Consider the following 57671-nt stretch of genomic DNA (forward strand, 5'->3'; position numbering starts at 1 on the left):
GTTGGCATAGGTTTAGTCGATGTGGTTAAGAGAAACTTTGATATACTAGGCGGTTGTCAAAGACAGCATAAAGGTCACGTTAAGATTTGGCAAATACAGTTGAGTGCGCCAAGAAATCAGTAAGTATGAAATAAAATTAATACTAGGCCAGTATTATAAAAGGTTTGTTCTATGATGTTATATGTGTGGTTTGTGATTGCAGGGGCGTTTGCAGGTGTCAGCGCAGGGTTGTTTGGCGTGGGCGGCGGCATGATTATCGTTCCCGCACTGGTCTGGATTTTTACCGCTTATGACTTTTCGCCAGAAGTGGTGACACATTTAGCCATTGGTACGTCTCTTGCGACCATCGTGATCACTTCGATCAGCTCACTGACGGCTCATAATAAACGCGGCGGTGTCCGCTGGGAAGTATGGCGCAAGATGGCGCTCGGCTTGGTGGTGGGGAGTTTGGTCGGCGCTGGTATCGCAGATATGATTGATGGTCAGGCGCTACAAGCCATAATCGGTGTTGGCGCGCTACTGGTTGCGCTAAAAATGCTGTTCTTTTCTAACAAAGAGCAAGTAGGTAAGCCGTTGCCGCCTGCTGGGATACAGTTTGGCGCAGGTACGGGCATTGGTATGGCATCGTCTATCTTCGGTATTGGCGGTGGTAGTTTGACCGTACCGTTTTTGAACTGGGCGGGACTGCCGATGAAGCAATCGGTCGGTACGTCGGCGGCGTGCGGTCTACCTATTGCTCTAGCTGGCGCAGCTGGATTTGCTTGGTTTGGTCAAGATGTGGTTAATCTGCCTGAGGGCACCATCGGGTTTGTCCACGTCACAGGATTCTTATTTATTTCGGTGGCGAGCTTTGCCATGGCAAAAGTCGGTGCCAAGCTTGCCCATGTATTGCCTGCTCTGATGCTCAAGCGCGCGTTTGGCGTGCTACTGATATTTGCAGGAGGGCAGTTGTTATTAAGTGGATTGGGTGTGTTATAGCAATCTCAAATATTTGTCGTAAAAAATGTAAACCATGAGACATTATTAGTATGAAAGCAGCAGAAAAATATCGCCGTGTTTTTGGCTCAATAAATCATTTAAAAGACCAGCTATCATGGACGACTGGTCTTACGAATATGGTAGAGTTTTTGGCGTGGGAGCCAAAGCAAATTCTTGGAATCACCAAAAAGCAATATGTGCGCCAAATCATCGAATGGGCAATCGATCCAGAGCTAGCAGGAAAAAACCTAGAAGAAGTTGAACACGCCGTCATTAAGAAACTCAATGCAAAAATGCATGAGTCTGAGCAGTTAAATACTTATTCACCGAAAACGGTAGGCATCTGCGATCCTAGAGAAGCTATTCGCCGAGTCGCGTTTTTCTCTGAGGACTATTTAAATAAAGAGTTCGATATCTTTTTGAGTTTATGTAGTGATGTCTACTTAGACTCATTTTATCAGCAATTCATCACCTTTGAGCCAAATGGGTCGTGGTCGACACATGGCAACAGCGGATTGTTTGAGGCCAGCACAGAGCTCAAAGCGATGTATATGGACAACTTGGCCTACAACCATCAGGCGAATGTGCTGGTTGCCAATGAATTGAAATTCAATGGTCGAAAAAACCCAGATCAGTTGCTCAAGTACTGCGTGATGTATGAGCATTTGCTCGAAAAAGGCTTTATCGATAAAGGGGCCAAGTTTTTGTTGTTATTCATCGGTGGTAATGCGCTAGAGCATAATAAGCAACGCTTAGCCGACCGAGAGCTAGCACTATGTCACAAAAGACCCAAGAAATATCAGCATCTCTTAAGACCAGAGCTGTTGGAAATCGTCGATCATTTACAAGTGGCCAGTCTCACGTGGTCAGCATTGGTTGCGTTCAATCAGCGCTACTTAGCAGAAAATAACGTCTGCCAAGTCGAACAAAAACTGCTGCTTGGGTTTCACGAGAGCCTGAAGGCAAAATCGTTTATGCACTTAGATGTTTAACCCTAAAAACTCACGACAATTTCAGGTAGAATAGCCGCCTGTTTTCGCCATATCAACTGACTATTCATGCTTTTAAAATCCCTAAAGCTGGCAGGTTTCAAATCTTTTGCCAACCCAACGACCTTTACCTTTCGTCATGGCATCACTGCCATCGTCGGGCCAAACGGCTGCGGCAAATCCAATGTGATTGACGCCATTCGCTGGGTGCTGGGTGAAACTTCTGCCAAGCAGCTACGCGGCGGTGCGATGAGTGATGTTATCTTTGCTGGTACGCAAGACAAAGCGGCCAAGAGTGTTGCCAGTGTCGAGCTGACCTTTGAGCATACCCAAGATGAGCAGACGGGCATTCGACATGAGTTTAACTTGTACCAAGAGCTGTCGGTTCGCCGTCAGGTAAATAAGGATGGCCGCTCAGATTACTTTATCAATGGCACGCGTTGTCGTCGCCGAGATGTGGTCGATGTGTTCTTGGGAACAGGGCTGGGTGCGCGCAGTTATGCGGTGATTGAGCAAGGTATGATTGGGCGTATTGTTGAGTCTAGCCCTGTACAACTGCGTGAGTTTATTGAAGAGGCAGCTGGGGTCTCGCGCTATCAGGCGCGCCGCGAAGAGACGCAAAAGAAGCTTGAGAAAACAAGAGACAATCTAGCACGTCTGCACGACATGCAAAGCGAACTACTGCGGCAACAAAAAACACTGTCTAAACAAGCAGCGAGTGCGCAGCGTTACGAAGAAATCTCTCTCACCTTGGCTGATATTGAGCAGCAGCTTACCATTCAGCAGCTCTACCAAGCCAAGCACAATCAGCAGCAGCAAAAAATCAAATATGAGCGCAGTACGGCTGAAGTGTCAACATTGCAAGCCGATTATGACACGCTAAAAGCTCAGCAAGATAAGCTCACCGCTCGTATCAACCAAGAGCAATGGCTCAAAGATGATGCCCAAAGCGCGCACTATCAGCAGCAGCTGGGCTACCAAACTGCCGAGCATCAATTGAGCGATGCCATTTCACAGCTGGCAGCCATTGAGCAGCAACTGTCTCACTTAGCGCAGCAGCGCGAGCAATCACTCGCTGATATCGAACGACTCAACGCTGAACAAGCTGAGCAGAATCAAGCGCTAGAAGCGTTACGCCCACAGCTCGCTGAGCTGACTCACAAGCGCGATGACTACAAGCGTAATGAGCAACCATTGCAGCGTGCATGGCACGACGCACAAAACCAGCTATCGCGCTTGCAAGACAAGGCTCGCACGCTTGAGCAGCAGCAGGCGATTAATATCCAAGCACAAAAGCGCCACCAGCAAAGCTATGATAAGTGGCAACGCCGCGAGCAAAATTGGCAAAACCTCTGGCAGCAATTGCAGCAGTCTATAGCGCCATCTGCCAGTGATAATGATGTTAGTGCCAGTGCTGATGCAAGTCAGGCAGCGGATAAGCGCGACCTAAGTCAAGCGCTAGCGCAGCAAGTCACTGAACTGAGCACAACGTTACAGCAGATTGAGCGTCAACGAGAGGGCGTGGACGAGCGTCTATCTGACATACAACCGCAAGCGCATCATTTGCAGCAGAGACTGAACACGCAGCAGCGCGAGTTGAGCGATGATGAAAAACGTCATGCACTACTCGCAGGCGAATACGATACGCTGCATCAGATACTGCACCCTAAACCTACAACGAACTCTCAAAACAAAGCAGCTGTAACAGGCAATAGCGATAGTGGCGTTGTAAATACACAGCAATTGGCTATTACAACGCTGCGTGAACAGATTGAACTGAGCGCGAAGGGGCAGGCGCACGCACAGCTACTCGATAGTGTCTTAGCGTTATGGCTAGACAGCCATGTGCTGGTTGCTCACCAACAAGCTAATCAAATCAAGCAATCAGGCGTTAACAATGCTAATGGCGTTTCTCAAAAAGCTGACAGCTTATGGCAAGTACTGGAACATGATATTACTGATTTACTGACTTATCAAACCGTACAAAACACGTCAGCCAGTACAAAAGAAAAAACACTAGCAACGGCTCATAGCTTATGGTTGCCTGCGAAACAAAATAAAACCAGAGACAGTGCCTTTATTAGCGACTTACCAGATAGCTTAACTGATAAAGTATGGCCATTATCACATCTGATTGCTCAGCCTGCGCTTACGCTTTGGCAGCAGTGTTATCTATACACAGCGCAGTTTGAATCTGATAGCGAACATGATATTAACGTATTTGCCGATGTCCTAAAATCATTACCGCCATCCGCGCTTCTGCTGACTGCCGATGGCTGGGTCATCAGTCGTCAAGGCACGCTTAATTTGAGTAAGCTCGCTGGCGCGCAAGACGATCAAAGCGAGGGCAGCAGTCAGTTTCTCACCCAGCGTTTGGCGCAGCGCACGCGTTTGCAAACGCTAGAAGACTTGCTAGATGAGTTTGAGAGCAAAATCCACGATCGGCAAAAATCCATTGCAAAAGACCAGCGCGATTATGACGCACTGATGATTAGTCTAGAAGAAACGCGCGCACAAGCTGAGCAATTAACCCGTGATAAGCATCGATATCAGCAGCAACTGACGACTGAGCGCGCCAATGCGGAGCGCTTGCAAGCAGATAGCCAACGCTTAAATACTGACAAAGTGACACTTGAGCAGGAAAAGCAAGAGCTTGCGCATGAGGCGCAGACACTTATTCATGAGCAGCAGGATATCGAAAGCGAAATCGCCACACTCACGCCGCAAATAGCAGAGGCACGAGCGACCAATCAGCAATTACAATCTGAGCGCAGCGAGCTAAACCGCACACGTCAAGCCGATGATGAGGCTTGGCAGGCACTGCAGCTACGTATCCAGCAGTATGAGATGCGCCTAGAGCATAGCGTTAGCAGTCTGGCTCGTGCAACCGAGCAATATGATAAGTCATTAGAGAATGAGCAGAGTCTACAGACGCGTCACAAGCAGCAGCAAGCTAAATTGCCCGATCTGCAAGCCGCATTGCATAGCGCACAGACAACGCGTGATGAGCAGCAAGCGTTATTGAGCGAGCGTGATAGCGCTCTAACGGCACTAAAGCAAGCGTATTCTGAGCAGCAGACGGCATTTGATACGTTGCAAAACACCTTGCAGACGCAGCAAAGCGAACTTGCACAGCACGCAACTGAGTTGGCACTGAGTGCGGCACGTTTGGAGGATGCAAGTAGACAGACGCAAAGCGCTTTAGATGCTTATACTCGAGTGAGTGAGAAATACAACGCGGTATCAGAACCCGCGCAACAAACCATGAGTGTCTCAAATTTGCTAGCAGATTTTATCGCTCATGATCGCCGTGTGCGCCCAGACAAAATTGCTGAGCTGGAGTCCGAGCGCGCCAAGCTTGCGCAGCAGCTGAGTAAAATTGGTGCCGTCAATCTGGCTGCCGTCGCAGAGTTGGCTGAGGTCGATGAGCGTCTAGAGCCACTCGCGCAGCAGACCACCGATATTGCCGCCAGTATGCAGACGCTGACTGAAGCGATTGCTTCGATCGATGAGACGACCAAGACGCTATTTATGCAGACGCTCGATGCAGTCAACAATGAGCTGGCTAATTTGTTTGCTAAAGTGTTTGGCGGTGGGCAAGCCAGTCTGACATTAAACACAGACGAGATGCCAGCCAATACGCCAAAGTCAGAACAATGGCGGGCAGGGCTGACCTTGATGGCGCAGCCAAAGGGTAAGCGCAATAGTCGCTTAGCCGTACTCTCTGGCGGTGAAAAAACGCTGACCGCGCTTAGTCTTATCTTTGCGATATTTAAGCAGCATCCTGCGCCGTTTTGTGTACTTGATGAGGTCGATGCACCGCTCGATGATGCCAATGTTGCGCGCTTTACTAGCCTCATTCATGAGCTGGCAGATGATTTGCAGTTTATCTTTATCAGTCATAACAAACTGACGATGCAGATCGCTGATGAGCTAAAAGGTATCACCATGCCAAGCGCCGGTATTTCTACCCTAGTCAGTGTGTCGCTCGATGAAGCCGCGCGTTATGTAGAGAGCTAAGACCAAAAAAGCCAAAACTAAAAGCGCTATGAGAATCAAAGCGATGCAAATATAATCAATCCATCGGCATAAATACAAATATGCTTGACCTCAGTCCAGCATACTGGTTATAAAGTACACAATGTGGTGACGACATGGGTCAGCCATGCTAGAATATTGCCATTTATGCTCGTTTGTGTATTCCCTTTTGTTATATATACTAGGATGTATTTATCATGACCGCTATTCAGTTTGTATTGATTGCCATTGCCGCGTTTATCGTGCTCGCAGGGCTGTTTATGGTCATTCGCAGTTTTAAGCGCCGTAATGGTGCTGAAGCTGCTGCGGTCAATTATGATAAAAACGGTATTCCCATCATACCGCGTCATGAGCGCAATATCGTTGATCAGCCGGACTTTGATGATACAGTTGCTGGCGAGACGAGCATTGGCCCTGACCGCACTTATCTGAATGCTGTCGTTGAAGAAGAGCCATTGACGCAGCCTCATACCAACGTCGATGCCCAGCTGACCGCTGAACGCGACACTATGGCAGATGAAGATCATGACGTCATCGACAATGAAGACTATGCGCGCTGGCAAGAAGAGCAACGTCGTGCTGATAATGCTGAGTTTGTAGAAGCGGCTGATCAGATGCATATCGAGCAAGAGCCTGATGCATTCTCTAGCCTCATGTCAGCAACAGATAGCTTGATGCCATCGATTGATACCGCAGAAGAGCCAAGCTTCGACAACAACAGCCCGATACTGGATCAGCATTTATCAGAGTCAGGCGATGATGCGCAAAACGGCCCTTTGATCAATGCCAAAGACAACATCAACATCACTATCTTGCCGCACCAATATCGCGATCGTCCAACTGCGATTATCCGTGGTCGTGACCTGCTAGCATTGATTGATAAGTATGGTTTACGCTATGGCGCGATGAATATGTTCCATCGTTATGAGCAAAAAGACGGCACGGGTATGCTGTGGTTTAGCATGATGGGTATCACCGACAGTGGTATCGCGCCATTCGATCCGCATAGTGTCGCGACCAACACTTACAATGGTGTAGTCATGTTTTTATCATTGCCACATCCACAAGCCGTGCGCAGCTTCGATAGCATGATGAGCATTGCTTATATGATGGCAAGCGATCTTGATGCGATTATGCTCGATGAAGAGAACCAGCCAATCACGCCTGAATACAAGCAGCAGCTGCGTAACCAAGTTCGTGATTATGAAGGCTAAGTGCTCAAAGGCTTATCGTTCAGTGGCTAAGTAGATCAACTGCTAAAAACAGTTATAGAGTGTTAAAAAGGCAAATAGCGATTCACGTTATTTGCCTTTTTTAATGGGCTATAGTTTCTGCAAAAATCTAGAGTCGGTCCAAGATAATTTAGATACAAGGAAGGTGAGTGAAGTGCTACACGTAGTAGACTGATCGAGCCTAACACAGTAGCTGATTTATATAGGATTGACTATACCGAGCTTCCTGTAAACTTGTTATCATATCGGCATCTTGAATGACAAAAAAGACACCGACTATGACTGACGCTACCTCACCAAATAATTCTAAAAATCCATCTCCTCAAGTACAAAGTGCGACATCTAACATAGCCAGTTTGACCGATGATAGTGCCAAAAACAGCGCAGAGATTATCTCGCAAATGCGCACGCTTATCGAGTCGATAAAAACGCACAATTATGCTTACTATGTGCTTGATAATCCAATCTTAGAAGACAGTGAGTACGATCAATTGCGCCGCTCGTTGCTTGAGATTGAAGAAGCATATCCAGACCTGATACAACCTGACAGTCCGATCAATCAAGTCGGCGATATGCCGCTCTCAGCCTTTACCCAAGTCACGCATGATATCCCGATGTTATCGCTGGGCAATGTCTTTGAATACGATGATTTGCGTGACTTTATGCGCCGTGTTAACGACCGCCTTAGCGTCTCACAGCAAAACCCTGAGTATGAGATGGAGCTAAAGCTTGATGGATTAGCCGTTTCATTAAAATATGAGCATGGCAAATTTGTCCAAGCGGTCACGCGCGGTGATGGGCAGACAGGCGAAGATATTACCCAAAATGCCAAAACCATTCGTAATCTACCATTATGGATCGCCGATGCCGCTGATATCGAGCTGTTAGAAGTGCGCGGTGAAGTACTGATGCCAAAAGCAGGGTTTGAACGTCTCAATCGATTGGCGGAAGAGAACGAAGGCAAAACCTTTGCCAATCCACGCAATGCCGCTGCTGGTAGCTTACGTCAGCTCGATCCAGCGATAGCAGCCAGTCGTCCATTGGCATTTTACGGCTATTCGGTCAATCAGGGTTTGCCTGAGAGTGTAGACACCCAATCAGGGGCGCTGGCGTGGCTCACCGAGCTTGGCTTTACCGTCAGTGCCGTAGAAGTGGTCGCCAATCCACGCGCCGCACAGACCTATTATGAGTCTGTGATAGAAAGTCGTGCCGATTTGCCATTTGAGATTGATGGTATGGTGATTAAGGTCAACAGCCTTGCATTACAGCAGCAGCTTGGCTTCTTATCTCGTGAGCCGCGCTGGGCAACGGCCTATAAATTTCCTGCCGAAACGGTGATGACGCGCCTCAACGATATCGAATGGCAAGTCGGACGGACAGGGCAGATAACCCCAGTCGGCAAGCTCGAACCTGTCAAAGTCGGCGGCGTCACCGTCAGCAATGTCACCTTGCATAACTTTGGTGAGATTCAACGCTTGGATGTGCGCGCAGGCGATATGGTCAGCGTCCACCGGGCGGGCGATGTGATCCCCAAAGTCACCCGCGTGTGGCATGAGCAGCGCCCAGCGGACAGCGAGCCAGTCACGCTACCTTCGACTTGCCCTGTCTGCGACTCGCCTGTTGTCCTGCCAGAAGATGAAGCATTGGCGCGCTGTACGGGCGGTCTGTTTTGCCCAGCGCAGCAGACCGAGGCGCTCATTCACTTTGTTTCACGCCGTGCGATGGATATTGATGGACTTGGTGCAAGTTGGCTGATTAGCTTCTTTGAACATGGTCTGATCAAAACCGTCGCTGATATCTATCAGTTGCACAACCATGCAGATGAGATGGTCACCTTTGAAAAACTGGGTGAAAAATCGGTACAGAACATCATCAGCGCCATTGAAGCGAGCAAGCACACGACATTGGCTCGCTTTATCTATGCGCTAGGTATTCGCGGTGTGGGTGAAGGCACAGCACAGAACTTTGCGCAGCAATTTGGTGATCTTGACGCATTAATGACTGCCGATATTGAGACCTTGATAAAAACGCCAGATGTCGGCGAAATCACTGCCGAGCTAACCTATAAATTCTTTCGTGCCCCGCACAATATCGAAGTCATCACCGCACTACGCGAGGCTGGCGTGCATTGGGGTAAAGTCGAGCAGGTCGCCTCAGAAGGGCTACCACTCGATGGGCAAACGTGGGTCATCACCGGCGCGCTCGATAGCATGGCGCGTGATGAAGCCAAAGCCAAACTGCAAGCACTAGGCGCAAAAGTCTCAGGCAGCATCTCGGCAAAAACCACTGCGCTACTGGCAGGGGACAAGGCTGGCTCGAAAATGGCAAAAGCGGAAAAACTCGGCGTCAAAATTGTAGCTGAGGAAGCGTTTTTGGCGATGGTTGGGGAGTAGGGTATGAATATTGATGACATGGAAGGTCTAGACGAAGAGACTCGTAAAAAAATTGAAGAGTTGCAGAAGGTGACGCGTGAGAGAGATGGAGGAGAGGCTTTCGCAGATGCTCAATTCAACATAGGAAAAATATTTCAAGAAAATGCTAGTGACGAAGAGGCGATTGCTAAATGGCGTACTGTAGAACGTTATGATGATGTAAAAACATATGCTAAAGCGCAGTGCAACATTGGATTTCTTTTGGAGCGAGCAAGGAATTTTGAAAAGGCTTTACTAGTGTGGGAAGCGATTCAGCATAAAGACTATCCACCTGCATATGCTAAGGCACAAGTCGGTATTGGTTTAGTTTTGAAACAAAAGAAAGACTTAAAAGGTGCTTTGTCAATATGGGGAAAAGTTAAGCGCTCTGATGATTTAGTAGCGTATGCTAGAGCGCAATTTAACACTGCAATACTATTTCAAGAGATGGATGATAATAGAAAATCGTTATATGCATGGCGCAAAATTGAGTATTCTGATGATGAGAATTTATATGCTGCTGCACAATTTAATATCGGATTAGTCCTGATAAAGCAAAACAACGTAGAAGAAGCTTTATCAACATGGAGTAATATTAAGCGTTTTGATAATACAGAGTTGTATGCCAGAGCGAAATTTAATACTGGGTTTTTATTGAAATATAGAGTTGAACTTGAAGGAGCAATGGACGAATGGGGTGAAATAAAACGTTCTGATAGCTTAAATATATTCTATAGCGCTCAATTTGAAATAGGAAAAACCCTTCTTGATAAAAATGTTGAGAAAAGTGCTCTTGAAGCCAAGAAGTACTTTTTAATTGCAAAACAGTTATTTTCTTACGAATCACATTGCTATATAAAAATATGTGATTTATTAAGAAGAGATAATGATAAAGTATCAAGAATAAAGTACTTAAGATTTTTTGAAAGAATTTTGAAAACTGTTGATATTCTAAAGATAAAATTTATAGACTCAAACAGTAAAAGTCAATGTGCTGAAAGAAAGCTTGCTCATTACACCAGTACTGATGTGGCTAATATTTTATTAGATGAAGTTGGTAATAAAGAGCCTACTAAAAAACTACGTTTGAATACTATTAGTAACATGAACGACCCTAGTGAAGGTCAGCTACTTAAATTTTTTCTGAATAAGGAAAAAGATACAGTTTATAACTCTGCAGATTTTGATGAAAGGTTTCATGCCTTTTTTAGTTGTTTCACTTTCAATCACGATAGTCTAAATCAATTTCGACTTTATGGTAAGAAAGATTACCTAGAAGCTTCTGGTGTTAGTTTAGTTTTCACTCAAAAATTCTTTCAAGATAATAATTCTGGAGGTCTTTCGTTCCTATCAATTGATTCGTTTTCTCAAAAATTGACAGGAAAAAGTATTTCTCCTGATTTTGGTTATGATGATATCGAGAATCAAGACAAGTCTAATAGTGATTTAATAAGTAAAAAACAAGTAATGCGTTGTATTTACTTAGATCCAGAAAGTGGATATATCCAGTTAGCACAGCGTAATAGGCTTACTTTTTATCGCGAATTTGACTGTAATAATATTATAGTAGATAAAGGTAAGGATTATGCAGAAAAAAGTCTCGCAGAGGAGATGTGGGAAAATTACTCTGATGAAATGGCTAAAAAAACTAATGATTTTATAGAGTCTTTTAATATTCTGAAAAGTGATTATGAAAAAATAGTTAGTGAAAACACAAAAATTCGAGAAAGTTCATTAGATAAATTTAACGAACTTGAAGTGTTATTAGATGAAATTCTTCTACCATTGAAATACCTAATCAAACACTCTGCGTTTCAAGAGGAGCAAGAGTGTCGAATGATATATATCACTTCACTTGATAAACCTGAAGTAAAAATGGAGTTTGGTAGGTTTCTATATGTTGAGTATGAGCCGGACGTAAAACAACATCTTGATAAAATTTATATAGCTCCTGCTGCCACACAATATCAGCCTTATTTAGCTAAGCTGCTTTGTGATACAAACGTAAAAATCGAACTATCGAACAATCCCTACCGCCAGACTTCGTAATAAAATAGTAGCGTGTGATACGAACCAAAACACACGCTACCACTTATCATTAAACCTAACAAAGTTAACAAGACTGATTCAGATTGCCCTTACCGATGCTTATAAGATAATAGTCATCAGAAAAACTATTATCAAGCAGTGAATAAGCAAAGCGTAAGGAGCGCGTTATGGCAGACCATATCAATCATCAATCTGATACCGACACTATAGATAGTAGCCAAAGTCCGCAAGTACAGCATCTTATTGATACTCTGCAAGGCGAGCATATCCAAAAGAAGGGCGGTCAGTCTGCCATTATCTTTCGTATGGTGATGCCAGACCATCTATGCCCGTTTGGCCTCAAATCAATCGATGCGCTCAAGCACGCAGGCTATGACATCATTGATCGCCATATCACGACCCAAGATGAGAATACACTGGTCAAAGAGACGCTTGGGGTCAAGACCACGCCGCAGACCTTTATCGATGGCAAGCGCATTGGCGGCAATGATGATCTGCAAGTATTTTTGGGTAATCAAGAACCCGAGACAGACGACGACACCACGTACGCGCCCATTATTGCGATATTTGCTGTTACCGCGCTGATGACGTTGGCATTATGCTGGGCATTTGCCGTCAGCGTCTTATCGATCCAAGCGCTTATGTGGTTTGTCGCGCTGTCCATGTGTGTATTGGCGATTAAAAAGCTTGAGGATTTAGAAGGGTTTACGACGGGGTTTTTGGGCTATGATTTACTCGCACGCCGCGTGGTACGCTATGCCTATGTGTATCCGTTTTTAGAAGCGTTTGCCGGTATCGCTATGCTTGCCGATCAGCCGTGGCTCAATCCAATTGCGGGTCTGGTTGCCTTTATCATCGGTATGATCGGCGGGGTATCGGTTATTAAAGCCGTCTATATCGATAAGCGCGAGCTAAAATGCGCCTGCGTCGGCGGCGATAGTAATGTGCCACTGGGCGCGATTTCTTTAACCGAAAACGTCATGATGTTCGGCATGGGCAGTTATATGCTGATTCGCGCTTTATTATAATCAAATGATTTGAGGATGCGGGACAAATATACCGAGCTACTCCGCCATTTCCCCATGCGCCTTAGCGTCACCTTTTTTGCCATCTGGTTTGATCACAATAGGTAATACCAACCCTTTAGCAAAGTCGTCTGATAATACATAATCATAGCGACTGGCAGCGACATCGGGCGTAGTATGAATGACCAGCGTCATCTCGTTGCCATCGGTCAGCTCATGTGAGACATAGGTTTCGCTCAACTGATCCAAGACTTTGGATAGGGCTTCGTTGCTTGCCATACTGATAGTGAGGTTGTGCTGTGCGGTCGCCGCGTCCACATCGAAGAAATCCGCATAGTCTCGGACGTTTTGACTATCAATCGCAAACGGATACTTGTAGTTGGTGGGGTCAGCAGGCTTTGTTCCACTATCGACTAATGACCAATCTATCGTGTCGGCAGTCGGCTTTCCTTCTGCTGTCGATGGCTCGGCTGCGGTATCTGCTGTCGCCACTGTGTTCGCTGCTTGGTCGGTGGTATCAACAGAAGAGTCGGTATTATTATCGCAGGCTGTCAGTGCCCACATACTCGCCGTTGCCATTACCATCATACTGATCAGACGCTTCGCCATCGAGTTATCCTTTTTATCATTGCTTATTATTAATGTGTGCTAACGGCTATTTTGACAGCTTTCTGTGTGCTTCTCTAGCAAAAACCAACGAGCAATGGTTACAAGAATATAAGCCAGATAGGCAAGCCTCATAAAAAGCGCATAAAAAAACAGCCACCCTAGGACGACTGTTTCATTTCGCTATCATTTTCTATGTATGATTGGCGGATTAGATTTGGCAGTTTACTTTATATTCTGTGCCGCTCGCCCATTTGATCGCAAAGATACCTTTGTCATCTTTCATATGCCATGCATAGATGGCTTCTGGATTTGAATCGTTGACATAGCTTGCGACGTCGCCTTTGACGCCACCGTTTAGTACGAGCTTTTGCTCTGTCCATTTAACTTTGGGCAAGGTAGCATTGAGCATGACTTGCTTTTTGTTAATAGACTGCTTTGCCATGATTTTGCTGCCATCAGTACAGGTATATGGGGCTGCTGCCATGCGATCATAAGCGGCAGTGACTTTTTCTGGCGCAGGGGTATCAGTCGTATCTGGCGTAGCAGGGGCGGTAGTCGCACAAGCGCTAAGTAGGGCAAGGACTGGTAGGGTAGTTGCAATTTTAGTGATGGTATTCATCGTTCTCTCCAAAAGTATTACTGGTGTCATTTACTTGTTCTTAATAATGCGTTTAGCATATGAGGCTTATAGTAGCGAAAACGAAGTATTGCCGTGTTAGAAATTGTTCATTACCTATTAGCTTCGTTACCCAATCGCTGACTAATGTAACTTACCATCGCCAACGCATTGAAAGATAAACGATAATCATTTGAATTTTATTCGTTAATAAGTCAGATAAAAAAGCACCTATCAACTGAGCGCTGATAGGTGCTTTTTTTGTGGGTTTAATACGGTCTGCGTCTAGTTCATATTTCTATACTATTTATATTATTAAAACTACTTCTTATAAAGCTATTTGGTTTTGCGCGGTGGTAGACCCGTATGCTGCGTTTGGAAGTTGCCTTTGCTGACTTTTTTCTTACTGTTTTTACCGATAGCATTTTTGCCCGCTGCGCCCTTGGTTGCTGCATTAGAGTTTGACGAGTTGTTGCTACGTTTCACTGAGTCATTGCCTAGGCGGCTGTTCTTTTTGCGCGCTGACTGATAGCTGTCTTGCGCCGCGTCACGCCCTTCCAAACTGGCATTAAATGGTGGAATCAAGCAGCCACGGTTTTTACCAATCAGATCGCTACGGCCCATGTCTTGTAACGCTTTACGCAATAGTACCCAGTTTTTTGGATCATGATAACGCAGGAACGCTTTGTGTAGTTTGCGCTGTTTGCCAGATTTGACGATATCCATGTCACCTTCACTACGGCTGATCTTATGTAGTGGGTCTTTGTGCGTGTGATACATGGTGGTCGCAGTCGCCATCGGGCTTGGATAAAACGCCTGTACTTGGTCAGCGCGATAGCCATGACTTTTTAGCCACAGCGCAAGGTTCATCATGTCTTCATCTTTCGTACCCGGGTGGGCCGCGATGAAGTAAGGAATCAGATATTGCTCTTTGCCCGCTTCCTGACTGAACTGCTCAAACATGGCTTTGAATTGATCGTAGCTACCCATGCCCGGCTTCATCATCTTCGATAGCACGCCTTCTTCAGAGTGCTCAGGGGCAATCTTGAGATAACCGCCGACATGATGGCTGACCAGTTCTTTGACGTATTCAGGATCTTTAACCGCCAAATCATAACGCAAACCTGAAGCAATCAGAATCTTTTTCACGCCTTTAATATCACGGGCTTTGCGATATAATTTGGTTAAATTGCTGTGATCAGTCAATAGGTTTTCGCAGACATCAGGATAGACACAAGAAGGCTTACGACAGTTCTTTTCAATGGTCTCGTCTTTACAGCTCAGACGATACATATTGGCCGTTGGCCCACCAAGATCAGATATCACGCCAGTGTAGTTGGGTGCAGTATCACGAATCGCTTCTACTTCGCGCAAGATCGACTCTTCTGAACGGTTTTGGATAATACGGCCTTCATGTTCAGTGATCGAGCAGAAGGTGCAACCGCCAAAACAGCCGCGCATGATATTGACCGAAAACTTGATCATGTCATAAGCAGGGATGCGCGCATCGCCATAGCTTGGGTGTGGCAGGCGCGCATATGGCAAGTCAAACACATAGTCCATCTCTTCTGTCGAGAGTGGTATCGGTGGTGGGTTCAGCCAGACGTCGATAGAGGTATGCGAGTTACCTGCACCGCTACTATGACGCTGCACCAGCGCACGCGCATTACCCGGATTGGTTTCTAGATGCAAGATACGGTTGGCATGGGCGTAGAGGACTGGGTCAGATTTGACATGCTCATAGTCAGGTAGACGAATCACCGTTTGCTCACGTGGCGGCATTTTAATTTTGTGCTTACGGGCAGTTTTTGGCTTATTAAACGCATTGTCAAAGCCGCGCATCTGTACCACTTGGGTATCAGTGTCCACTTGGTCGGCGTTGATGACTTTATCGGTAACTGGTTCAGCGACAAAACCCTGATACTGTGATGACATAGATGACGGCATGGCTTGCCCAACAGGCGAGTCCGATGGTTTGTTCTGCTCAATTGAGCAGCTATCAACGTCTTCGGTCATGACATAAGGGTTGATGATTGGATCGACACGGCCAACGGTATCGACATCGTTACTCGCGACCTCAGTCATATCCGCTTGCCAATGACGGCGAGTCGGCGTCAATAGATAAGAGGTGCCGCGTAACTTGCTCATTTGCTCAAAGCTATAGCCTTTCGACAGACCATGTACCACATCGACGATGGCACGCTCAGCATTACCATACAGTAAGACATCCGCACGCGCATCCAGCAAGATACTACGGCGGACTTTGTCTGACCAATAATCATAATGTGCGATACGGCGCAAGCTGCCCTCGATACCGCCTAAGATAATCGGCACATCAGGATAGGCCTCACGGCAGCGCTGGCTATAGACAATGGCCGCGCGGTCAGGGCGCTTATTCGCCACATTGCCCGGAGAGTAAGCATCATCGCTACGGATTTTGCGATCGGCGGTATAGCGGTTGATCATGCTGTCCATGTTGCCTGCGGTCACGCCGTAAGCATAGACCGGCTTGCCAAGCTCCATAAAGGCGTCTTTGCTCTTCCAATCTGGCTGAGCGATGATACCCACACGAAAGCCTTGTGACTCAAGCAGGCGACCGATAATCGCCATACCAAAACTTGGGTGATCGACATAAGCATCGCCTGAGATAATGATGACGTCACAAGCATCCCAGCCCAGATCGTCCATTTCCTTACGGCTCATGGGCAGGTAAGGCGCCGGCTCGTAGCAGCTCGCCCAGTGTTTGTCATAATCATAAAGTGGCTTGGTGCCTTGTTTAAAGGCAGTGCGGGCGATGGTATCGGCAGACATGAGCGGACCTGTTAATTAGAAAATGGCACTAAAAATACGTCCCTTACTACTCAATGATAATAAAGGCGAATGTAAAAGCGCTCATTTTAACATGAATCAACCTCACTATGCGACCTATTCTATGATGGGTGATTAACGATAAGTTATTGATAGCGCGAGATAAACTGCAGTGACAAAGTAAGCTGCTAGCTCAGCAGGGCAATGATAAAAATAACGTAAGTTGAACAGCAATGTTATGAGCGCTGCAAACCTATTTCTCACACGTTTTCTCATGTTTGTTAGCCGTTCTAATTTTCATCCATAGCTTTTGGCATAGCTTTTGCTCCAACCCCGTTAGGGCTTATTTGTGTGCATTAATGAGTGAAAATGGTGCACCGATAAAAATTGAACGGATAGATAAGTGTTTGGAGATAAAATGAGAACATCATCTGTTGGGCTGGATGTATTGGAGAAGTTACTCAAGTCATCACTAGGTAAGATATTAGCGCTCAGTACGCTACTGTTTGGCACGATAGCTAGTGCACAAGCTGCGGAGGCAGAGACATTGACGGTGGCGCAGCTACTCGAATATCAAAACATTGCTTGGATTATTTGGGGCGGGGTATTAGTGTTCTTTATGCAGGCAGGTTTTGCGCTACTAGAGAGCGGCTCTGTTCGCGCAAAGAATGCGGTAAACGTGATGATGAAAAACTATACCGACATGTGTATCGGTGGTCTGGCGTTCTACTTGGTGGGTTTTGGTCTGATGATGGGTACTAACCACTCGGGGTTTGTCGGTACCGATCATTTTATGCCAGTCAATCTGTCCAATATGGACTGGGCGCTGATGTTCTTTCAGATGATGTTTGCGGCGACAGCGGTGACCATCGCGAGTGGTGCCATGGCAGAGCGTGTCTCATTTATCGGCTATGCAGTTGCCGCCTGTTTGATTTGTTTATTTATTTATCCTGTGTTTGCCAGTTGGGTGTGGGGCGGTTATTTCGGCGGGTCAGGTTGGCTAGCTGAGCTTGGTTTTATAGATTTTGCTGGGTCGACGGTGGTGCATTCTATCGGGGGGTGGTTGGCGCTGGCGGGTATTTTGGTCATTGGGCCAAGGCTGGGACGTTTTGCCCCTGATGGTACGCCAAGACTAATCGCAGGTCACAACATGACGCTATTGGCGCTTGGCGGGTTTATCTTATGGTTTGGTTGGTTTGGCTTCAATGCTGGATCGACGTTATCTATCACGGGTAATATCGGCCTAATCGCCGCCAACACTTTTATCGCCGCGGTCAGTGCGGTCGTAAGCTATATGCTGATTGCTCGGGCAATGAATAAAGCCATTTTGCTCAGTGATAGTGTCAATGCCAGCTTGATTGGTTTGGTGTCTATCACGGCAGGCTGTGCCACCACGACGCCTGTTTTTGCCGTTGTCATCGGTGCCATCGCCTCCGTGGTCTATATTTTATCCACACAGGCACTATTGAAGCTCAAAATAGATGACGTAGTATCAGCAGTGGCAGTGCATGGTTTTGGCAGTGCATGGTTTTGGCGGTGCATGGGGCACACTCGCGGCTGGATTGTTTTATACAGGGGACTTATTTGACTTATCACGGCTGGGCGTACAAGCGCTAGGCGTGGGCGTGGCGTTAGCTTGGGGGCTAGGGTTGGGTCTGGTGATGTATAAGCTGATTGATATGAGCTTTGGGTTAAAGGCCAGCCGCTTACATGAGCAGCGTGGCCTTGATTATACCGAGCATGCAGAGCTTGGCTATCCTGAGTTTCAAAAGCAAATGTTTGATACTAAAAGTTTAACAGAGCGGCATTTATAGGAGAGAGCTGATGAATATTGATACTCAATCCGTCGATCAAACCGTGTCCGCAATGGCAGAGGTACTGTCAGAGTATTTACATCCTGAAGAGGTGCGCCTGCTTAAAAGGCAGTGGCAACAGTACTCAACTGTCTCTGTCAAAATGATGCAGCAGTGCATCTTGGATGCGACAAGGCGCTATCCTGAACTACAAGATCACAAGTCTGAAATTCGTAAAGGCTTTTGGGCTACGCTGCAAGCGGATAGCCAGCAGACAGTGGAGTCTGACAGTCATAATGGCTATAACGAGACAATCAATGTACCCGTACCTTTCTCTGAGTCCGTTCTTGCATTTTATACCGTGATAGAAGCGCTTCGCAGTCAGCTAACGGCAGCAGACAGTCGCAGCTTTTTTCATAGTATGCACCAAACTGTTTCGCAAGAACGCACCTTCAAAGGGCATCACATCAATATCAATCAGTTTTTGGAAGATAATCGCCCACCTGTACCGGACAATGAGCATCTTTTAAATAATCTAATGCAGCTTGCCTACGTATGCTTGTGCGATATTGCTGGCCCCGTGGAGGCTGATGAGATACTGTTTCAAGCAGCACAAACGGCCAAGCAAAGTTATCCAAAAGCCGTCGTCGAAAAATTATTTTAACCGATCAAGTGAGCACGTTACGAGCAAGTACGGATATCGACTCGTAACGTGCCTTATGGTTTCAGTTGAGCCAGTGCGTTGGCTGATAGATTTTAATTATCTAATAGCTGAAGCGGGAAAGTCACCACGTCAAAAGCAAGGGCAAAGGGAAGCAGCACCAGTTTTTGCGCACTATTTGGTCCATGACGGTTTGTGTTTTTTTGCTGCGTTTGAGTATAAAAGCTTACTGTATAAGGCTTGGTTAAAGCACGATAATTTGACTGAATCAAGCTCAAGTTACTCACTTGCGGATATATGGCACCTTTAACGGGGACATTAAAACAAAAGCGCTGGGCACCAATACGTTGGTCACTGGCTGATGTGCATTCCCGGCCATTATTTTGTAAAAAGAACTGATAATCCGTGCGCCCAAACTCGTCTTTTAGTTTGGCATAAGACAGCCTCATTTCTCCTTGGAAATATCCATCGTTATTGGGTACATAAAAATTCATGTCATTGTCAACGTGGATGTTTTTTTGCGTCAAATTGCTGAGCAAACTGATCATCTCAGTCCCACCTTGGGTGAGTACGTAGCTGTTTTTTTCACCAACGATAACCATTGTCGCATTTGGCGTTTTTGGTAATGCCTGCGCAGGACGGCCAAAGGCAATAATTTGGTCTTCTGATAATGTTTGTTTAGTAGTGAGGACATGGTTATTACTTTCTAGCAATGAGCTGGTCGCACAGCCTGATATTGCAAGCATTGAAGCCAGCATGGTTCCTGTTATCAATGCTTTTGGGCTTATTTGATTTAGAGTGCTGTACCTGCTGTTTGTTTTATGAGGGTAGTCTGGTTGAGAGGTCATGCTCAGGCTTCCTTGTCTACTACAGTGAATAAAAATTGCTAATATTATCCAACTTATGTTAGTTTTTTACAAGTTTTGAATGCAGTTTAAACACCAATTATTAATAAAAAAGCTGATACCAACTAATACAGATAGATATATTTAGTCTAAGGTAATCTTGGTTCCACTCTTGGTAAAGTTCATCACAAACTGGCTCTTGAAATTGCGTACATTATTTTCGTAAGTCAGCAAGTTGCGAGTGAATTGGTGGTAGTCGCTCATATTTTTGGCATTGACCATCAGCATAAAATCAAAATCGCCAGATACTTCATAACAGCTCATCACTTGCGACTGCGCATCCATCAAACGCTCAAATCGATGTTGCATCGACGTATTGGAGCGCTCCATTTCTATCATCACCACTGCGGTCAGACCGTAACCCACTTTATTGGGATTAACGATGGCGACTTGCTTGGTAATCACGCCGCTGTCTATCAATGCTTGAATGCGACGCTGAGCCGTCGCAATAGATACGTGCACTCGTTCTGCGACAGTTTTAAGCGGTAATGTCGCATCGTCTTGTAACAGATTCAAAATGGCTTTATCAGTGCTGTCTAGAATATGGCTCATGATAATGTACCCTCATCAATCATTATTGTTAGATTATTGATTATAAATATTATCACTAATAATTTAAATTTAAGAAAATAGTTATTTATATGACATTATTTTGATAAATTTATTCATAAATACATTTTTATAGAGATAATATATCAAAGCACCTTAGTAAAATAGACCATACCAATCAGAGCTGCTTTAAAAAAAAGAGCTAGCAATTGTTTTTTTATCATCTATTAATGGCTACGGTGCTTATCATGTCTATCTCAATGCTCTCCAATGTATTCGCTAATGCGCTAGCAACCACTGCTTCACGTTTGCCATTGCCTGCGATTTGGACGACTGGTAACGCGCAACAACGGACGTTGATGTTGGGAGTATCATTTGCCATCTTATCCAATATCTTGTTTGGTGTACTCTATGCGTATAGCAGCTTTCTGACGCCTTTGTCGGGTACGCAAGTATTTATTTGGCGGATGCTAGCAATGTGGGCGGTGCTGGTCGGCTATTTATTGGTGAGCGGTAGGCTGAGTATGCACATCGACAAATTGCGTGCGCTGCGCTCGTTCAAACAGTGGGCATGGTTACTACTACCTACGCCGATATTTTTGAGTCAGCTGTGGCTATTTATGTGGGCACCAGTCAATGGACAAGGCGTACAAACCGCGATGGGCTATTTTTTGTTTCCATTGATGATGGTGGTATTCGGTTGCTTGTTATTTGGCGAAAAGCTCAGCCGTCTACAGTGGTTGGCGGTTGCATTTGCGGGGGTAGGGGTGTTTAGTGAGATCATCCGTACACAAAGTGTCTCTTGGGCGACATTGTGGGTGTGCGGTACTTATCCCATCTATTATATTTTACGTAGGCTCCAAGGCATTGATGCCATCACAGGCATGCTGGTCGATCTGACCTTGTTTGCTCCGTTTGCGCTCGGTTATTTATACTTTTTTGCGCCTAGTAATTTGGCGATGGTCGCAGGCTCAGGGTTTTTGATCATGATGTTAGTCGGTCTTGGCGTTTTGAGCATCCTAGCGATGAAAACCAACATTGATGCCAGCCAAATGCTACCAGTCAATGTCTATGGCATGATGAGTTATATAGAACCTGCATTGCTATTTATATTGGCGGTGACGGTGCTCGGCAATCCGCTTGAATCAGCGATGATTTATAGCTATGGGTTGATCTGGTTAGGTATTGCTTGTTTGATTGCTCATGGTGTTAGGCAGTTACGTCAGGCTAGTAGGAAGACAGCATTGTCTCTAGAAGAGCAAATAGCATAGAAAGACACTGGCTAGATATTATAAAGGTTACTATTTTATTAAACGTCACGAATAACAAAAAAGGACGGCTCAGTAAATATTGAGTCGTCCTTTTTTATTTAGATTAAATAACGCTTAATCTAAATGCTGTTTAAAGCCGCGCTGCTTATCACGTTCCCAGTCACGATCTTTTAACGTCTTGCGTTTGTCATGCTGCTTTTTACCCAGTGCTAGGCCAATTTGGCATTTCACTAGCGAGTTTTTCCAGTAGCAAGACAGTGGTACACAAGCGTAACCTTTTTGATTGATTGCTCCAGACAATTTCTCAATTTCACGGCGATTGAGCAGCAGTTTACGGGTACGAATACTGTCTGGACTAACGTGCGTTGAGCTCGACAGTAATGGCTGAATGTGCGCACCAAATAAGAAAGCTTCGTTATTGCGAAATATAACGTACGCTTCAGTGATGGTCATTTTTCCTGCACGGATAGCTTTCACTTCCCAGCCTTGTAGCGCCAATCCGGCTTCAAAGGTTTCTTCGATAAAATATTCATGACGCGCCTTTTTATTGGCGCAAATCTGATTATCAGGTTTTTTCGATTTTTTTGACATAATTTCTCCATAAGGTTTGCCTAAAAACACAGGCGCCTTATTTGACCAGTCCTACTAATTCCTCATCTTAACCCATTCAATGGTATTGAATTTTATATGGATTGTAAGTCAGATGAGTCGAACCGCCTATTGTATCAAAGCCTCTGGTGAAAAGGTAAATCGGCTGTTAGGACAAATGTAGCAGATAAGTATTAAGTTTGAGCAAAATTTGCTAGCATATGGCCTAATATTACCGATTATATTAGCCATGCTATGAGCCACTCTATTTCCCCTAATTCCTCAAAGCTACACACCAAAATTCTATATCCTGGTACGTTTGATCCCATTACCAATGGTCATGTGGATTTGGTGACACGCGCAACCAAGCTCTTTGATGAGGTCGTGATCGCGGTTGCCTCGGGGCATCATAAAAAACCCTTGTTCAATTTTGAAGAGCGGGTCGCTTTGGTCGAGACCGTATTTGCTGATTTGCCGCAAGTCTCGGTGATTGGCTTTGAAGGGCTGCTCGTTGATTTTATGCGCGAAAAACACGCCACGGCAGTGCTGCGCGGGCTGCGTGCGATGTCAGACTTTGAGTACGAGTTTCAACTGGCCAATATGAACCGCGAGCTTGATGAAAACTTTGAAGCAGTATTTTTGACCCCCTCCCAGAACTATTCCTTTATCTCATCTACGATGATTCGTGAAATTGCCAAACTTGGCGGTGATGTCAGCAAATTTGTCCCGCCTTGTGTCTTGCAGGCCTTTGACACAAAACTAAATAGTAACTAAAAGATGCTGCATCAAAAATACTCTGCTAGCACTTGCTAAAACAGTAAAGCGCAGCCAGATAGGGCTAATACGAGCAAAAATATAAGGAGCAGTTTATGGCGCTATTAATCACTGATGAGTGCATTAACTGTGATGTGTGCGAGCCTGCCTGCCCAAATGAGGCCATCTCAGAAGGCGATGATATCTACGTCATTGACCCAGATTTATGCACAGAATGTGTCGGGCATTTTGACGAGCCGCAATGCGTGGTGATTTGTCCAGTCGACTGTATTCCTCATGATCCTAATCATGTCGAGACAAAAAATGATTTATTAGCCAAATACAAGCGTATTACTGGTCAATAAAATCTTGATAAGCGATTGATGACGTTTGGGTTTACAACGTTTTAGGGACAATATAATGACCACAAAAACAATGACAACCAAATCTATGCAAGTAGCCAATGAGTTCGATCAGCAACATCTTTGGCACCCATATACCAGCCTACCACCTACCTATTCCAATATCGTTATCGATCGCGCTGAAGGTATTTATATCATTGCTGAAGATGGTACGCGCTTAATTGATGGTATGTCGTCATGGTGGGCGAGCGTCCATGGTTATAACCATCCGAAATTGAATGATGCACTGACTCAGCAATTGGGTAAAATGGCGCATGTGATGTTTGGCGGCTTGACCCATCAGCCAGCGATAGACTTGGGCAAAAAACTGCTTGATATCGTCCCTACTGGCCTTGATGCTATTTTTTATGCGGACAGTGGCAGTATCGCCGTAGAAGTGGCTTTGAAAATGGCGCTGCAATATCAAGTAGCCGCCGAGCGTCCAACCAAGCGGCAGTTTGCGTCAACCCATTCAGGGTATTACGGTGATACGTGGCACGCCATGAGTGTCTGTGATCCTATTAATGGTATGCACAGCCTGTATGGTAAGCAATTACCGATGCAGCATTTTGTTCCTGCGCCGCCCATTGGCTTTAATCGCGCATTGACAGTAGATGAGCGTGAATCATTAACTCAGTTTTTTGTAGAGCATGGCGCGCAGCTGGCAGGATTTATTATCGAGCCGATTATTCAGGGCGCAGGTGGGATGCGTTTTTATAGTCCTGAGTATTTGCAGCTATTACGCGCACTTTGTGATAAGTACGATGTACTCTTGATTGCCGATGAGATTGCTACTGGGTTTGGGCGTAGTGGTAAATTATTTGCATGTGAACATGCAGCTATTAGCCCTGATATCATGACCATTGGCAAGGCGCTGACAGGCGGCTACATGACTTTTGCCGCAACGCTATGTACTCGCAATATCGCCGATACCATTCATAATAGTGACTATCCAGCCCTTATGCATGGTCCGACTTTTATGGGCAATCCATTGGCCTGTGCGGTCGCCTGTGCGTCGATTGACCTGATACTGTCTTATGATATCGAAACGCGTACCACCAAGATGCAGCGTACGATGGAGCAACAACTGTCCCCAGCTGCGCAGCTAGCAGGTGTTGCCGAGGTACGTTGCTTGGGTGCAGTCGCCGTGATTGAGTTAGATGACGCCGTTGATATGCGCATTTTTCAGTCTTTATTGATTGATAACGGTATCTGGGTCAGACCATTTGGGAAGCTGGTGTATATCATGCCACCTTACGTGATTACTGATGATGAGCTCACCACCTTATGCCAAGCGCTACTAAAAGTAGTGCATACGTATTTAAAAAACCGAGGTCAACCATGAGTGTTTTATTTATCTCTGGTATCGATACTGATATCGGTAAAACCTATGCTACTGGGATGCTTGCCAAAGCGTTGATGCAGCAAGGCGTGAATGTCATGACGCAGAAACTTGTGCAAACAGGAATCAGTAAACAAGCAAATGGCGAGCTAGGCATTGCAGATGATATTTTAAGTCACCGCAAGTTGATGGAGATTCCATTACAGCCGTGCGATCTTGATTTTACCACCTGTCTTTATCGCTACGAAAAGCCTGCATCACCGCACCTATCCGCAGCACTGGCCAACCAGCCTCTCAATATTGAAGCGATTACTGAAGCCACCGAAGCATTGCAAGCTGATTACGAGATGGTATTGCTCGAAGGAGCAGGCGGGTTGCTAGTTCCCATTACCACTGAATTATTGACCTTAGATTATATCGCTGAGCAAGGCTATCCTATTGTCTTGGTCACCTCTGGTCGATTAGGCAGCATTAACCATACGTTGCTTAGTTTGGAGGCGATAAAATCGCGCGGCTTAACGGTACATAGTGTTATTTACAATCATATTCATGATGATGCTGAGCAAACGGATACTGAGATCGCCAACAGTACTATTGATTTTTTGCAAGCGTATTTGGCTCGCCATTACCCCAAAGCGCATTGGCTGGTCTTAGCCAAACAATCAAATGAACATTTAGATAATGCTGAGATAGCGTTGCCAACAGCGTTTATCTAGGTTTTTAAGGTGTTTTTGAGGCAGTCACAGTCATTCTAAAAATAAGCCGAAAAGACATTCCCATACAGGCGTTAGTTTTGCTATACTAGCGCGCTTGGTAGACTAGGCGATCGCCGCTGCACACTGGCAACAGATGAGCAGGGGAGGAAAGTCCGGGCTACATAGGGCAGCGTGCCAGCTAACGGCTGGGCAGAGTAATCTGACGACCAGTGCAGCAGAGAGTAGACCGCCTTTAATATCTTAGATATCATCGGTAAGGGTGAAAGGGTGCGGTAAGAGCGCACCGCGTGGATGGCAACATTTCACGGCATGGTAAACTCCACGCGTAGCAAGACCAAATAGGCATCGGCATGGCGCGGCCCGCGTTCGATGCGGGTAGGTTGCTTGAGCGTATTAGCGATGATACGCCTAGAGGAATGATCGTCCACGACAGAACCCGGCTTATCGGTTTACCAAACCTTTTTTATCGTTTGTTGTAGTAATATTTGCAGTTAATTTGAATTACATTCATTTTTTTGCAAAAAATGCTTATTAGGGGTTGACGGCAGTCAACAGCTTGGGCATAATGTGCAGCCTAAAACGGCGATGTAGCTCAGCTGGTTAGAGCGCATGACTCATAATCGTGAGGTCAAGAGTTCAAGTCTCTTCATCGCCACCATATACAGCAATATTAAAAAAGCCAATCTCTCTGGGATTGGCTTTTTTTTGCCTGAAATAAATTTTCCATAATCAAGCATATTAGAATCCAACTTCTAATAACTTACAGATTTCTTACCAAATCATAGGTTTATCTGTCTATGTACAGATTAATTCTTGTAACTTATGTCGCGCTTACTTATCATAGGGGCTGTTTTCGGTAAAGTCCTGTAACGCCATGTCTGTCCAATTACCCCCTTATCGTCCTATCAAGCATCGTAGTGGCTTAAAAGTCATGGGTGCAGCATTTCATGCGTTGCTGATGCGTGAGCTACAGACTCGTTTTGGTGGTTATCGTTTGGGCTATCTTTGGGCACCGCTTGAAGTCTTATTTCAGGTTCTAATTTTCTTAGTTATATTCGGGGCTATCAGAGAGCGTCTAGTTCCAGGTATGGATTTCTCCTTATTTCTAGTTGCTGGAATGGTACCTTTTCGGATGTTTCAAAAGATAGCAACGAGAGCTCTAGGAGCCGTCGACGCTAATAAAGGCTTATTAATGTATCGGTCGATTAAGCACATTGATGTTATTATCGCCCGCTCATTTTTAGAGCTGGTGATTTACTTCTTTACATCTATTCTACTGCTTTTAGGACTGGCTTTTTTTGATATCTATGCCAATTTAGAAAACCTGCACATTGTATTATTTTGCTGGATAACACTATTTATATTTAGCTTTGGTGTTGCCCTGATTATGATGGTTGTTGGATATTATGGTGGCGAAATCAGTAAAGTAATTACTATATTGTTTACTATACTGTATTTCACATCCGGTATCATTTACCCAATTCATATTGTCCCTGAACCATATTTTAGTTATTTACTTTATAATCCTTTTATTCATAATATTGAGCTGATTAGACATGCCTTTGCACCCAATTATCCAGCCGATCATATTGATATTTGGTACTTTTTAGAATGGATGTTCGTTGTGAACTTTTTGGGACTTTTACTCTATAAGTATGCTGAACGTGACATGATCCGTTCTCGTTAAGGTAATATCAATAACTATGAGCGCTAATATTAGGAAAGGTGAGTAAATGATTGAGATAAAAAATATTTCTAAGTCATTTATGACAAAGAAAGGCCGTCATTACTTGTTCAAAGATTTAAACCTGACTATTGGTGATAAACAAAGTGTGGGCCTGCTCGGTCGGAATGGCGCTGGTAAATCAACATTGCTACGTATTATCTGTGGACTGGACGAACCGGATAGCGGTGAAATCATTACCGACTCGACTATTTCTTGGCCAGTGGGTGTGGCAGGTGGTTTCCAAGGTAGTCTCACAGGCCGCCAAAACGTACGTTTCGTCTGTCGATTATACTCAAGCGGTCCTTATATCGATGAAAAAATTCGTTTCGTTGAAGAGTTTGCTGATATTGGCAGTTATTTCGATATGCCAGTAAAAAGCTACTCATCAGGAATGAAAGCTCGTCTAACATTTGGGCTGAGCTTAGCCTTTGATTTTGATTACTATATGCTCGATGAGGCAGGAGCGGTTGGTGATGCAGCATTTCGCAAGCGTAGTGAAGAGATTTTAGCGACCCGCCGCGCACAGGCCGGATTTTTAATAGTGTCGCACAATATTGGTGATATCAAACGAAACTGTGATATTGGTATTGTACTAATGGATCAAACAGCACACGTGTTTGACGATACAACAGAAGCGATTGAGGTTTATGAAAAGCATATCCACAAAGCAAAAAAGTAAGGTAATTAACTTCTCGCTATTTATTGGCTTGGTCATTCTGCCTTGGTTGCTCGTTATATATTATGTGATGACATTGGCTCATCCACGCTTCGTTTCGACTGCCGATGTGGTGGTCAAACAAGTCAGTGACTCAAGTGTGCCGTCTGGTGGCGGATTATCAGCTTTATTGGGTGTAAATAGTACCAGTAAAGAAGATGCAACGTATTTGACAGAATACATTCTGTCGAATGATATGGTAAAGCGCCTCGATAGTAAGTTCAAATTCCGTGAAGCTTATTATGTTGATGGCTCAGACCCTATCTATGAAATTGATCCTGATGCAACTCAAGAGGATTTGCTCGAGTACTTTAAAAAACGTGTACACATTGATCTTGATGAGCAAAGTTATGTGCTTTCGGTATCGACAGAAGGTTTTGACTCAAAATATGCTTTTGAGCTGAACAAAGCTATCTTAGGTGAGTCTGAGCGTTTCGTAAATCGTATCTCACAAGAGGTGGCTCGTGATCAATTGGCATTCGCAGAAACTCAGTTAGATGAATCAGAAGATCGTCTGAATAATGCCAAAGAGCAATTATTAAACTATCAAAATAAAAATGAGATTTATGATCCGCAGGCTAATGCACAGATCGTTAATCAGCTGATTGGTAGCCTACAGGCGCAATTGAGCTCTTTACGCACTGAAGAGCGTCAATTGCTGAGCTACCTAAATCCAGATGCGCCTCAAGTAGTTTCATTAAGAAGTCAGATAAAAGCAGTTGAGGAACAAATTGCCCAAGAGCAAACCAAACTAACCTCACCTAACACGACTAAATTGAACAGACAGGCTGTACAGTTTGAGACCATTAAAGCGGATGTCGACTTTGCAACAGAGCTATATAAGCTATCATTATCATCGCTTGAAAAGTCGAGATTGGAGGCTTTCAAGAAAATGAAAAACTTGATTGTGATTTCAACGCCGTATGAAGCTGAAGAGGCGTCATATCCTCGTCAAGCCTATCTGATATGGACATCGTTGGCTTTACTTTTAATGCTCTATGGGTTTGTACGTTTGGTGATGGCGGTTGTCCGTGATCATCGTAGCTAGCTTTGACAAACCAGATACCAGTAATGATCGATAGATCAGGAAAGGAATATAACGCATGAATATGAAACCACGTTCTATCGTGATAGCAACAAGTCTGGCAATGGCAGCGACTAGTATGTCAGCAACCGCTGCAAGCAGTTATGCCGATCAAATATCAGGGTCAGGTTTTGGTACAAGCAACAATAGTATGGCTCAAGACCAAAACCGTAATAATATCAATGTGTCAACGCAGGCATTTGCAGGTGGTGTTCCGGGGCAGGCCACCACTCAAGAGGCGGTCAATGCCGCAAGTTTACCAAGTCAGTCGGTAATCAATACCACGCGCCCTTACCAAGATATCAATACGCAAGATATGATGTTTGGTGAGCAGCTGTTTCGCGGCGCATTCTCGACCACTTCTGGCTCTACTTTTAATGATAGCTATGTGATAAACCCTGGCGATAATGTTCAAGTAAGAATGTGGGGTGCCTATCAGTATGCAGCTACTATGACAGTTGATCCACAGGGTAATATTTTCTTACCAAATGTTGGTCCAGTTCGTATTTCTGGTGTACAAAATGGCAACCTACAAAACGTTGTTAAGAGTGCAGTCAGTCGTATCTATCGTTCAAACGTGGGCGTTTATGCCTCCCTAGAACAAGCACAACCAGTCAAAGTATTTGTCACAGGTTTTGTCAAACAGCCAGGTTACTATGGCGGTCTTGCTGCAGATTCAGTACTGTCTTATTTAGATAGAGCAGGCGGTGTTGATCCAACACGCGGCAGTTATATCGACATTCAAATCAAACGTAACGGTCAAATGCTACAGCAAGTCAATCTTTATGATTTCCTGCTAGCGGGTAAATTGCAGGCATTTTCATTTCGTGATGGTGATGTGATCACTGTCGCTCCACAGAAAAAAACGTTTGTCGTAAGCGGCCAAGTTCAAAACGAATATACTTTTGAGTTTGATGTGAACGATTTGACTATTGGAGATGTATTGCAAGTTTCCAATCCAGCAGCCAACGCTACTAATGTCAGTATTACTCGCAGTGCAGGACGGGCACAAACGGCAGAGTACTATTCATTAAGCGAAGCTCAAAACGTGCCCGTTTATAATGGCGATCAAATGGTAGTAACGTCCGATCGCTATGCAGGTACTATCGCTGTGCAGGTAAAAGGTGCACATACTGGTAATGGTGCAATGGTCGTGCCATATGGTGCACGTTTAAAAGATATCGTGCCACAATTGCAGCCAAGCCCACTGGCCAAGCTGACACACTTAACGATATACCGTCAATCTGTTGCTGAACAACAAAAACGTATGATTAACGAGTCGCTTGATCGTTTAGAAGAGCTAACGTTAGCGACACAGTCTACGACTCGTGAGGAGGCAGCACTACGTCAAGATGATGCTGCACTGGTCAAGCAGTTTGTTGCTAAAGCTCGCAATGTACAAACTGATGGTCAAATTGTCGTGGTGCCAAACTCGTGGCAAGATATTATCTTGCAACAAGGTGACATCATTGAGATACCAGCACAAACGTCGGTAATTACAGTCAACGGCCAAGTACGAGCACAAGGGGCACTTACCTTCAACCCGGACTATACCGTTGGTGATTATGTGGCCAATTCTGGTGGTTTCTCTGATAATGCTGATAGCAAAGATATCCTAATTATTCATCAAAATGGTGCCAGTGAAGTTGTGAACACTGCTTATCGTATTCAGCAAGGCGACGAGATTATGGTATTACCAAAAGTCAAAACCAAGCGCGTAGAGATTGCTCGTGGTTTGTCGCAGATTGTTTATCAATTAGCAATCGCTGCCAAAGTGATTTTAGATCTATAATGGTTGTTTAGTCATTATTTGTTAAGCAGCGACTTTATCAATTGAATTAAAAAGTGATGTACAAAGGTATCAGAGATGGCAAAAAGCGTAGCGGATAAAGACAAGGTATCAAGTGTATCTACCTCTAATAATGCGCTACCTTTGATATCAAGCAATCAAGAATCACCAAAGAAACTTGCAGTGATCGGTAAGGGGATGCGTCAGAACAACTTATTGTTATCACAAGTTTTGCAAGCGGACATCCATCGCTGGTATCCATGGTCAAAATTGCACCGAAGCCTAGCGAGTCGTAAAAGAACATTACAACCTGATGCGTTTATTGGATGGGGCCATAAAAAAAGCTTTCAAAGAGCCAGCAAAGCCGCTACGCGTCAGAGTTTGAGCGCGTTAAGTATTGAAGATGGTTTTTTGCGCTCATTAGATTCAGGTGTTAGTAGCCGCCATAGCTTGAGTGTGGTTGTCGATGATATTGGCATTTACTTTGATATGACGCATCCCTCGCGCCTCGAGCAGTTGATTATTGAGCGTGCTAAAAACGCTGATACCAATAATTACGAATTAGATGAAGCGCGTGCTCGGCAATTGATGGCACGTCTCTGTGACGAAAAGCTTAGTAAATATAACTCAACGATCGACTGTCCGTTATTGGATGATTTAGTCAATGAAGCAGCTACTCATGTAAAAGAAGGCTCGTTGAAGGCGCATGTTTTATTAATTGACCAAGTAGCTGGTGACGCATCTATCAAAGGTGCTGGTGCTAACAAACGCCAGTTTAAGCAAATGTTAAAGTCAGCTTGTCGTCAGCACCCTCATGCTCATATTTGGATAAAAGCTCATCCTGCGTCAAAATCAGGCTACTTAACCAGTTTAAAATTGCCCAAAAATGTCAAAATACTGACTCAAGCGCTCAATCCAATAGCATTGCTATCACAAGTGGACCATGTTTATACAGTCAGCTCCCATATGGGGTTTGAAGCCTTAATGCTAGGTAAAACGGTCCATTGCTTTGGAATTAATTGGTACAGTGGTTGGGGTTTAACTGATGATAGTGGGGCACCCAAACGCTTACTAAAAATAGTAAGGCAACGTCGTCTAGCATTGCTTCCTACAGTATCATACAGGATGCGAAATACTACATTGGAAACGTTATTCTATAGTGCTTATATTGATTACAGCCGATATGTAGATCCAGCGACGAAACAAGCTTGTGATATTGATACGGCTATTAATTGGCTAATTACGAACCGATACTGGCAAGCGCGTCTGGATGGTAACTTGACGATATATGAATTTAGTCGCTGGAAACTGCCGTTTGTGAAAGCATTTACAAATCTTCCGCGCACGACTTTATTTATTAAGCCAAAACCGCGTCTAAAAAACTTATTACATCCAGATCATTTTCGTGTCAACTATCATCAGCCTTTGTTGGTATGGGGACTAGCGAAACGTCAACAGATATATAAGAAACTACAGAAAAAAGCTACCGAGCAGCCCTCAGGTATAACATCTATTTATTGTATGGAAGATGGGTTTATTCGCTCGAATGGTTTAGGTGCCACACTATTGGCACCATTGTCTGTTGTGGTAGATAAACAAGGTATTTATTATGATGCGACACAGCCTTCAGACTTAGAGATATCACTACGTGAATGTCAGACGCTGAGTTCACAGCAAAATGCACGCGTACAAATGCTTCAAGAAAAACTGCTGACTCAGCGAGTGAGCAAATATAATGTTGGCGCGGGTATAGGTATTTCTAGTATCCGACATAACTCTTGGATGCAGGATGCCAAAGTATCTGGAAAACGGCGCATTCTTATTATCGGTCAGGTAGAAGATGATTTATCAGTACAGTACTGTGGCTCAACAATAAAGACAAATAGTGGTTTGATTGAACGTGTAAGACAAGATAATCCAGATGCTTACTTGATTTATAAGCCGCACCCAGATGTAGAAGCAGGACTGCGAGCGGGTAAGGTCACAGAAGCATGCTTAGGTCAGGTGGAGGCTGTTGCTTATGATACCGCGATGCCTGATTGCTTAGAGTGGGTCGATGCAGTACATACGATTAGCTCACTAACTGGTTTCGAGGCATTGCTCCGCGGTTTGGATGTTACCTGCTATGGTTTACCATTTTATGCAGGCTGGGGTTTAACTAAAGATATCGACGCAAAATTATCGCCAAAAGCTGAATATCTAGAAAGGCGTCAACGAGACATACCATTGTCTCTTGAGCAGTTAATATATTGTTCGCTAATACGTTATCCATTATACCGTTTGCCTGATGGTTATGGTCTTGCACAAGTAGAGCAGGTGATTGACTATCTATACCCTCCCAAAAGTTTGTGTCTACTTGAGGGCAATGAAGAAGTTCAAAATAAAGTATCTAATAGCGTAAATAATTCAGTTAAAGATTCAATATCACTTATATCGGCACTACCTGAACAGATCAAGCGCCAAGCTGCCATAGGTTTTATGCAGCAGCGGCACCGATGGCAACAGCGACTGCGTAAAATATCTCATTAATTAACATCAAAAGCACTATGTAATTCCATTGCGACAACGATGTAATTTTTCGGTATAATAATTATTACACTATGTATTTTTATATTATTAACTAACTCTTTTTACCTCTGTATATCCTCTTTCATTTAATGGTAGCCTCATACTATGGCAGCTTCGATGTCTCACTTGCTCACTCATCGACATGTCTTGCTACTACAAGGGAAAATGGGTGGGTTTTTTAATCGCTTTTCATCATTTTTGCAAACGCAAGGTATTAAAGTTAGTAAAGTTAATTTCAATGCTGGCGATGCTTTTTTTTATCACCATGACAACACTTATGAATATACTGATACTTTAGCCCAGTTCACTTCTTGGCTAAAGTCTTTTATCAAAGAGCATGATATTGATGCAATTGTTTGTTTTGGCGATTGTCGTCCGCATCATACACAGGCGGCATGTTTAAGTGAACGACTAGGCATTTCATTTTTCGTATTTGAAGAGGGCTATTTGCGTCCTGATTATATTACTTTACAAGAACATGGCATTAATGGTTATTCACGCCTAAGTATAGATGATATTAAAGCGCTCAAAAAAGCCAATGATAAGCCGCTATATACACACAATCGTTTTTATCGTCTGAGTATCGCTGCTATCGTTTACTATATTGTGGCTTGGCTCTATAAGAGACGCTATCCTCACTATTCACATTATCGTGGTATGACCGCATGGCAAGAAGCAATCGCTTGGCTCAAAGCACCATGGCGCAAGTTGCGAGATTATATACCCGACAAACAGTTGCAAAATAGGCTTACTAAATATGAAAGTAACAATTATTTTCTGATCAGTTTGCAAGTTCATAATGATTCACAGATTACTCATCACAGTGATTATCGTGATGTGGTACAGTTCATTGATGAGTCTATTGCAAGCTTTGCAGACTATGCTAATAAAAAGCAATTGCTTGTGTTTAAGCATCACCCACTAGATCGTGGTCATCGTGACTACCGTGAGCTGGTAGCTAGTTTGGCTGAGCGTTATCAAGTGGCACACCGAGTGTTCTATGGCTGTGATATGCACCTACCAACGCTTATGAAATATAGTATCGGTATGGTTACTATCAATAGCACTACTGGGCTACAATCGGTTTATCATAAAAAGCCTACCAAAGTTATGGGCCGAGCAATCTACGATACTCCAAAACTAACAGATCAGCAGCCACTCAAAGGTTTTTGGCAACAGCCTAAGAGTCCAGACAATGAGTTCTATCTAAGGTTTCGTGAATATCTGATAGAGCAGACCCAGATAAATGGTGCTTTCTATGGTAGATCACCATGGATGTATAAATATCTACATCAAGCTAAAAACTATAATATAGAGGAAGGTTTTTCCAAAAATAGTTTGCCTAAATAGTTCATTTAATTCTGTTCATGGGCACTTTATTCAGAATCTATATGTTGATCAGCTTTCAATAAGTGTCTGGTTTTCTAAATTTATTGTTTCTAAATACCTTCCTTGACCTGCAAATCATACCTCTGCTACTAAAATCGCCTTACTTTGTGGTCGAAAACTGCTAGAATACTCTTTCATGCGTGCGCATAAGAGTTAATATGCTTGGCTATATATTCTAGGCGACGATATTAGTAAAATCGGCTCGTTTTAACTGGTCTACTCTCAACGAAGCAAAAGTATCTTATTGATTGCACATGACAATATCTGTTCTTTCGTTTAATTATTCTATCACCTTTAATTTAGTAGGCGCTTTGTGACTGCATTAGCCAATATTCGTAACTTTTCAATCATTGCCCACATTGATCATGGTAAGTCGACCCTTGCCGATCGTTTTATTCAGATGTGCGGTGCCTTGCAAGATCGCGAGATGCAGGCGCAGGTGCTCGACTCGATGGACATTGAGCGTGAGCGCGGTATCACTATTAAAGCACAATCGGTAACATTATTTTATGATCACCCAAATGGTGAGCGTTATCAGCTGAACTTTATTGATACACCGGGTCACGTCGATTTCTCATACGAAGTATCACGTTCGTTAGCCGCTTGTGAAGGCGCGCTATTGGTCGTTGATGCCGCCCAAGGCGTAGAGGCTCAGTCGGTTGCCAATTGCTATACGGCAGTGGACCAAGGTTTAGAAGTGATGGCAGTTCTTAATAAAATTGATTTGCCACAAGTCGAGCCTGAGCGTGTTATTCAAGAAATTGAGGATATTATCGGTATTGATGCAGTAGATGCGCCGCGTGTATCAGCGAAATCCGGTCTTGGTGTCGATAAGTTATTGGAAGCCTTAGTCGAGTTTATTCCAGCACCGACTGGCGACCGCGAAGCACCCCTACAAGCGTTGATTATTGATTCATGGTTTGATAGCTATTTGGGCGTGGTCTCGCTCGTTCGTGTACGCCAAGGAACCGTGAAAAAAGGCGATAAGATTTATATCAAATCAACGGGCGATGCTCATCCAGTAAGTTCTATCGGTGTATTCACACCAAAACCTGTCGATACTGGTATCTTAGAAGCGGGTGAAGTAGGCTTTATTATCGCGGGTATTAAAGACATTGCTGGTGCGCCAGTTGGTGATACGATTACCCATGCAAAGACCCCTGACGTCGACCGTATTCCAGGTTTTAAACAAATCACGCCACAAGTATATGCTGGTATGTTCCCAGTAGACTCTAGTGATTTTGAAAAATTCCGTGAAGCGTTGCAAAAACTACAAATCAATGATGCCTCGTTATTCTTTGAGCCTGATACCTCAGACGCATTAGGCTTTGGCTTTCGTTGTGGCTTCTTAGGCATGCTACACATGGAGATTATCCAAGAGCGCTTAGAGCGTGAGTATGACTTGGATTTGATCACCACCGCCCCGTCAGTGATCTATGAAATTGAAAAGAAAGGCGGCGACGTCATCTATGTTGATAACCCATCAAGACTGCCTGAGCCCAATAACATCGAAGAGTTCCGTGAGCCAATTGCGCGCTGTCAGATTCTGGTACCGCAAGACTACCTAGGTAACGTCATGACGCTATGTATCGAGCGCCGCGGTGTGCAGGTTGATATGCGCTTTATGGGTAAGCAAGTTCAGGTTATCTTTGATATTCCGATGGGTGAAGTGGTCATGGATTTCTTTGACCGTTTAAAATCAGTCTCGCGTGGTTTTGCATCACTGGACTATAATTTTGATCGTTATCAAGTTGATAAATTGGTCAAAGTTGACGTGCTAATCAACGGTGATAAAGTTGATGCCTTGGCGATGATTGTGCACCAAGATCAAGCACGTTTCCGCGGTAATCAGCTAGTGACCAAGATGAAAGAGCTGATTCCACGTCAGATGTTTGATGTGGCGATTCAAGCAGCAATTGGTAGTCAAATTATCGGTCGTAGTACGGTAAAAGCCATGCGTAAAGACGTATTGGCCAAATGTTATGGCGGTGATGTGTCACGTAAGAAAAAGCTATTGTCTAAGCAAAAAGCGGGTAAAAAACGCATGAAGCAAGTAGGTAACGTGGAGATTCCACAAGAAGCCTTCTTGGCTGTCTTGCAAGTTGATAGTTAATAGACAGTTCTATCTCAGATAGTTTTTGTACATAGCAGCAGTTGAATATCGTTAATTTTATCGTCAAAGCAGCTAGACAAGCAGCATGTTAATAGGCAATTTGGTATGGATTTTGATTTCAATTTAATTTTAGTGCCGTTGACTATAGGCTTAGGGATTGTCTGGCTGTTAGATAAGCTTGCGTTTAAGCAGCGCAAAACTCGCGGGCGAGGCAAAGAGAGCCTGCTGGTACGCTGGGCTTATGACTTCTTTCCTGTATTGGCAGTGGTATTAATAGTACGCTCATTTTTAATTGAGCCTTTTAATATTCCATCGTCTTCTATGGTGCCAACGTTATATACGGGTGATTTTATTGCGGTCAACAAGTATGCGTATGGCGTTCGTCTACCGCTAACGTATAATAAAGTTTTGGATACTGGCGAGCCTGAGTATGGCGATGTAGTGGTATTCCGTTATCCTGAAAACCCAAGCATTTACTATATCAAACGCTTGATTGGGTTGCCTGGTGATACCGTCAGCTACAATCAAGGTACAATCTCTATTAATGATGTACCAGTGGAGACGACGCCTGTCGATTTTTCGGCAAGTGCAGAGTTGACATCACAACTTTATTTACCAGGACAAGTTGGTCCAGGTCAGGTGCTCACAGAAGAGAGTGCTGCTGCGATGGGTCAGGAAGAAGAGGACGCCGCACAGTATTTTCAAGAGACACAGGGTGAAAACACACACCTTGTTCGCTACTTAGATGGCATGAACAGCTCACAGTATGCTCCCTTCCTGCAGCAACAATCACCAGAAGTTGTGAGCTCAGAAGGTACAGAGTGGCGTATCAAAGTGCCAGAAGGTCAATATTTTGTCATGGGTGATAATCGCGATCGCAGTGCAGATGGTCGCTTTTGGGGTTTTGTCCCTGATGAAAACTTAGCGGGTAAAGCTGTCTATATATGGATGCATAAGCCACCTGGATTAAATCTACCAACCTTTGAACGCAATGGTACTATTGATTAGTATCGTGAGTACTCTATTGGTTGATTTATCGATAATAGTTTTATGCTAATATCGTTACTATTCAATAAATAGCGTTCTACTATCTAATTTATAGGTATAGAACGCTATTAAAAATAGTCATCTATCAATCGAGGGTTTCCATCATGCAGCAGTTATCTGGTCTTGCCACGCAGCGCGGTGCTAGTGTGACAAACATCGTTCTCATTATTATGATGTTGGGTATCGCAGTTAAACTGCTGGTGGCCATTGTACCTGCTCAAATTGGTGACTATCAGCTGACTAAGCTCTTGAGTGCAGAGCTTAAAGTAGCCAATGACAATAACGAGACAGCCAAGCAGTTCGTTGAGCGTGTTAACAAACAGCTATCCATCAATGCTGACTATGACACCAATGCAGAAGATGTATTCACTTTTACCAATAAAAAAACGGGCCAATTGGCCATTCATAAAGAATATGCAGTAACCAATACGTTTTTTAGCAATGTCGATATCGTGAATCGTTTCGAAGGAGACATCGATATGGCTACAGCAGAATAAATAATCATAATATGGGACAGCGCTTTAGTGTCCTCAACAAAATCAAATATATACTTTTATTAAACTAAATCTGTAAAACAGAAGGGATAACCACAAGCCACGCATGAAACCAACTTCGCAACATTCCCAAGCGGTTCTTACTCCTAAAAAAAATAGCACGTCTGTCGACACGCTTGTTGTTAGCTCAGAATTTACTCAGCGCTTAGCAGTCTTAACGCGCAAGTTAGGCTATGTGTTTAATGATTTGAGCCTGCCAAAGCTTGCATTGACGCACCGCTCATTTGATAGCAAAAAAAACTACGAGCGTCTAGAGTTTTTAGGTGATGCGCTTTTGGGTATGATTGTGGGTGAGGCTTTATACCATCGTTATCCTAATCAAAACGAAGGGCGTCTAACCCGTATGCGTGCAACTTTGGTTCGCCAAGAATCACTGGTTATTATCGCGCAAAATCTAGAGCTGTCTAACCATCTCATATTAGGCGTGGGTGAACGTAAGGGTGGTGGCCGTAATCGTGCTTCTATATTGGCGGATGCGGTAGAGTCTTTGATTGGTGCCATCTATTTGGACAGTCAAGATATGGATATCACTCGTCATTGCGTACTCTCTTGGTACGGAGACTTGATTGACAACGTTAATGACCAAAAAGCACTAAAAGATGCGAAGAGCCGTTTGCAAGAGTGGTTACAGTCCAAGCAATTTGATTTGCCAAACTATGAGCTTATGGAAACACGTGGCAACGCTCCTCATCAAATTTTCGTAGTACGCTGTCACGTGAATATTCAAAACTGCCCTGATATCACTGAATCTGGTGAAAGTCGCCGTATCGCTGAGCAAAAAGCAGCAGAACTTATGATTAATCAGCTGCACAAACTTCCAGGATCCGCTAAGAAACGCTCTTAGCGAATATTTGCAGGCGATTACAAGCATATTTCTGAGTCAACAATGCCGCTTTTAAGTGATGAGACCTGAAGCGTTATAGACCTAATTTACCTTACATACTATTTATTTCAAATATTACCAGCCGATATCCAATAGTAACTACACCGACAAACTATTAAGTCATCTTTGGCTGGATATAAACCCTATAGGATTAACTTATGAGCAATCACCCTGATGTGCCATCGAATAATGAAGATAGTACTCAAAATATGATTGAAAATACAGATGTCGATACGAATGCCGATAGCGTAGAAAATATCACAATCGACAACGATATGGCGATTGAAGAGTTTTTTGCGCCAAATATGAATGCTCGTATGGCTGATGACTTCAGAGCTGGTTATGTTGCCATTGTTGGACGTCCAAACGTGGGTAAATCAACGTTGATGAACCACTTATTGGGTCAAAAGCTGTCTATTACTTCGCGTAAGCCGCAAACGACGCGCCACCGTATTCATGGCATTTTGTCCAATCATGAGATGCAGGCAGTGTTTGTAGATACGCCAGGTATTCATCGCAATGAAGTACGGGCTATTAATGAGCGTATGAACAAAGCGGCAGTATCTGCTCTAGTAGATGTTGACCTAGTATTGTTTGTTGTTGACTCAGATCAATGGCGTGATGATGATCTATTGACGTTGCAAAAGCTTGGTGATACCAATTTGACTGTTGTATTGGTCATTAATAAATCAGATACTTTAAAAGATAAAGGCAGCGTATTGCCGCTTATTGAAACCTTTAATGAAAGTTTTGACTTTGCTGATATCGTTCCAGTATCGGCGCTTAAAAACCAAAATTTAGATCGTTTGCAAGAAGTGATTGCCTCACATTTACCAGTTGCTGCACCTATTTATGATACAGAGCAAATCACTGACCGTTCAGAGCGATTCCTAGCCAGTGAAATCATTCGTGAAAAAATCATGCGTAGTGCGGGAGATGAAGTGCCGTACGACTTGACCGTACAGATCGATGCGTTTAAAGATGAGCCTGCGCATACAGATCCAAAGACAGGGCGTCCACGTAAAGCATGTACTTTTATTGATGCAACTATCTATGTTGAGCGCAGTGGTCAAAAAGCCATTGTCATTGGTGATAAGGGTCAACGCATCAAGCAAGTCGGTATGGATGCTCGTAAAGACATGGAGCAGCTGTTTGACAAAAAAATCATGCTAACGCTATGGGTCAAAGTTAAACGTGGCTGGTCTGATGACGAACGTGCATTAACCAGTTTGGGATATTGATAGCAATCAAGGATATTGCGGTAGTGCTACTATCCATATGTTAAATGCTGAGGTAATAAACGATGCGTAACGAAGCGTTAATTGGTTATTTATTACATCAGCGTCCTTATCAAGAAAAGCGTGCGTTGTATTATCTTTTTTCTCAGCAGCATGGTGTGATACATGGTATTGGGAAAAAAGGCGCACCGCTATTTATGCCTTTACAGCTATTTGCCACTGGCAAACGCGACCTAAAAACATTCACTCAAATCCAGATTACTTCGCAAACCACTCGTCAAACAAATAACGAGCAAAAAGAGGGTATCTCTGCCATACTTTCTACTGTGCCTTACAGTAATATCAATGGACAGCACCAATATGCGGCGTTGTACCTTAATGAGATACTGTGGCGGTTGTTACCGACCGAAGATCCAATGCCAGTATTGTGGCAACATTATCAGGACAGTCTACAGCAGCTGAAGCAACCTTTAGATAATAATGAGCTTCGTTTATGTTTGCGCCAATTTGAGCAGCACCTATTCAATGAGTTAGGTTTCACCTTAACGCTAACGCATGACAACATCGAAGATACTATCGAACCTGATTGTGTGTATCGCTTTTTACCTGATGTGGGGTTACTGCCAATCATGCAGGAAGTTATAGAGTCTGAGCATTTAAATAGTACTACCGGACAAACTATATTTAAGGGTATCGATATTCTCGAAATGGCCTACCTAGGTATTACTAAAGCAACGCTGAATAATTGGTCAAAGCTACATCGGCATCTGATAGATCATCTACTTGATTATCAACCATTACAAAGTCGGCTACTATGGCAACAGCAGCAACGTTATCAATAAAGAGATTGTTATTTTTAAATCTCTTTACTGTTTAGCACAGCTAGCAGTCAGTAGGATGATCTGAATTAAGCTTATATTTAACAATACCTGCTTGATTAAACGAGATTTGATACATCGATTCATTATAAGAAGATGTAGGGCAGTACTTGATATGGCCGAAGTGACCTCGAGGCTTGCCACTATCACCCCAAAACTTTGTATAGTGACGTCTGCTCCCGACTCTTAACTTCAAGGTGCTATATTTCAAGTTCAGCTGCTCTTGAGTTAATAGAGTATCTACTCGAGCATCAAAACGTTTATTATCATTTGTATCTACGAATGCCAAAAGGGTTTTGTCAGCATTTCTATTGCAGCGTCTTCCATTATTTGACAAGCAAACCAATACATCCTGTCTGGTGATGTAGCTTTCAGCTTTTGCCAAAGCGAGGGTATTTTGTAATTGGGTTTTGACACGTCTGGCTTCCATACGCGTTAATTGTGTCAATATGCTAGGCATTGCAATCGCTACTATGATAGCCAATACCGTTACAGTAACAATAAGTTCAACGAGAGTGAAGCCATTCCTACCTTTGGCTCCTAAAACGTGCAAATTTGTCGCAGAGTGTTTGTTACGTATAGTTAACTGATGCGGTGGAGCGTACAACTTATTTATTCGAAATATCAGCTTACCATGATTAAGTATTCCTTTCACCGAAGTAGATACAGGTAAAAACACTATTAGTAATCTGTGATAATTTGATGATGTCTTATAAAGCGATTTCATAGGTTGCTACATCCTATAGCTTCAGATTTTCTAAATAAAATAATCGCGCTTATTTGCAATAGGTAGCTAGTCTATTATGCAAAGAGCAATGCTTAATAAAGACTAGTATTTTGGCTTGTTGGCCATATACAAAATTATTACTTATCTATAAATTATTTCTAATATGAAATAATGTTGACTATTGTAATATAAACAGAATATATGTCTAGTGTCAAAAAATGTTTCAATTAGTGAATAATTCATATTAGCAATAGAGAAAAATAATTAATTGTAATAAAATATGTGCAAGTGATGGGCAGTTTTTGTTCCACTGTCTATCGTGAACTGACATACAAAAGATAAGAAGCGTAAGGTGTGTTAGTTCTAGGTAACTTAGAATGGCTATTGTGTTTTAGTTACAACATTATCGTGTAATAATGTGTAGCTCGCTAACGAAAAAAGTTGTAAACTGAATTAATAATCGCTAAGCTACGTCTTAATTAGTTTCGCTTTGTAACTCAAAATGTGTAAAAGATGTCTAATTTAGAGCGTCTTGAGAATCGGTTTTGCTTAACGCATCACTAAAATTATCCTTTGGAGGAAGTCCATGAAATTGAATAAAATAGCTCTAGCTCTAGTAGCTGTAACAGCAGCGCCTATGGCAGCTAACGCTGGTGTTACTATCAGCCCGTTACTATTAGGTTATCACATGACTGAAGAGTTCAGTGATACGTCTGATAAACAGCGTGAAGTGTTGACCACTGGTAAGAATTTACAGACTAATACAGATCGTCTTGGAAATCCTAACGGCGGCGTAGCTAAAGAAAGCAGCCTATATACTGGCGCAGCTTTAGGTATTGAGCTGACTCCTTCTACTCAGTTCCAAGTAGAATATGGTGTGTCTGATGCAAATGGCGAAGCTTCCGAAGACTCAGCTAAATCTGGTGCTAACCGTTTCGATATCGAACAAACCATGATCTCTGGTAACTTCTTGATCGGTACTGAAGAGTTTACTGGTTATACTGATAATGCACTTAAGCCATATGTACTAATTGGTGCTGGTCAATCTAAAATCGAAGTAGAAAACCAAGAGCAGTACACTAACTCTAATAATGAAGTAGTTGAGGCTGGTACTGAAGTATCAAACTCTAAAGACACTATCGGTAACCTAGGTCTAGGTGCTATGTATCGTATCAACGATGCACTAAGCCTACGTGGTGAAGCTCGTGCAATTCATAACTTTGATAACAACTGGTGGGAAGGCATGGCTTTGGCCGGTCTAGAAGTTGTACTTGGTGGCCATCTAGCGCCTACAGTAGCTGTACCGCCAATGGAAGAGCCAATGGTTGACAACACTCCAGTAGTTGTTGTTGAAGCTGACCTTGATTCTGACGGTGATGGCGTACCTGATAGCATGGATGCATGCCCAGGCACTCCAATGAATGTAGTGGTTGATGAGCGCGGTTGCCCAGTACCAGTAGATATTACTGACGAGCTGAAAATGGAACTACGTGTATTCTTTGATAACGACAAATCAGCTATCAAAAACCAATACAAGCCAGAAATCGCTAAAGTAGCAGAAAAAATGCGTGAGTATCCTAACTCTACAGCTCGTGTAGAAGGTCATGCATCTAAAACTGGTCCTTCAGCACGTTACAACCAACGTCTATCTGAAGCTCGTGCTGTTGCTGTTAAATCTATGCTAACTAACGAATTCGGTATTGCTCCAAACCGTCTATCAACTGTTGGTTATGGTTATGACCAACCAATCGCATCAAACGATACTGAAGAAGGTCGTGCTATGAACCGTCGTGTTTATGCCATCATCACTGGTGACAAAACTATGACTGTTGAACAAACTAAGGATATGGTTGTTCAGTAAATATTGGACAATTAATCGTATAGTTAGATATATGGTTACAAAAAAAGCCACCCAATTGGGTGGCTTTTTTTATTTATGTATTGAGAAAAGTAAGTTATTTCATAAATTTATGAATCAATAATGTTATACTAGCCACCCAAACATTCTGTAAATTGACAGAATGTACATTAGCATAGCTATCTGTACGATGAATTTATCGGCATAGATATTTGATTATATTGAGATTTTCTGAGCGATAGCATTTATTGTGTATCATCTAGAATTCAATATCTATCTGATTGATGATAAGAGTTTATCCAGCGGCGCTTATTGCTACTGCATTTTTTTAAGACGACACGAGCATTTTATATGGCGAACGATATCAAACACCTGCGTAACATTGCAATTATTGCCCACGTTGACCACGGTAAAACAACTTTGGTTGATAAATTATTACATCAATCTGGTACTTTTGGCGATCGTGCAAACATTGCTGAACGTGCAATGGATTCAGGTGATATTGAGCAAGAACGTGGTATTACTATTTTGGCTAAAAATACAGCCATTCGTTGGACAGATCAGACTTCAGAAACTGAATACCGTATTAATATCGTTGATACCCCAGGTCACGCCGATTTCGGTGGTGAAGTTGAGCGTGTAATGTCAATGGTTGATTGCGTACTTTTGGTTGTTGATGCTGTCGATGGCCCGATGCCTCAGACTCGTTTTGTAACGCAAAAAGCATTTGAACAAGGTCTAAAGCCGATTGTTGTTATCAATAAAATTGACCGTCCTGGCTCACGCCCTGATTGGGTAATGGATCAAATTTTTGATTTGTTCGATAATCTAGGTGCAACTGATGAACAGCTTGATTTTCCAGTGGTTTATGCATCAGCGTTAAATGGTATTGCAGGTTTGGAAGCAGACGATTTAGCTGATGACATGACGCCACTATTTAAAACTATTGTTGATGTTGTACAAGCACCACAGGTTGATGCAGACGCACCATTCCGTATGCAAATCTCAAGCCTTGATTACAACAGCTTCGTTGGTGTTATCGGTATTGGTCGTATCCAGCGCGGTAAGGTGAAAGTTAATACACCAGTTACTGTCATTGATAAGCATGGTAAGACACGTAACGGTCGTATCTTAAAAATTATGGGCTACCATGGCCTTGATCGTATTGATGTTGAAGATGCACAGGCTGGTGATATCGTTTGTATCACGGGTATCGATGCACTTAATATCTCAGATACGATTTGTGATCCTAATAATGTTGAAGCATTACCAGCATTAACAGTTGATCAGCCTACCGTATCAATGAACTTCCAAGTAAATAACTCACCATTTGCTGGTCGTGATGGTAAGTTTGTCACGTCACGTAATATTCGTGAGCGTCTTGAGCGTGAATTGATTCACAACGTTGCACTACGTGTAGAAGACACTGAGTCTCCAGATAAGTTCAAAGTATCAGGTCGTGGTGAGCTTCATCTATCTGTGCTTATTGAAAACATGCGCCGTGAAGGCTTCGAGATGGGTGTTTCAGGCCCAGAAGTTATCGTAAAAGAAGTTGATGGCAAGCTACAAGAGCCGTATGAAAATGTTGTCTTCGATATCGAAGAAGAGCATCAGGGTTCTATCATGGAGCAGGTTGGTCTACGCAAAGGCGAAATGACCAATATGGAGCTTGATGGTAAAGGTCGCATGCGTATTGAAGCAACAGTACCAGCTCGTGGTTTGATCGGTTTCCGTTCTGAGTTTTTAACACTGACCTCAGGTAGTGGTATCATGACGTCAAGCTTCTCACATTATGGTCCGCAAAAGATCGGTGATGTGGGTGGTCGTTCAAACGGCGTATTGGTCTCTATGGCAAACGGTACTTGCCTAGGCTTCGCACTGTTTAACCTGCAAAAACGTGGTAAGTTATTTGCTGAGCCACAGCTTGAAGTTTATGAAGGTATGATTATTGGTCTTAACTCTCGTAACGATGATATGACGGTTAACCCAACAACCGGTAAGCAGCTTACTAACGTACGTGCTAGTGGTACTGATGAAGCGTTGACTTTGACACCAGCAGTTAAGTTTACGCTTGAGCAAGCGCTTGAATTCATTCAAGATGACGAGCTAGTTGAAGTAACACCAAAAGCAGTACGTATTCGTAAACGCTATCTGACTGAAAGTGAGCGTAAGCGTCACGGCCGTAGTAAGAAAAATGCATAATATTTTAGTTCAACTAAAATGAAGTAATAAAAAAGGCTAACATAAAGTTAGCCTTTTTTATTGTTTATTCATAAAGTTATAGTTTTTGATTTATGCTAAAAACAATGACTTATGGTGTGACAACTACGTAGTCGTTAGTATTAATCAAAATCTCTGATGGTTGGTCAACGACGATACGCACAGTATTATTGTTAATAACTTGTGATTTATAATAGTTGTCTTCTGCAACTGTACAGCCTAAACATCTTCCCATAGCATCCCAAGGCTCAACAAATAATTTTTGCTGCGCTTGATCGGCATTTCCACCGATAAGAGAGAAGGGCAGGCTCACGATATAGGCGGCAGTACCAGCCACAGCATTGACCAGTTGTAATGGTTTACCAACAATCGTGTCTACTACCATCGTCTCATATGAAGGGCCAAAGTCAGTTTCGTCTATTTCTATAGCTGCAAAAGTAGGTTGCATACTAGCAGCCATTAACGCTAAGGAAGTAAAGACAGGCAACAACTTCTGCTTAACTGCGCGTTTGTTTTTGGCTTTAACCGTCATAACGATATCCTAAAATTCACAATTAGTATGATTAATGGCTGCTGCTGTTTCCACATAGGAATATCGCGGCAACGACAGGTAAGGTAAGTATTACAGAAGAATAAATAGTGCGCACTATTTGTGTAAGTGCTAGCACTATTAAAGCAAGATGTAGACCAATAAGCAACAAGAATACATGGGATATTCTTATGTGAGTAAAAAATATATCAAAGTAGATTGTATTTATTTTTAGATAGTGGCGGACTTCTCTTTATTTAAGACAAAATTGCATATGATAAATAATTAAGCTTAAGCTAGCGGCTGACAATTTGGACAGTAAACACTGGCTCTACCGTTGAGCTTGATATTCTCTAGTACGGTATCGCAGTGTGGACAACGTTCTCCTTGTCTACCATAGACATTCAAAGTTTGCTGAAAATAACCAGTTTGACCACTAGCTACTGTGAAATCTCGTAGCGTTGAGCCACCAAGCTTGATAGCCTTTTTTAATGTATCTTTAATATGATCAACTAAAACTATCAGCTGCTCAAGTGATAGTTGATTGGCTGGGGTAGCAGGGTGAATACCTGATAGATAGAGGCTTTCCGTCGCATAAATATTACCGACACCTACCACGACTTTTTGTTCCATAATAACAGATTTGATAGCTCGTACGATGGACTGTGCTCGTTTGGTCGTGGGGCTTTTATTCGAACTTGTATCATTATGACCTTTCTCGGATAAGTTATTACGTTGAATAACGTTATACAGATACTCTGCGGTAAAATCTTCTGAGAGTGGCTCAGGGCCTAAGTGGTCCAGTAATTTGCTACCGTAATCTCTATACCATAATACTGAGCCAAATCGCCTTGGATCGTAATAATGTAGCTGAGATTTTGCGTTTTCAGCATCCCTAAATACTACTATCAGATGATCATGTTTACGTTTGTCAGTGCCATAACTGTGCTGCTGTAAACTACCTGACATGCCCAAATGGATCAAAAGCTTAAGTGGTGCTACTGTGGCATCATTATCGTTCATCGCTATGGGCAAAAAGTTAAGAACAAGATATTTTGCTCGGCGTTCAACGCTATCTAACGTGTAGTCAACCAGACTGCTCAAGTCATCTGGCATCACCCAACGTAGCTTTGGTTGAAAGACTTTTATGTCAATCACCTGTTGTCCTAACAATGGTGCAAGGCTAGTCTTGGTGGTTTCTACTTCTGGCAATTCGGGCATGATGTTTTATGACAACTCTATTTTTGAGTGAATGATTGGTAGCTTAGCATTTCAATTAAGCCACAGCGCGACGAGCATGCAAGATACCGTGCTGTTGTTCTAGTTTGGCGAGTAGCTTAGATAGATGCGCCAGCCCTGAAACTTCAATATGAAATTTCAAAAAGGCGATATTGTCATCGTTACTAAGCGTTTCAACTTTGCGGATATTGACATTCTCTTTATCAATGATCTGTGTCAAATCACGCAACAGGCCGCGTCTGTCATACGCCTCTACGTGGATATCAACCGGCTGATAGCGACCAGATTGTACTTGCCAAGCTGCCTTTATTTTGCGCTCAGGATCACGCTCGACCAAGCGCAGATACTCAGGGCAACCGCGGTTATGAACGCTGACACCTCGCGATAAGGTAATGTATCCAGCAATTGGCTCACCATGTACAGGGTGGCAGCAGCCTGCTAAATTGATTTCAATATTATCCAGACCATCGATACGGATTTTGTAGGCATCGAGCTTGCTTGCATCTCTAGTATCGACGTGCGGTGCAAAGTTCTCTGGTGGTATCTCAGGCTCCAGATGTAGCTGCCGAGAAATATGGCTGGTCAGCTGATTGAGACCAATATCACCTGTGACAAGCCCCACGATAATATCATCAGTCGTATTGACGTGGAAATGCTGGATATAGTCATTTAAGTCAATGCTATTGGGATGCACGGATAGGCGCTCAAGCTCTTTGCTAAGCATCTGACGACCTATTTCAATATTCTTATCACGGTCTTGTTTGTTGAACCATTGACGCAGTTTTGAGCGTGCGCGGTTGGTATGAATATAGCCCAGTGAGGCAACTAACCAATCACGATTGGGCTCACGCGATGCCTTAGTGATGATCTCAACTTGCTCCCCTGTTTTTAGCTGATAAGTCAATGGCACATAACGCTGATTGACTCGGGCTGCCTGCGCACGGTTACCAACTTGGGTATGCACATAATAGGCAAAATCGAGAACGGTTGCACCTTTTGGTAGCTCGGTGATGTCGCCGTCACGGCTGAAAATATAGATACGCTCGAGCTCATCAAAATCAACGAGTTGCTCTTCTTCGTCAAACTCCATGTCATCTAGCTCTTCGCCTGTCATGACAGATGAGCGTGGCTGATTACGGGTCTCGTTGTTAATAGAAAGTAGCTGACGTAGCGAGCTGATTCTTTGATTTAAGTAGTTGTCTTTTTTATTCTTCAGGCCTTCTTTGTAATTGACATGTGCGCACATGCCAAGCTCTGCCTCAAAGTGCATTTCTTGAGTACGAATCTGTACTTCAAGCGATTTGTTTTCGGCAATGACGGCGGTATGTAGTGAGCGGTAGCCGTTTGACTTTGGGTTGGTAATATAATCGTCAAATTGCTCAGGAATATAACGCCACAAACCATGTACCAAGCCTAAGACGTGATAACAGTCTGAAGGATTATTGACCAATACTCGTAATGCACGAATATCATAAAGCTGGTCAAAGGATAAACCTTTGAGCTTCATTTTGCGGTAAATAGAATAGATGTGCTTAACACGTCCGGATACTTCGCCCTCAATGCCAGCATTCGATAATGCCTCATTAAGCTTATCTTCTACACGCTGAATGTAAGACTCACGTTCGCTTCGCTTTTCGGAGAGTAGTTTGGCAATCTCTTTATACCTATCGGGTGCAAGGTATCGAAACGCTAGATCCTCAAGCTCCCATTTAAGCTGCGCGATACCTAGGCGATGCGCTAATGGGGCATAAATAGTCATGACCTCACGCGCGACACGAGTTTGACGCTCGGGCCTAGAAAACGTCAACTCACGCATGGCAAAGGTACGCTCTGCCAATTTGATGAGTACCACACGCACGTCGTTAGTGACAGAGATGAGCATGCTATAAATATTTGATAGCTGGTCACGCTGATTATTGACGAAATGATCTTCTAAGCGTTTATTGCTCTCAATAATCTCTGAGAGTTTTCCCATTGCTAAAGTATCTTTGACAAGGGTTAGGATATCCGGACCAAAATTTTTCTCGACTTCAGCGAGACTAATGATCGATTTGCGTGCACTGCGATATAGCATGGCAGCAACAAGCGCGTCTTCATCTTGATAGAGATAGGTCAATATGTCTGTCATGCCAATACCAGTGACGTAAGCACCTGAGCGCTCAGACTCGCTAGTATTCATGTGGCTACGGATAAACTCACAAGCAGCACTCAGATGAGGTACAGACTCTTGTCCGATACGCTTCGCCACATTGTCGAGCCAAGTGGGTACATCAATATTGGCTTGATCTAAATCAATGGATTCGAGCTCTTCGTCTGAGAGCGTATAGGTGTTGTCCAGATACTCGTTTTCAAGCGTCGGGTCGAGGCCATCATAAGTATGTGCCGCTGATCGATCGAAAGTCGTATGTAGCTTGTGAGTTGACAGCTGGTATTTGATATCGAGGGGAATTTGGGCGTAACTATTGGCAGACTGGTGGGAGCGTTGGCTCGCCACCAATTGCGCCGCAAGTGCTGCACTATCGGCCTGCGTGGTTTGTCCATCCACCAGCGGTAATCCTTCACGAATTTTTACCATAGCCGACTCCTCTTAGCTATTTTGAATTGATTATAACCTCATCTACTATGCACACACTCTGAATGAACGATTCATAAAGTGCCAGCTATAAACCAATACAACTGCTAAAAATCTGATTTTTAGCAGCTATAAAATGCGCGTAAAATATATAAAGCTATGAGTGCAAGTACTTCTTATACCCTTATTTAAAACATAAGAAGATTGTTTAGTATTATCTCACTTTGAAGTGACAAATCAAGCGAGGCTCTGTAATGACTATGGTTAATTGCGTGAAATAGCCGCGACTTATTGGCAAAAACTCATCCACATTTTGGGTTGGGCTATGCTGCTATGAAACGGCTATTTTGGATGCTCTCATTAATCGCATCATAAGGGTCAAAATTAAATCGCGACTTTTTCGAAGCGAGCGATAGATTCAACATGACCCGTATGACAGAACATATCCATGACGCCAGCATGAGTCAGACGATAGCCTTGCTCTAACAATGCTTTTGTATCACGAGCGAGGGTTGCTGGGTTACAGGAGACATAAACAATGCGCTCAGCATTGAATTTTGGCAAATACTGCATGATCTCCCAAGCGCCAGAGCGTGGTGGATCGATTAATAACGCGTCAAAGCCTTGATTGGCCCATGGCTTGTCCGTACAGTCTTTCGTCAAATCTTGGCTATAAAACTCAGTATTGTTGATACCGTTGCGACGCGCATTGTCAGCAGCACGCTCAGTCATGGCTTCGCTACCTTCGACCCCAACTACTGAGCCGGTCTCACCAACGAGGCGCGCGAGTGGCAAGCTAAAGTTGCCCAGACCGCTGAATAAATCCAATACTCGCTCACCTGTTTTTAAGTCTAACAAGTCACAAGCCAGCTTGGTCATTTGGCGGTTGACAGACAGATTGACTTGGGTAAAATCAGTAGGAATAAACTCAAACGTCAAATCATACTCTGGCAGTTGATAATACAAACGACCAAATTGTTCGCTCAAATCATCAGTATCTGTTAGTGCAATACGCTGGATGCTATCAGCGCCTTTCGACTGTAGATATAGCTGCCAATTGCGCACCGCAAAAAAACTTTTTAATTTGTCTATATCAGCATCTGACAATGGTTCTAAGTGACGCACGATAAGTGCAACGGGTTGGTTGCCATCAGGGAGTTCTGGCAATTCCTCACCCATCGCAAGCTCAAGCTGGGCAATCTTGTCACGGCTCTCTAGCGTGCTGATGAGCGTTTTTAGATTTTCGATCTCAAAACCAATACGTGGGTCTAAGATATGACACTCATTTAGCTCTGCCAAAAAGTTACTTGAGCGTTCACGAAAGCCAACAAGCGCGGTTTCTTTTTTGACGACATAGCGCACGCCCAATCGTGCTTTGGTACGATAGCCGAGGCGATCGCCGACGACAGGCGCGAGCCAATTATCAGGCTCTGCATTGGCTTGATGCATCAGCATCTCGGCAAGTACGGACTGCTTAAAGTTTATCTGTGCCTCTGGCTCCCAGTGCTGCAAGTTGCAGCCACCGCAGACGCCAAAATGTGGACAAGGCGGCACAGCACGTTCAGGATTTGGATTGGCAGTGATGCTGATTGCATCGCCTTCCTCAAAACTGGCACGGCTATTGGTTATTTTGACCAATGCGCTTTCACCTGGCAGCGCAAAACTCACAAAGACTGTTTTGCCATGCTTGTCTTCAGCGTGACCATCATCAACCCCAAAACCATTGCCATAGATGGCAACACCGCGACCGTCATGCGACAATCTATCAACGGTAAAAGGAATCGGCTCTGCATCTTTTAGACGACGACGCGTTTTTGATGAGGGCTTAGATTTTTTCTTGCTAGGCGGAATAGCAATCGTTTGGGTATCACTGGTTTGAGTAACATTGTTCTGCGATGTTGCATCAGTTGCTGTCGACGTTTTGGAATCGGTGGGTTGCATAAACCTGCCTTAATAATAAATAACTATAAGAGGAGAATAACAAACTGCTAATAATACGGTTTCTATAATTTGGGTGCCGATGACCAATCAGCGATGAACTCTTGATGTCGCGGGCTACCATCGGCTTGGGTATATTTGGCTAGATAGTCGTAGCTCTGCTGTTGCCAAGCATCGAAGTCTGGTGAGGACAGCTTTCCTGTCAGACGTAGCCAACGAAGATAGATGAGCCAAGTGTTCATCACATCAGACTCACAATAGATGGAGAGTGTCTGCCAATCACCACTACTGACGAGCGCGCCCACCATGCTACCATCAACGTCAGTTTTGCCCGGTAATCCATATAAACTGGCGACGATATCCATGGCTTCGCGGCGACTGGCACCGTACTGACTAAACCGATCCATCAAATCAAGGTGACGCGTATGGAAACGATTGACGTAGTTATCAAAGCGCATATTTTTGATACGTTCGCCTTCTTCAAACAGCCATGGCGCTGACAAATCATATTGCATAGCGCGATATATCAGTACAGGTATGTCAAAGCCTGAACCATTCCAGCTGATGAGCTGTGGCAAGGTTTCAAGATCACTGAATGCCCGAAAAAACTTGGCAAGAATGTCTTTTTCGCTAAACTTATCTGCGGTCAACGAAAATAGCGATAACTTGCCATCTTTGATATATAAAGCGGAAATACAGACAATGCGCTGCAATGGCAAGCGCATAAAATCGTGTCCTGCCTCTTGCGTGCGTATCGCCGTCAGCGCGCTCAACGTATCTGCATCATTAAGATCGGCCAATTGCGGATAGATACGGCGAGCCGCATCGATATCGGCGACCGTCTCAATATCAAAAACTAGTATAGGGTCGGACGGTAGAGCTTGTGACATAAAGAATCCTGCATTGTTATAAGCTTACTGTGCTGCGTTATCTGCACCATTATCGATATGACTGTCATCAACATTGTATAAACCTGTCGATAAATAACGGTCTCCACGATCACAGACGATAAAGGCGATAACGGCATCAGGATTATTTTTGGCTACTTGCGTTGCTGCCCATGCCGCTGCACCTGAGGACACTCCAGCAAAAATACCTTCAGTTTTTGCCAGTTTGCGCATGTAGACTTCAGCGATACGCTGATCGACATCCATAATCTCATCGACCAAATCTGCGTCAAAAATACCCGGCATATATGCGGCAGGCCAACGGCGGATGCCAGCAATAGAAGCTTCCTCATCAGGTTGCAAACCAATGATTTTGACGTCTGGATTTTGTTCTTTCAAATAACGTGAGACACCAGTGATGGTACCAGTGGTGCCCATGGAGCTAATAAAATGGGTGATTTTACCGTCAGTTTGCGCCCACAGCTCAGGCCCTGTAGTCAGGTAATGCGCGTGGCTATTGTCAGGATTATTAAACTGATCCAAGACGATGCCTTTACCATCGGCTTGCATCTGCAATGCCAAATCACGCGCCGCTTCCATGCCTTCATCGACTTCGATCAACGTCGCGCCGTAAGCAATCATGGCATCTTTGCGCTCTTGAGTAGAGTTGGTTGGCATCAGTAATGTCATCGGATAGCCGCGCATCGCCGCGACCATGGCTAATGCAATGCCAGTATTGCCGCTAGTGGCTTCAATCAACGTGTCGCCGGGTTTGATATCACCGCGCTGTTCCGCTTGATAAATCATATTAAAAGCAGGGCGATCTTTTACAGAGCCAGCAGGGTTATTGCCTTCTAATTTGGCCAATAACATCGCGCCATTTTCGATATGCTCTTGTTCAGGTAGACGCTGCAGTTTAACCAGTGGCGTTTGACCGACACAATCGGCAAGCGTGGTCACTTGAGTGATAAAGTTGGCATTTGACATGGCCGTCGCGGACATAAGGTATCCTTATTTATTTTTTAAAATATGTACTTGGGTGATCGCTTTGATTGGATCACTGTTTTTTATTGTTTGATCATAATTTGAGACAGCCGTTTTGTATATTGGTTTATGGTGATAAGCAAACCAAAACTTGGCGGCATTAGAGCACGCTCTCATTCATCATGAGGGTGAGCGGTCTATTGTGGCAAATAAAAAGTTGCGTCATTATATCATTTTGTTGCTAGCTGCGCTTATTGCATAAAAGAATAATGGTCACTGGGTTAGCCTATGACTGGTCATGTTTTGAGTGAGGCATCAATGTGTTTGGCAGTGTGGCCACGCTGTTTTTTGATAAAGTCAGTTTGTGATAGAGCAAGTCAACATTTAGCACGTCTTATCAAGAGTCTGTTAGTCAAAGTGACTATTTGACCAACCTCTAATGTTTAACCGCCATTTATAGAATCCTGTTAAGATAATCTTGAGCCATAAAAGGCGTATCATTAAAAAACAAGCTAGCAAGCTTAAGCATTTTTTATGGTAGCGTAGAGACCGTAACAAAATTCACAGACAGCATTTTCGTAGAGAGTAGAGCGAGCATGGCATATAAAAAACGTTTCAATACCAGCAGTGCCTATGGGCAGCTGATTATACTGGTGTTTTTACCCATCTGCGTGTTGGCTGCGGTGGGCGGTATTTTGGTATTTCACGAAACCATGCGTGCGAGCGATTCTGAGCAAGAAGTGTTGGCTGAAGCGGTGCTGATTCGTTATACACCCGCCATTGCAGAGCTGATTCCTGATTTATTAGAGCAAGAGCGTCAGCAGATAGGCAGCGGCGCTGCGGATGCGTCGCAAACGGCGATGACGACGCTCGAAAGCATACAAGATAAACTCGGGCGTATGCAGTCTGAGCAGCACGTACAGCGTATTGCTATTATCAATGAAGGCAATCAAGTATTGGCTACGGTAGGCTATGGTCTGAACGAGAAATGGCCGCTAATCAGTGATTCAGCAAAGTTTTTATCGCAAAAACCAACGCCTGTAGGCACGGCATATGGCAGCGTGTTGGGTGAGTTTGAAGGGCAGACGTTGTGGCTACTGGTCGATATGGATAACGAACCTCTTTATATCGCTCGTTATCGGATTGCGATGGCGCTGGTAATTACCGGCTTGTTCACTATTTTAATATTATTACTCAGCTTAAATATTTACTCAAAACGTTGGATTGCACCTATCTACGAGCTGCGTTTGCAATTGCAACGTACCCATGTTGATAACTTATATCAGCCTGTACCAGTAGAGTCGGATGGTGAGCTTAATTTATTACAGCAAGATTTGGTCAAGACATTCCGTCGACTCCATAGAAGTTTTCAAGAGCTTAAAGACCATGCCGAGCAAACCGAAGACGATCTGCGTTTGGCATTTGATGAGATGGAAATGCAAAACATCTCTATTCGAAATGCGCGTGATGCTGCCATCTCGACCAGCCAAGCCAAGTCAGCGTTTTTAGCGAATATCAGTCATGAGCTGCGCACGCCGTTGAACAGTATCGATGGTTTTATTAACTTATTAGCGCGTCACGGTGAGCTCAATCCTGAACAGGATTTATATGTGCAGACTATCCGCAAATCCTCAGCTCACCTGCTTGCTTTGGTCAATGACGTTCTAGATTTTTCTAAGATTGAGGCGGGCAAGCTGGTGCTTGATCGTCATGAATTTGATTTGTATGACACCATTTATGATGTGGTTGATATGCTCTCTCCTGTCTCTGCGGAGAAAGGTCTGCGTATGGCTGTTTTGTTCTATAACGATGTGCCAATGCGTATCAATGGCGATGCGCTACGCCTCAAGCAAGTATTGACCAATATAGTGGGGAATGCCATCAAGTTCACAGATAGTGGCGATGTGGTCGTACGAGTCAGCTTGGATGATCACCGTGATAACTATTTGATGATCAGTGTGCAAGACAGTGGTAAAGGCATTTCACTTGCTGATCAAAAAATGCTGTTTCAGAGCTTTAGCCAAGGTGATCCGTCAATCACGCGCCAATATGGTGGTACGGGATTGGGGCTGGTTATCTCCAAGCAATTAACGCGTCTAATGGGCGGTGATATTGGTTTTCATGACAATGCTCAAGAGAACATCGCCAATCAAGGCGCGACGTTTTGGTTCCGCATGCCAGCCCATGTCGACGTGCTAGAAGCGCCAACTGGTCAGACTATTGAGCTGCCAGTATTGGCACCGCTTGCGAGCGAGACTGATGAATTTAACGTCTTGGTTTGGATTAGCCATACCGCCTCAATACAAGTGCTGAAGGCCAGCTTGCAGTACTTACCGATTAAACTTACCCAAGCCAATTCATTACCAGGGGTACTTGAGTCACTCAAAGAGCATGGCAACTTTTGGGATTGGGTTATTGTTGATGATGACACGCAAGACGATATGATGGCCTTACTTAAGCAAATCCGTCTCCATTATCAAGGCAAACTTGCCGTATTTGGCTATCAAGTGGCGGCTGACCAAGCGCTACTGAACCGTTATCAAGCCAATATCTTGTATGAGCCGTTGGACAAAAGACAGCTATATGCGATGCTTGATACACAAAACCGTAGTATGCCAAAGAGCTTACAAGAACCGCGCTGGAAAGGCGTGACTGTATTAGCCGTCGATGATCACCTGCCAAATTTATTGGTTCTCGATGCATTACTGAGCGAGCTTGGCATTCAGGTAATGACTGCAAGTAGTGGCTTTGATGCGATAGAGATTATCAGCAAACAACAAACCAAAAACATCAAATCTGCTAAAAACGATAAGCAGAGTCTGTCGAATAAAACGCAACTCTCAAAAGCCGAAACACGTGATGAGGTCAATAAAAAATCAAGCAATACATTCTATGCTGAAGATATGGGTATCGACGATAAAATCGCTGCCCAAGACAAAAATCATATCGATTTGATATTTATGGATATCCAAATGCCGCGTATGTCAGGTCATGAAGCA

At 43.8% G+C, this 57671-nt stretch carries 42 protein-coding genes, 1 tRNA gene, 1 other RNA gene and 1 pseudogene (2 of these 45 cut by a window edge); 31 read left to right on the forward strand and 14 right to left on the reverse strand.

The window, feature by feature from the left end; genetic code table 11:
• Nucleotides 1–8, reverse strand: partial view of a biotin--[acetyl-CoA-carboxylase] ligase gene (locus ACHUET_RS01985; RefSeq protein ID WP_394210199.1) — the start only. The gene continues 937 nt to the left of window position 1, outside the view; only the first 8 of its 945 coding nucleotides appear in the window; the start codon lies at nt 6–8; its stop codon lies off the left edge, out of view.
• A 166-nt stretch (nt 9–174) separates the two neighbouring features.
• Here ACHUET_RS01985 and ACHUET_RS01990 point away from each other — a divergent pair, with 166 nt between their 5' ends.
• The 7 genes from ACHUET_RS01990 to ACHUET_RS02020 all read left to right on the forward strand — a co-directional run bounded on the left by ACHUET_RS01990 (nt 175) and on the right by ACHUET_RS02020 (nt 12725).
• Complete coding sequence (locus ACHUET_RS01990) at nt 175–978, forward strand: sulfite exporter TauE/SafE family protein (protein WP_394210344.1); 804 nt, start codon at nt 175–177, stop codon at nt 976–978.
• A gap of 50 nt (nt 979–1028) precedes the next feature.
• Nucleotides 1029–1970 carry a hypothetical protein gene (locus tag ACHUET_RS01995; RefSeq protein ID WP_394210201.1) on the forward strand — a complete coding sequence of 314 codons (942 nt, stop codon included), beginning with the start codon at nt 1029–1031 and terminating at the stop codon, nt 1968–1970.
• Between the two features lie 66 nt (nt 1971–2036).
• A complete protein-coding gene (locus ACHUET_RS02000; RefSeq protein WP_394210203.1) occupies nt 2037–5987 on the forward strand; it encodes an AAA family ATPase in 3951 nt (1316 codons plus the stop codon).
• Nucleotides 5988–6202: 215 nt separating this feature from the next.
• Nucleotides 6203–7219, forward strand: a complete 1017-nt coding sequence (locus tag ACHUET_RS02005; RefSeq protein ID WP_394210205.1) for a cell division protein ZipA — start codon at nt 6203–6205, stop codon at nt 7217–7219.
• 296 nt (nt 7220–7515) lie between these two features.
• Complete coding sequence (gene ligA, locus ACHUET_RS02010) at nt 7516–9630, forward strand: NAD-dependent DNA ligase LigA (protein ID WP_394210207.1); 2115 nt, start codon at nt 7516–7518, stop codon at nt 9628–9630.
• A gap of 3 nt (nt 9631–9633) precedes the next feature.
• Nucleotides 9634–11697 carry a tetratricopeptide repeat protein gene (locus ACHUET_RS02015; protein ID WP_394210209.1) on the forward strand — a complete coding sequence of 688 codons (2064 nt, stop codon included), beginning with the start codon at nt 9634–9636 and terminating at the stop codon, nt 11695–11697.
• 167 nt (nt 11698–11864) lie between these two features.
• Nucleotides 11865–12725 (forward strand): MauE/DoxX family redox-associated membrane protein, encoded by an 861-nt coding sequence (locus tag ACHUET_RS02020; RefSeq protein WP_394210211.1) that lies wholly within the window; start codon nt 11865–11867, stop codon nt 12723–12725.
• Between the two features lie 36 nt (nt 12726–12761).
• Here ACHUET_RS02020 and ACHUET_RS02025 read toward each other — a convergent pair whose 3' ends face one another.
• The 3 genes from ACHUET_RS02025 to ACHUET_RS02035 form a co-directional block, all read right to left on the reverse strand.
• The gene (locus tag ACHUET_RS02025) at nt 12762–13331 is read right to left on the reverse strand and encodes a hypothetical protein (RefSeq protein WP_394210213.1); all 570 of its coding nucleotides are present in this window, start codon (nt 13329–13331) and stop codon (nt 12762–12764) included.
• A 208-nt stretch (nt 13332–13539) separates the two neighbouring features.
• The gene (locus ACHUET_RS02030) at nt 13540–13950 is read right to left on the reverse strand and encodes a hypothetical protein (protein WP_394210215.1); all 411 of its coding nucleotides are present in this window, start codon (nt 13948–13950) and stop codon (nt 13540–13542) included.
• Between the two features lie 333 nt (nt 13951–14283).
• Nucleotides 14284–16758: a YgiQ family radical SAM protein gene (locus ACHUET_RS02035; protein ID WP_394210217.1), complete on the reverse strand. Its 2475-nt coding sequence runs from the start codon at nt 16756–16758 to the stop codon at nt 14284–14286.
• A gap of 478 nt (nt 16759–17236) precedes the next feature.
• Between ACHUET_RS02035 and ACHUET_RS02040 the strand changes: the two are divergent.
• Both ACHUET_RS02040 and ACHUET_RS02045 read left to right on the forward strand, forming a co-directional pair.
• Nucleotides 17237–18569: pseudogene (locus ACHUET_RS02040) on the forward strand (ammonium transporter).
• A gap of 10 nt (nt 18570–18579) precedes the next feature.
• On the forward strand, nt 18580–19212 hold the full coding sequence (locus tag ACHUET_RS02045) for a hypothetical protein (RefSeq protein WP_394210219.1): 633 nt from the start codon (nt 18580–18582) through the stop codon (nt 19210–19212).
• Nucleotides 19213–19304: 92 nt separating this feature from the next.
• On the opposite strand, the gene ACHUET_RS02050 is transcribed toward ACHUET_RS02045, so the two are convergent.
• Nucleotides 19305–20057 carry a YidX family protein gene (locus ACHUET_RS02050; RefSeq protein ID WP_394210221.1) on the reverse strand — a complete coding sequence of 251 codons (753 nt, stop codon included), beginning with the start codon at nt 20055–20057 and terminating at the stop codon, nt 19305–19307.
• A gap of 141 nt (nt 20058–20198) precedes the next feature.
• Nucleotides 20199–20666 carry an Lrp/AsnC family transcriptional regulator gene (locus ACHUET_RS02055; protein ID WP_201598841.1) on the reverse strand — a complete coding sequence of 156 codons (468 nt, stop codon included), beginning with the start codon at nt 20664–20666 and terminating at the stop codon, nt 20199–20201.
• Between the two features lie 245 nt (nt 20667–20911).
• On the opposite strand from ACHUET_RS02055, the gene rarD reads away from it, so the two are divergent.
• A complete protein-coding gene (gene rarD, locus ACHUET_RS02060) occupies nt 20912–21934 on the forward strand; it encodes an EamA family transporter RarD (protein WP_394210223.1) in 1023 nt (340 codons plus the stop codon).
• Nucleotides 21935–22048: 114 nt separating this feature from the next.
• Here the strand turns inward: rarD and smpB are convergent, their stop codons facing one another.
• On the reverse strand, nt 22049–22525 hold the full coding sequence (gene smpB / locus ACHUET_RS02065) for an SsrA-binding protein SmpB (protein ID WP_057758370.1): 477 nt from the start codon (nt 22523–22525) through the stop codon (nt 22049–22051).
• Nucleotides 22526–22777: 252 nt separating this feature from the next.
• Here smpB and coaD point away from each other — a divergent pair, with 252 nt between their 5' ends.
• From coaD to recO, 18 genes are all read left to right on the forward strand, one after another.
• On the forward strand, nt 22778–23296 hold the full coding sequence (gene coaD / locus ACHUET_RS02070; protein ID WP_394210225.1) for a pantetheine-phosphate adenylyltransferase: 519 nt from the start codon (nt 22778–22780) through the stop codon (nt 23294–23296).
• 95 nt (nt 23297–23391) lie between these two features.
• Entirely contained in the window at nt 23392–23640 is a 249-nt protein-coding gene (locus ACHUET_RS02075) for a YfhL family 4Fe-4S dicluster ferredoxin (protein WP_394210227.1), read from the forward strand.
• Between the two features lie 55 nt (nt 23641–23695).
• A complete protein-coding gene (gene bioA / locus ACHUET_RS02080; RefSeq protein WP_394210229.1) occupies nt 23696–25021 on the forward strand; it encodes an adenosylmethionine--8-amino-7-oxononanoate transaminase in 1326 nt (441 codons plus the stop codon).
• Nucleotides 25018–25734 carry a dethiobiotin synthase gene (bioD, locus tag ACHUET_RS02085; RefSeq protein ID WP_394210231.1) on the forward strand — a complete coding sequence of 239 codons (717 nt, stop codon included), beginning with the start codon at nt 25018–25020 and terminating at the stop codon, nt 25732–25734. Before bioA ends, bioD begins: the two co-directional genes overlap by 4 nt.
• Before the next feature lie 94 nt (nt 25735–25828).
• Nucleotides 25829–26194: RNase P RNA component class A (gene rnpB / locus ACHUET_RS02090), an RNA gene on the forward strand.
• Nucleotides 26195–26315: 121 nt separating this feature from the next.
• Nucleotides 26316–26392, forward strand: a tRNA-Met gene (locus ACHUET_RS02095).
• A 216-nt stretch (nt 26393–26608) separates the two neighbouring features.
• Nucleotides 26609–27421 (forward strand): ABC transporter permease, encoded by an 813-nt coding sequence (locus ACHUET_RS02100; protein ID WP_394210232.1) that lies wholly within the window; start codon nt 26609–26611, stop codon nt 27419–27421.
• A 46-nt stretch (nt 27422–27467) separates the two neighbouring features.
• Nucleotides 27468–28139, forward strand: coding sequence for an ABC transporter ATP-binding protein (locus tag ACHUET_RS02105; protein ID WP_394210234.1), 672 nt, complete (start codon nt 27468–27470; stop codon nt 28137–28139).
• Nucleotides 28108–29223 (forward strand): KpsE/RkpR family capsule polysaccharide export protein, encoded by a 1116-nt coding sequence (locus tag ACHUET_RS02110; RefSeq protein WP_394210236.1) that lies wholly within the window; start codon nt 28108–28110, stop codon nt 29221–29223. Before ACHUET_RS02105 ends, ACHUET_RS02110 begins: the two co-directional genes overlap by 32 nt.
• A gap of 55 nt (nt 29224–29278) precedes the next feature.
• Nucleotides 29279–31051: a polysaccharide biosynthesis/export family protein gene (locus tag ACHUET_RS02115; RefSeq protein WP_394210238.1), complete on the forward strand. Its 1773-nt coding sequence runs from the start codon at nt 29279–29281 to the stop codon at nt 31049–31051.
• Nucleotides 31052–31126: 75 nt separating this feature from the next.
• Complete coding sequence (locus ACHUET_RS02120; protein ID WP_394210239.1) at nt 31127–33577, forward strand: capsular polysaccharide biosynthesis protein; 2451 nt, start codon at nt 31127–31129, stop codon at nt 33575–33577.
• A 144-nt stretch (nt 33578–33721) separates the two neighbouring features.
• Nucleotides 33722–34966, forward strand: coding sequence for a capsule biosynthesis protein (locus ACHUET_RS02125; protein ID WP_394210241.1), 1245 nt, complete (start codon nt 33722–33724; stop codon nt 34964–34966).
• 352 nt (nt 34967–35318) lie between these two features.
• Nucleotides 35319–37118 carry a translation elongation factor 4 gene (gene lepA, locus ACHUET_RS02130; protein WP_394210243.1) on the forward strand — a complete coding sequence of 600 codons (1800 nt, stop codon included), beginning with the start codon at nt 35319–35321 and terminating at the stop codon, nt 37116–37118.
• Nucleotides 37119–37223: 105 nt separating this feature from the next.
• Complete coding sequence (gene lepB, locus ACHUET_RS02135) at nt 37224–38126, forward strand: signal peptidase I (protein WP_394210245.1); 903 nt, start codon at nt 37224–37226, stop codon at nt 38124–38126.
• A gap of 143 nt (nt 38127–38269) precedes the next feature.
• The gene (locus ACHUET_RS02140) at nt 38270–38662 is read left to right on the forward strand and encodes a DUF4845 domain-containing protein (protein ID WP_227674169.1); all 393 of its coding nucleotides are present in this window, start codon (nt 38270–38272) and stop codon (nt 38660–38662) included.
• Between the two features lie 103 nt (nt 38663–38765).
• Nucleotides 38766–39563: a ribonuclease III gene (rnc, locus tag ACHUET_RS02145; RefSeq protein ID WP_201598824.1), complete on the forward strand. Its 798-nt coding sequence runs from the start codon at nt 38766–38768 to the stop codon at nt 39561–39563.
• A 314-nt stretch (nt 39564–39877) separates the two neighbouring features.
• Nucleotides 39878–40843 carry a GTPase Era gene (gene era / locus ACHUET_RS02150; RefSeq protein WP_394210346.1) on the forward strand — a complete coding sequence of 322 codons (966 nt, stop codon included), beginning with the start codon at nt 39878–39880 and terminating at the stop codon, nt 40841–40843.
• A 62-nt stretch (nt 40844–40905) separates the two neighbouring features.
• On the forward strand, nt 40906–41682 hold the full coding sequence (gene recO, locus ACHUET_RS02155; protein ID WP_394210248.1) for a DNA repair protein RecO: 777 nt from the start codon (nt 40906–40908) through the stop codon (nt 41680–41682).
• Nucleotides 41683–41722: 40 nt separating this feature from the next.
• Here recO and ACHUET_RS02160 read toward each other — a convergent pair whose 3' ends face one another.
• Nucleotides 41723–42445 (reverse strand): GspH/FimT family pseudopilin, encoded by a 723-nt coding sequence (locus ACHUET_RS02160; RefSeq protein ID WP_394210250.1) that lies wholly within the window; start codon nt 42443–42445, stop codon nt 41723–41725.
• A 586-nt stretch (nt 42446–43031) separates the two neighbouring features.
• Between ACHUET_RS02160 and ACHUET_RS02165 the strand changes: the two genes are divergently transcribed.
• Together ACHUET_RS02165 and typA are read left to right on the forward strand one after the other, a co-directional pair.
• Nucleotides 43032–44306, forward strand: coding sequence for an OmpA family protein (locus ACHUET_RS02165; RefSeq protein WP_394210252.1), 1275 nt, complete (start codon nt 43032–43034; stop codon nt 44304–44306).
• Nucleotides 44307–44654: 348 nt separating this feature from the next.
• Nucleotides 44655–46505: a translational GTPase TypA gene (typA, locus tag ACHUET_RS02170; protein WP_201600492.1), complete on the forward strand. Its 1851-nt coding sequence runs from the start codon at nt 44655–44657 to the stop codon at nt 46503–46505.
• 109 nt (nt 46506–46614) lie between these two features.
• Here typA and ACHUET_RS02175 read toward each other — a convergent pair whose 3' ends face one another.
• The 6 genes from ACHUET_RS02175 to cysM all read right to left on the reverse strand — a co-directional run bounded on the left by ACHUET_RS02175 (nt 46615) and on the right by cysM (nt 54675).
• Nucleotides 46615–47055, reverse strand: coding sequence for a hypothetical protein (locus tag ACHUET_RS02175; protein WP_394210254.1), 441 nt, complete (start codon nt 47053–47055; stop codon nt 46615–46617).
• Between the two features lie 288 nt (nt 47056–47343).
• Nucleotides 47344–48273: a bifunctional DNA-formamidopyrimidine glycosylase/DNA-(apurinic or apyrimidinic site) lyase gene (gene mutM, locus ACHUET_RS02180; RefSeq protein ID WP_394210256.1), complete on the reverse strand. Its 930-nt coding sequence runs from the start codon at nt 48271–48273 to the stop codon at nt 47344–47346.
• A 55-nt stretch (nt 48274–48328) separates the two neighbouring features.
• Nucleotides 48329–50866, reverse strand: coding sequence for a RelA/SpoT family protein (locus tag ACHUET_RS02185; RefSeq protein ID WP_394210257.1), 2538 nt, complete (start codon nt 50864–50866; stop codon nt 48329–48331).
• A 381-nt stretch (nt 50867–51247) separates the two neighbouring features.
• The gene (gene rlmD, locus ACHUET_RS02190; RefSeq protein ID WP_394210260.1) at nt 51248–52804 is read right to left on the reverse strand and encodes a 23S rRNA (uracil(1939)-C(5))-methyltransferase RlmD; all 1557 of its coding nucleotides are present in this window, start codon (nt 52802–52804) and stop codon (nt 51248–51250) included.
• Nucleotides 52805–52866: 62 nt separating this feature from the next.
• Nucleotides 52867–53691 carry a 3'-5' exonuclease gene (locus ACHUET_RS02195; protein WP_394210261.1) on the reverse strand — a complete coding sequence of 275 codons (825 nt, stop codon included), beginning with the start codon at nt 53689–53691 and terminating at the stop codon, nt 52867–52869.
• Nucleotides 53692–53715: 24 nt separating this feature from the next.
• Complete coding sequence (gene cysM / locus ACHUET_RS02200) at nt 53716–54675, reverse strand: cysteine synthase CysM (RefSeq protein WP_394210348.1); 960 nt, start codon at nt 54673–54675, stop codon at nt 53716–53718.
• A 593-nt stretch (nt 54676–55268) separates the two neighbouring features.
• Between cysM and ACHUET_RS02205 the strand changes: the two genes are divergently transcribed.
• A protein-coding gene (locus tag ACHUET_RS02205) for an ATP-binding protein (RefSeq protein WP_394210263.1) crosses the window boundary here: on the forward strand, nt 55269–57671 show its 5' portion. It continues 1095 nt past the right edge of the window; only the first 2403 of its 3498 coding nucleotides appear in the window; the start codon lies at nt 55269–55271; the stop codon falls past the right edge of the window.

It is taken from the genome of Psychrobacter piscatorii (assembly GCF_043641605.1).
Lineage (GTDB): Bacteria > Pseudomonadota > Gammaproteobacteria > Pseudomonadales > Moraxellaceae > Psychrobacter > Psychrobacter piscatorii_C.

Excerpts from the sequence above, each read along its gene's own strand:
- ACHUET_RS01990 (WP_394210344.1), top strand. The coding sequence starts at position 175 with ATGTTATATGTGTGGTTTGTGATTGCAGGGGCGTTTGCAGGTGTCAGC.
- ACHUET_RS01995 (WP_394210201.1), top strand. The coding sequence starts at position 1,029 with ATGAAAGCAGCAGAAAAATATCGCCGTGTTTTTGGCTCAATAAATCAT.
- ACHUET_RS02000 (WP_394210203.1), top strand. The coding sequence starts at position 2,037 with ATGCTTTTAAAATCCCTAAAGCTGGCAGGTTTCAAATCTTTTGCCAAC.
- ACHUET_RS02005 (WP_394210205.1), top strand. The coding sequence starts at position 6,203 with ATGACCGCTATTCAGTTTGTATTGATTGCCATTGCCGCGTTTATCGTG.
- ligA (WP_394210207.1), top strand. The coding sequence starts at position 7,516 with ATGACTGACGCTACCTCACCAAATAATTCTAAAAATCCATCTCCTCAA.
- ACHUET_RS02015 (WP_394210209.1), top strand. The coding sequence starts at position 9,634 with ATGAATATTGATGACATGGAAGGTCTAGACGAAGAGACTCGTAAAAAA.
- ACHUET_RS02020 (WP_394210211.1), top strand. The coding sequence starts at position 11,865 with ATGGCAGACCATATCAATCATCAATCTGATACCGACACTATAGATAGT.
- ACHUET_RS02025 (WP_394210213.1), bottom strand. The coding sequence starts at position 13,331 with ATGGCGAAGCGTCTGATCAGTATGATGGTAATGGCAACGGCGAGTATG.
- ACHUET_RS02030 (WP_394210215.1), bottom strand. The coding sequence starts at position 13,950 with ATGAATACCATCACTAAAATTGCAACTACCCTACCAGTCCTTGCCCTA.
- ACHUET_RS02035 (WP_394210217.1), bottom strand. The coding sequence starts at position 16,758 with ATGTCTGCCGATACCATCGCCCGCACTGCCTTTAAACAAGGCACCAAG.
- ACHUET_RS02045 (WP_394210219.1), top strand. The coding sequence starts at position 18,580 with ATGAATATTGATACTCAATCCGTCGATCAAACCGTGTCCGCAATGGCA.
- ACHUET_RS02050 (WP_394210221.1), bottom strand. The coding sequence starts at position 20,057 with ATGACCTCTCAACCAGACTACCCTCATAAAACAAACAGCAGGTACAGC.
- ACHUET_RS02055 (WP_201598841.1), bottom strand. The coding sequence starts at position 20,666 with ATGAGCCATATTCTAGACAGCACTGATAAAGCCATTTTGAATCTGTTA.
- rarD (WP_394210223.1), top strand. The coding sequence starts at position 20,912 with ATGTCTATCTCAATGCTCTCCAATGTATTCGCTAATGCGCTAGCAACC.
- smpB (WP_057758370.1), bottom strand. The coding sequence starts at position 22,525 with ATGTCAAAAAAATCGAAAAAACCTGATAATCAGATTTGCGCCAATAAA.
- coaD (WP_394210225.1), top strand. The coding sequence starts at position 22,778 with ATGAGCCACTCTATTTCCCCTAATTCCTCAAAGCTACACACCAAAATT.
- ACHUET_RS02075 (WP_394210227.1), top strand. The coding sequence starts at position 23,392 with ATGGCGCTATTAATCACTGATGAGTGCATTAACTGTGATGTGTGCGAG.
- bioA (WP_394210229.1), top strand. The coding sequence starts at position 23,696 with ATGACCACAAAAACAATGACAACCAAATCTATGCAAGTAGCCAATGAG.
- bioD (WP_394210231.1), top strand. The coding sequence starts at position 25,018 with ATGAGTGTTTTATTTATCTCTGGTATCGATACTGATATCGGTAAAACC.
- ACHUET_RS02100 (WP_394210232.1), top strand. The coding sequence starts at position 26,609 with ATGTCTGTCCAATTACCCCCTTATCGTCCTATCAAGCATCGTAGTGGC.
- ACHUET_RS02105 (WP_394210234.1), top strand. The coding sequence starts at position 27,468 with ATGATTGAGATAAAAAATATTTCTAAGTCATTTATGACAAAGAAAGGC.
- ACHUET_RS02110 (WP_394210236.1), top strand. The coding sequence starts at position 28,108 with ATGAAAAGCATATCCACAAAGCAAAAAAGTAAGGTAATTAACTTCTCG.
- ACHUET_RS02115 (WP_394210238.1), top strand. The coding sequence starts at position 29,279 with ATGAATATGAAACCACGTTCTATCGTGATAGCAACAAGTCTGGCAATG.
- ACHUET_RS02120 (WP_394210239.1), top strand. The coding sequence starts at position 31,127 with ATGGCAAAAAGCGTAGCGGATAAAGACAAGGTATCAAGTGTATCTACC.
- ACHUET_RS02125 (WP_394210241.1), top strand. The coding sequence starts at position 33,722 with ATGGCAGCTTCGATGTCTCACTTGCTCACTCATCGACATGTCTTGCTA.
- lepB (WP_394210245.1), top strand. The coding sequence starts at position 37,224 with ATGGATTTTGATTTCAATTTAATTTTAGTGCCGTTGACTATAGGCTTA.
- ACHUET_RS02140 (WP_227674169.1), top strand. The coding sequence starts at position 38,270 with ATGCAGCAGTTATCTGGTCTTGCCACGCAGCGCGGTGCTAGTGTGACA.
- rnc (WP_201598824.1), top strand. The coding sequence starts at position 38,766 with ATGAAACCAACTTCGCAACATTCCCAAGCGGTTCTTACTCCTAAAAAA.
- era (WP_394210346.1), top strand. The coding sequence starts at position 39,878 with ATGGCGATTGAAGAGTTTTTTGCGCCAAATATGAATGCTCGTATGGCT.
- recO (WP_394210248.1), top strand. The coding sequence starts at position 40,906 with ATGCGTAACGAAGCGTTAATTGGTTATTTATTACATCAGCGTCCTTAT.
- ACHUET_RS02160 (WP_394210250.1), bottom strand. The coding sequence starts at position 42,445 with ATGAAATCGCTTTATAAGACATCATCAAATTATCACAGATTACTAATA.
- ACHUET_RS02165 (WP_394210252.1), top strand. The coding sequence starts at position 43,032 with ATGAAATTGAATAAAATAGCTCTAGCTCTAGTAGCTGTAACAGCAGCG.
- typA (WP_201600492.1), top strand. The coding sequence starts at position 44,655 with ATGGCGAACGATATCAAACACCTGCGTAACATTGCAATTATTGCCCAC.
- ACHUET_RS02175 (WP_394210254.1), bottom strand. The coding sequence starts at position 47,055 with ATGACGGTTAAAGCCAAAAACAAACGCGCAGTTAAGCAGAAGTTGTTG.
- mutM (WP_394210256.1), bottom strand. The coding sequence starts at position 48,273 with ATGCCCGAATTGCCAGAAGTAGAAACCACCAAGACTAGCCTTGCACCA.
- ACHUET_RS02185 (WP_394210257.1), bottom strand. The coding sequence starts at position 50,866 with ATGGTAAAAATTCGTGAAGGATTACCGCTGGTGGATGGACAAACCACG.
- rlmD (WP_394210260.1), bottom strand. The coding sequence starts at position 52,804 with ATGCAACCCACCGATTCCAAAACGTCGACAGCAACTGATGCAACATCG.
- ACHUET_RS02195 (WP_394210261.1), bottom strand. The coding sequence starts at position 53,691 with ATGTCACAAGCTCTACCGTCCGACCCTATACTAGTTTTTGATATTGAG.
- cysM (WP_394210348.1), bottom strand. The coding sequence starts at position 54,675 with ATGTCAAATGCCAACTTTATCACTCAAGTGACCACGCTTGCCGATTGT.